Below are 57,671 nucleotides of genomic sequence, written 5' to 3' on the forward strand. Positions count from 1 at the left end.
GGCAACTACCGCAAAACCGCGCCCTTGTTCACCAGCACGAGCCGCCTCTATTGCAGCATTGAGTGCTAATAAATTGGTTTGTTCCGCAATATCTTGGATTACAGTAAGTGAAGACGAGATATTTTTCACATCACCTTCGAGTTTCGAAATAACGCTACTGGCTTCGGCTACTTCTTCTGCTAATGCCTGAACTGAATGGGCTGCTGATTCAACAATCCGATGGGCATCTAATGCATTGTCATCGGCATCTTTTGCTGATTGCGCTGCTTGACTTGCATTACTTGAAATCTCTGTTGCAGTGGTGGTCATTTCTGTCATTGCCGTGGCAACTTGCTCAGTCTCTTGGCGCTGACCTGCGGCGATAGTATCAACCTGTGTGGCGCGTTTGGTCATATTGTCGGTTTCATCGACGACCTGTTGACCGACTTGATTGACGCGTTTAATAATGTCTTGCAAGCTAGTAACAAACGCATTGAAGTTATCGCTTAATTTAGCAAATTCCGGTGCGTTGAATTTTTCCATTCTTGCTGTTAAATCAGCGTCGCCACTGGCAAATGAGCGAATAGAAGCATCAAATAACTCCAAAGGTCGCATTATGCTGCGGTTCAAAATAACCGCAAACACACCAACAATCGCGACAATAAAAAGACTGAACGTTGCAATAGTGAGCAAGCTTTTATCGAGCTGTTCAGAGGAGCGGGCGGCCATTTCATCCATCACGGCATCAACATCATCGGTGTAGAAACCTGTACCAATCATTAAATCCCACTGCGATAAATAAACAGAATAGCTCAATTTAGGTAAAGGTGTTGATTCACCAGGTTTGGGGAAATAATAGGTAGTGAAGGCATCTTTTTTAGCATTTTTAAGTAGGTCTTGTACCAGGTAGTTGCCATGAGAATCTTGTAGGCTCCAAAAATTCTCACCAACTCCTTTATCACTTTTACCCAGTAGTAGCCGATCACCTTTTGAGTTATAACCGAAAAGATAACCACTGCTACCAAAAGATATTTCTCGTAACACAAGCATCGCTTCTTCAAGAGAGGCGTTGCGTTGCGTTAATGGAGACAGAGCGGTTTCAGCAATTTGTAGATAAGATTTTAGTTCTGCGCGTTTCATATCCATCATGCTGCTGCGCGTTTCGGTTATCTGCTCGTTATTTAGCTTTTGAGTTTCGGAAAAGCTAAGGTACATCATACTCAATGAGATAATGAGCAGTGGAACAATAGACAGCACGTAGAGTCGTTGGCGAATCGTAAGGCTCATGGGGCACTTCCTGTGATAAATAAGGTTGTATTGAGTACTACCACTAACGTTTATATTGTTGTTTTTGTAAATTATAGAATAGTTTAAGTTTTGTGCTATTGCCGACAAATAACCTCAAAAAGTGAGGTGTTATCCATTGTTTTTTTTGAACAATGAATCTCGTGTATGGAGTTACATTTCCTTGTGATATACTCCCGCCCCGTTTTACCTTCCAAGAGCCAAATAGCCATGAGCATGAAAAATGAAATCCAACAACTAAACAACCGTTTAGACACTTGCCGTCATAAACTTGAAGCGGCTAAAGCTCGTGGTGACCAAGCAATGATCAGTAAATTTACCGATGAAGTTGAGCAGTTGACGAAGAAAATGGCTCAAGTGAAGCACAAAGACAACTACACAATGAACAAAGAACGTAAGAGCTTGCTTGATATGCCGTTCTCTCGCGAAATTACCAAAGCAGAACAAGCAGATTTAGGTAAATTGAAAAAATCAGTTAAGGGTTTGGTTGTGGTTCATCCATTGACAAAAATGGGTAAAGAATTACGTATTGAAGTGATGACGGGTTTTGCACCGAAGCCTTTTTAAGGTCGAATTTTTTCATTCGGGCAGTGCATCTATAGAATAGAAAAAGAGCCAGTTTTTACTGGCTCTTTTTGATCTAGTAACCCATTAATTGCAGAAGGTTTTCCGCTGTGCTGATAGCTTCTTTACGGTTGGCAATATTGAGTTTTTGGTACAAGTTGCGAATATGCGTTTTGATGGTCGTTCCCGCAACATCGAGCTCCTGTGCGATTTGTTCATTACTAAAACCAGAGTAGATAAGCCCGAGAACTTGCCATTCGCGTTGGGTAAGTGGACTGGTGCGAACTAACTCAGGGATGTTAGGGTGGTTGACTAATTTTTCAACGAACTCTTCGTCAAAATGAACAGAACGACTGCGTTGTGTGGTCGAGATTTCTTTCATTAACTGCTGAGCTCGATGACGTTCTAAGTCTCCTAGTTCTGAGCGAGAAGCGAGTTTCTCTAGTAGGTGGCCAATCTTTGCGCCATCAATCAAAAAGTTGCCGATCATGCCAGTTTGGTTGGTTAACTTAAGCGCTTCTTTTAACTTCTCTTTGGCCAGTTCATCATCATGTAATGTGGTGGCAAGAACGGCTTCAACGATTAAGTTTCGATTCGTATCGGTAAGAAGCTGATAAGTCGTCGCTTCACTTTGTAAGAAGGCGATCGTTTGAGCAGCTTCATCGAGCAGACCTAGGTGGATCTGACAGCGAGCAATGTTGCGCCATTGCAGTTGTGAGAAGTGGTTGCAGGCTTTCTCTGGTCGAATAGTGGCACCTAGCCACTGCTGCATCGCTTCATTATCCCCACGAGCTTGCCAGAATAGAATCAGAGACAAGGATGCGTTGGCTGTCCAGTCAACGTGGTAGGTTGACTGTTTGAGGAGATGCTGGATCTGCTCGATAAACTTCCCTGCTTTATCGAGTTCACCGCGTCCAATGGCAATTCGCGCGAGCATTGAATAGCTATGTAAGTGCTTACTTGGCGAATGATTGCCAAGGACTCGTAGACCTTTATAAGCGCACTCTTCAGCTTCATCTAAGCGATTCCAACACCATAATATTTGTGCTCGTATGCGCAGCAAGAATTCATGTAATGGAACTTGCTGCAGTTGTTGCTCTTCTATTAGTTTAAAGGCTACATCCTGCACTTCAAAGGCTGCTTGAACATAACCTTGAGCTATCAAAATTTCGCTTTGTTGTAATAAAGCCCAAAGAACTTGGTGGAATACTTGATATTGGCGACCAAGCTTTTCTGTCTGTTGCATCATTGACAAAGCACGGCTGAGTTGACCCAATACATGATTCACTTCACCAACTACTGACGTAGCCACAATGCGGCTTCGATAAACGGTATGGTCCAACTGGCTTAATGACAGTTCTGCAAGTTCTAATGCTTTTTCTGGTTCATTTTGGTTAATGGCGACTTGTGCACGCAGGGCATTAAATTCACCTTGTTCTTTGGTGGTGAGTTTAACATTGAGTGCGTTCATCTCTTTGTCTGCTTTGGCCAGCAGATCCCCCACATCGTTGTAGCGATGTTGGCTTTGGGCGAGCCAAGCTTGCAACATACACAATTTCGGTTCGCTGTAGAGTTGAGTGGGTGAGAGTTGATTAATTGCCTCTTCCAAAGTTGCGAGCTCACCTTGGTTAAACATTTTCCAACCGTATTGTGTCAAAATAGCGGCTAAGAGGTCTGCATCATTAGCTAAACGTGCATGCCTCAGTGCTTGATGTGGAGTCGATTCGGCTAGCCAAGCGTGTGCTGCTGCGCGATGCAGTTCCTGTTCTTGCTGGGGAATACGCGCTAGGCGCTCATGAGCGAGAAATTCTGCGAACAAATTATGGAAGCGATACCAGTTATGCTCCCCTTCCAATGGATAGATAAAGAGGCCATAGCGGTTTAAGGACTCAATCATACTCAATGCATCGTCACGCTTGGTAAGCGCGGTTACTAAGACATCATTAAAATGATCCAGTACTGAACATTGCATCAAAAATTGACGCGTTTCTTTATCGAGCAGATCAAACACTTCTTCCACTAAGTAATCCCAAAGATGTGCGTGATTAAATTGTGAGACGGATTCAGCCGTTTGTGCCAATGTGCGTTTTTGATGCTGAGCTTGCAGGGCAATCAATTGCAAAGCGGATGGCCAGCCTTCGACATAAGTTCGCAGATTATTTGCGGTGTCGTCATCGACTCCATCGGCGACGCGTTGATTGAAAAAGCGCGTGGTTTCTTCAGTATCAAAAGCAAGCAACCTATTGCCTATTTCGATCATCAAGTCGCGAACCCGCAGGTTTGCTGTCCCTAAAGGTGGGGTTGCGCGGCTAGTGACCACCAGGGTGAGGTTGTCAGGCATGTGTTTTAGGAAAAAACGCATTGCTTCATGAATTTCATCATCAGAGATTAAGTGGTAATCATCGAGCACCACATAACACTCTTTATTAAAAGCTGACATTTCGGCAAAGACTTCACTAAATAGTGAATGAAGTGACGAAAACTGACGTCGCTCTGCTAACTTCTGTGCATTGGGGCAACTGTGATGTGTTGCTTTATTAATCGCCTGCAACAGGTAGTTCATAAAGCGAAAAGCATCGTTATCGCTTTCATCAATGCTATACCAGCCAACGTTAGGTTTATCAGAGAGCCATTGTGCAGCCATGGTGGTTTTGCCGTACCCCGCAGGTGAACGAAATAGAACCAGTTTGTAGCAAGGCGCTTGGGCCAGTAGTTCGAGTACTCTTGGGCGAACGATGGCGTTGTGTAAGCGCCCAGGGCGAGTCAGTTTCGAAGGAATCCACATCTTCCATATCCCATTGGTAATGGTTACTTTATCAAAAGCACAATTACGCACTTTATTACGTAATTTATCATTTTGTGTTTAGTAAAAAGTCGTACTGTTAAACATTTTATATGGATAGTACTTGATGTTGAGTGGCGTGTTTATTGATCCATAACGAGATTTCTGTTGGATTCACACTTACCACCCATCTACGCCCTAGTTTTGTGCTCTGTGTCACCAAATTTTCTCAATTATGTGTTAAACAGAAAGTTGGTATGTACATCACTCAATGTAATTAGTGAGGTCGAGTCATTTTTTTGGGATATCCCTCTCATTATGAGTAATTGTTTATACCGCAATAAATTTTAGTTTTTAGCAATGAAGTTAAAGATATTGGTTAAGTGATGTGATCAGAATCACTCGTTATTCGAAGGATATCTCAACTAATGAGAGATGGATCACCGACACGATTGTGCTCCCCCCTCTACGCCCTGACTCCTCCTCCTAAATGTGCCTGTGAGTAGGAGGATGCCGAGCCTTTGATGGTGATGCACGATATGGCACAGATGGATTAAAACGGATAAGTGAGATTTCCCTGATGAAACCTACGCAACAGAAAAAATTCGATAAAGCTTCTTTCCAAAAGAACGTGGTAAAACACCTTACTGCAACTTATGCAACCAGCATTGAGCATGCCAGTAGCCGTACTTGGTACTTGGCGATGGGTCGTGCACTCGCAGAATTAACAACGTTTGACTTGCTTGAAACTGAGCAAGATGAGCGAATCGTCAACGCGAAAAGTTTGAATTACCTTTCTCTTGAGTTCTTGATTGGACGTTTAACGGGTAACAACCTGATCAGCATGGGTCTGTATGAACAAATTACAGAAGCAATGACTGAGCTAGGTCAAAACTTAACGGATCTTCTTGAAGAAGAGCGTGACCCATCATTAGGTAACGGTGGTTTAGGTCGTCTAGCAGCGTGTTTCATGGATTCGTGTGCTGCTCAAGAATACCCAACTGTGGGCTACGGTCTGCACTATGAATATGGTTTGTTTAAGCAGTCTTTCAAAGAAGGTCATCAGCAAGAAGCGCCTGACGCATGGCGTGGTGTTGAAGGTTACCCTTGGGAGATCGCTCGTCCAGATATCGCGCAAGAGATCGGTTTTTATGGTCACGTTGAAGTGGTTAATGAAAACGGTATCGAGAAGCGTCGTTGGGTTCCTGGTATGTATGTACAAGGTATGCCATGGGATTTACCAATTGTGGGTTACGAAAGTGATACGGTTTACCCTCTACGTTTGTGGGAATGTCGTGCGATTGCGCCTTTCTCACTAGAAAGTTTCAACAATGGTAACTACTTCGAAGCGCAGCATGCGTTAATCGATGCAGGCAACATCACCAAAGTCTTGTACCCAAATGATAACCATGAAAAAGGTAAAACACTGCGTTTGATGCAGCAGTACTTCCACAGTGCAGCGTCAGTACGTGATATTTTGCGCCGTCATGAAGCCGCCGGTCATGCGATTGCCGATCTACCTAAGTACGAAACCATTCAGTTAAACGATACGCACCCGACTATCGCTATTCCAGAATTGATGCGTATCTTGATCGATGAAAAAGGTATGGGTTGGGATGAAGCATGGGCGATCAGCTCTAAAACGTTCGCTTACACCAACCACACCTTGCTACCTGAAGCATTGGAAACGTGGAGTGAATCTTTGATTCAACGCTTGTTGCCTCGTCATATGGAAATCATTTACGAGATCAACCACCGCTTCCTACAAGAAGTTCGTGCTAAATGGCCTGGCGATGTCGCTAAACAGCAAAAACTGTCGATCATCCAAGATGGTTTCCACCGTATGGTTCGCATGGCAAACCTTTGTGTGGTTGGCTCTTACGCGGTAAATGGTGTGGCAGCACTTCACTCAGAATTGGTGAAACGTGATTTGTTCCCTGAGTTCAACGAGCTGTATCCAACTCGTCTGCACAATGTGACAAATGGTATTACACCGCGCCGTTGGTTGAAGTTCTGTAACCCTGGTTTATCCGCACTGATTACTGAAAAAATTGGTTCAGATTGGCCAGCACATCTTGATCAGCTTGAAGCGATTGCTCAGTACGCTGATGATGCCAAATTCCAAAAAGAATTTATGGCAGTGAAGAAGCAGAACAAACAACGCTTAGCTGATTGGGTTAAAGAGAACATGGATATCGAACTTGATACCAATGCAATCTTTGATGTGCAAATCAAACGTCTACACGAGTACAAGCGTCAACACCTTAACATGCTGCACATCTTGTCTCTGTATCATCGTTTGATCAATGACCCAACGTTTGATATGGCACCACGTGTGGTCTTCTTTGCCGCGAAAGCAGCGCCGGGTTACCACTTAGCGAAAGAGATCATTTACGGCCTCAACAAGATCGCTGAGAAAGTGAATAACGACCCTCGTATTGGTAACAAATTGAAAGTGGTCTTCATTCCTGATTACCGCGTGAGCATGGCTGAAATCATCATCCCTGCCGCTGACGTATCAGAGCAAATTTCAACTGCCGGTAAAGAAGCTTCTGGTACTGGTAACATGAAAATGGCGCTAAACGGTGCATTGACTATCGGTACGATGGATGGGGCGAACGTAGAAATTCGCGAAGAAGTGGGCGATGACAATATCTACATCTTCGGTTTAGAAGTCGATGAAGTGGAAGCAGTGAAAGCGCGTGGTTACAACCCATACGATTACTACAACGCTGATCCTCTACTGAAAGCGTCACTTGACCTGCTGTTAGGTGAAGAATTCACCCCAGGTGCTCCAGGTAAGCTGCGTGCTACTTTTGATAGCTTGCTTGATGGTGGTGACCCGTACCTAGTGTTAGCCGACTTTGCTTCTTACGTAAAAGCGCATGAAGCGATGGATAAGCAGTACCGTGATCAAGCTGGCTGGGCTAAGAAAGCGATTCTGAATACCGCATTAGTGGGCAAATTCAGCTCAGACCGCAGTATCAGAGATTACGTCAACAACATCTGGAAATTAGAAGCAGTTAAGCGTTAATTCTTAACTTAGCCAAGGCATTCGTGCCTTGGCTCTTTGCTTCTTTTGCAAATAAAAGTACTCATTTACAAAACACTACTATTAAAACCCTACAGTTTTGAAGGGTAAAGCAGTCCCTTCGGAGAGAGCGATGAAAGAACTAAACGCATTAAAACAAGTCGCTGAAATGGCGAAATTAGCCGACAGCTATGTGAGCGCGTGGGGCGACGAAGCGAAAGTGGAAGATGAAACCCTTATTCGCTTATTGGCGTCTTTAGGCTATGACACAACCAATGATGAAACGTTGCTGAAATCAGCAGAGAAAAAACACAAAAAAGATGTATTAGACCCAGTTCTCGTTGTCCGCGAGGGTGAGGCAGTGGAAATTCCACTGTACTTAGGTGTTAGCGCACGTGAAAGTGAATTTAACTGGCGCTTAGAAACCGAGCAAGGAGAGGTACTTGAAGGCTATCTTCAGTCGCAAATCGTTCGTGATGATCGTGCCGAGGGTGGCCCTCTAGTGTTCACATTGCCAAATGATTTGGCATGGGGTTATCACAAATTATTGGTGACGCGTAAACGTCGTAAAGCACCTTATGAGCTGACTTTGATCGTGACACCGCAAGCGTGTTACAAACAAGATCCAATTAGCCAGGGCAAAAAAATGTGGGGTCCAAGCGTTCAGCTTTATACTCTGCGTACGCAACACAACTGGGGTATTGGTGATTTTGGCGACTTGAAACAGTTGGTGTCAGATATTGCCTCTCGTGGTGGTGATTTTGTCGGTCTAAACCCAATTCATTCACTGTTCCCTGCAAACCCTGAAGGTGCAAGTCCATACAGCCCCTCTTCTCGTCGCTGGTTAAATATCCTCTATATTGACGTAAGCTCCGTACCTGAATTTGCCTTAAGCGCAGACGCGCAGCAAAAAGTGGGCAGTGCAGACTTCCAGCAACGTTTACAAAAAGTTCGTGAAGCGCACTGGGTGAATTACACTGAAGTGGCTGAACTAAAAATGAGTGTTTTGCCATTACTATTTACCGAATTCAAAAAGCGTCATTTAGATAAAGGTAGTGATCGTGCTCAAGCGTTTCTGAATTTTGTTGAAGAAGGTGGTGATAGTCTACTTCACCAGGCGACTTTTGATGCGCTTCATGTTGAATTACATGGCCAAGATTCTAGTGTTTGGGGGTGGCCTGTCTTCCCTGAGAAATACCGCCGTTTTGAAAACAGCGCGGTTCAGAAATTCATTACAGATAACCAAGACCAAGTACATTTGTACATGTATTTACAATGGATTGCTGACAGCCAAATCAATGAAGCTCAAGCCTTGGCGGAAGAAAAAGGCATGGCAGTGGGTCTATATCGTGACCTTGCTGTTGGTGTGGCTGACTCGGGCGCTGAGACATGGGCCGATGAAGGCAACCTAGTGCTTGACGCTAGCATTGGCGCGCCGCCAGATATTCTAGGCCCGCTAGGACAAAACTGGGGCTTACCACCGCTAAACCCACAAGTGCTTGAAGCAACGGCTTACGATGCGTTCATCAAACTGCTGCGTGCTAACATGAAGCACTGTGGCGCATTGCGGATTGATCATGTACTTGGTTTGCTGCGCTTATGGTGGATTCCAAAAGGTGAGAATGCAACCAAAGGGGCGTATATCTACTACCCAGTGAAAGACATGCTCGCTATTTTGGCTTTAGAATCACATCGCCATCAATGCAGTGTTATCGGTGAAGATTTAGGTACTGTTCCTGATGAAATCGTTGATATTTTGGCTGATGCTGGCGTTCATTCTTATAAAGTCTTTTTCTTTGAAACGGCTGAAGATGGCGGCTTTATTTCACCGAAACATTACGCGGCTCAATCGATGTCGGCCTTATGTACTCACGATATGCCTACTTTGCGTGGTTTCTGGCACTGTGATGACCTGAAAATGGGCAGTGAAATTGGTCTTTATCCTGATGAAGAACAATTGAATGCTCTGTTTGATGACCGTTTAAAATGCAAACAAGGGATCTTAGATTCAGTCGCATGGCATGGTTACCTACCAGAAGGGATTGGCCTTGATGCGAGCCTAGTGCCAATGGATTCATATTTGAGTGAGGCATTGCAACTTCACGTTGCCGCTGGTTCATCCACTTTGCTCAGCGTTCAGCTAGAAGATTGGCTCGAGATGGATAAACCGGTCAACATTCCTGGTACTGTTAACGAGTATCCGAACTGGAGACGTAAATTGTCGATGAACCTTGATGAGCTCTTTGGGCGTGAAAATGTTAATCGTATTGCTAATCGCTTGACTGAAGTTCGTGCAAGTGTGAGTAAATAAAGACTCACTAAGCCTCATTGTATTGGCTTAGTGTCATGTTTCTTTGTGATTGCACACAGAATTTTAGCGTAAGTCACTCAATGTAATCATGGAGTTCGGTACACTGTACTCCGCTAGTATGCCCGCCGGTTAGCGGGCATTTTTTTACTTTGAAAGAAAGTTAGGTTAGGAGTAGGGATATGAAAATAAAAAAGCTTTCAAAACAAAAGCAGGTATATAGCCAACTTTCTCATGCAGCATTTGCTGATCCGTTTTCATTTTTAGGCCCTTATCTGGCTCAGGATCAAGGGGCGTTACGTGTATGGATGCCGGGTGCAGATAAAGTCGAGTTGGTGATAGAAAATCAACCTCGAATTGAGCTCGAACGTGAGGAAGAATCTGGTTTTGTATTGAAATCTGACAGGGATTTACGTTTTACTCACTACCAATTGGCCATCGATTGGGCTGGCACTGAGCAGTTGATCGACGACCCGTATCAATACCATAGCTTGTACGCAGAATATGATGATCTTCATACACCGAAGTCGATGTACCATCATATGGGGTCGCAATTTATTACGCTTGAGCGTGATGGTAAACAGGTCTCAGGTACGCGTTTCTTGGTTTATGCTCCACATGCACAAGCGTGCAGTTTGATTGGTGCATTTAACGACTGGGATGGCCGTCGCCACCCAATGCAGCGTCTTGATTACGGTATCTGGGGCATTTTTATGCCTGATTTAGCCGAGGGTACCCAATACAAATTCGAACTTAAAGGTCCACATGGTGAAGGGTTGCCACACAAGGCGGATCCTTGGGGCTTTTATGCCGAGCAATACCCTTCTTTTGCCTCTGTGACGTACGATCATAGCCGCTATCAATGGCAAGATAGCGCATGGCAGACTCGACCTGTATCAGAAAAGCGCAAACAAGCGTTGTCATTTTATGAGTTGCATGTCGGTTCTTGGCGTCGTAATGAACAAGGTGAGTTCCTAAATTATCGAGAACTTGCCGAGCAATTAGTGCCTTACTTAGTTGACTTGGGTTATACCCACGTCGAATTAATGCCAGTTTCTGAGCATCCATTTTATGGATCATGGGGTTATCAACCGGTAGGTTTATTTGCACCGACCAGTCGTTTTGGTACGCCAGATGACTTCAAATACTTTGTCGAACAGTGCCACTTAGCTGGTATTGGTGTGGTACTTGATTGGGTTCCAGCACACTTCCCAGCGGATAGCCATGGTTTGGCTAATTTTGATGGTACACCACTGTTCCATGATCCAGATCCGCGTCGTGGTTGGCATCAAGATTGGAATTCGTATATTTACGACCTTGGGCGCGAACATGTACGCCGTTTCCTTGTTTCTAACGCTTTGTATTGGTTTGAGCAATTCCATATTGACGGTATCCGCGTTGATGCTGTGGCTTCAATGCTCTACCTTGACTACTCGCGTAGCCATGATCAGTGGATCCCTAATGTCGACGGTGGCCGAGAAAACTACGATGCGATTGCTACCTTAAAATGGATGAACGAAGAAGTGTATAAACACTTCCCCAATGCAATGACCATTGCTGAAGAGTCAACGGCGTTTCCTGGAGTCTCTGCGCCGACCTTTATGGGCGGTTTAGGGTTTGGTTTTAAATGGAATATGGGCTGGATGCACGACAGCTTAGCTTATATCCAAGAAGATCCTGTTCATCGCAAGTATCATCACAACACTATTACCTTCCCGCTTGTGTACGCACACAGTGAAAATTATGTCTTATCGCTATCACATGATGAAGTGGTGTATGGCAAAGGTTCTATCCATAATAAGATGCCCGGTGATGAGTGGCAGCAGACGGCGAACTTACGGGCATATATGGGTTACATGTACGGTCAGCCGGGTAAAAAACTTAACTTTATGGGCGCGGAAATTGGCCAAACAGCAGAGTGGAACCACGACGATCAACTGCAATGGTTCTTACTGCAATTTGAACGCCATCAAGGGGTACAAAATTTAACGCGTGATCTGAACACGGTCTACCAACAACAGAAAGCGCTATTTGAATTAGACAGTGAACCGCGAGGTTTTGAATGGCGTCTTCAAGATGCAGCCGATGCCAGTATTTTGGCTCATGAACGTATTAGTGAAGCGGGCGAACGAGTGTTGATTATCACCAACTTTACTCCCGTGCCTCATGAAGAATTCCAGCTAGGTATGCCTATTGATGGTGAGTATCAATTGCTACTCAATACCGACGATGAAAAGTATGGTGGCAGTGGCTTTGATGTCTTGTCATCTGCGAAAACGGAGGAGCTTGAAAGCGAAGGGTTGCCTCAATCGTTGCTATTAAGAGTCCCGCCGCTGGCGACCATTTTCTACAAATTGAATGCTTAAATTTACTCTGCATTCAAACCTCTTGAAGTTGCAGGCAGGCGGCAAGTGAGTTCATCCCCATGAGCATAGATAAACTATGTGATTGGAGGGAGCGAATGTAGCCAACACCGCTGTAGCTTCAAGTCAAAAGGGTATATTTACCATGTAAAAAAAGGGATTGAATTCAATCCCTTTTTTTATGGAAAGTCACCACTGGGTGATGAACACTATGATTGTTCTAGTTTTATAGATGAGTTTTTAAAATCAATGTCGATGGTAAACCGTTCTTTAGCTTTACGGAAAGTGATGGTCAATATTTGCTGCTTCCATTCACAATTTAATAGTTGGTAGTGGTCATTGAGATCATGAAGAGTGACGCATCTAAGCTGTTGTCGATCGCCTCTAATCAATAAATAAGAAAGATCACTTGTCGCTGGGTTATCTGGCGCTAGCCCTGTCAGTATTGAATGACCTCCGTCAATATGGTGATGCTGCGTATAGGTAGAACAGCTAGCGATGCGGTAATTGACCCGAGTAATCGTGTCATTGACATCAGCACTTTTACAATCATGCATGCGAGCTAAAGGGCCTGATAATGGGTTTGTTGTTGCACTAAAACCGCAAGGTAAACCGTTGAATGTACCGCGTGTATGCCAAGTGAGATCTAAGTTTTGTTGATGTGGATTTTTGACCTGATTAATTTCGATGGCCAGATCGCCAAGCCATAAAATGCTTCGTCTAAATTGAACGTCTCTATAGGATTCTTCATCCCATTGCTTGATAGTATGGCTATCAACGGTTGCAGCAGGTTTCCGCCAATCCACACTGGTATCAATGTACTGGTAGTCATCATGCTCAATATAATTGATGACTTCAGGGTTGGCGGGCGTTTGATTCTTTTGATTGACGACCAGAGTATTATGACTAGCGCTATTTTTGTAATACCCATAATGTAATTCGGCGCCATACCCTGTAGTGCCTAAATCGGGCAGAATTTCTTTGCCATCTTTGATCAAAATAAGCCCTAGGCGATCGTAATGGTCGTGCTCACCACCGTAAGGAGAATGCTTTAATAGCAGCATATTCTTATGGTTAGCATCCTCGAACAGCGTAATACCGGATTGTGGTGCATGGATAGGATTGCTGGCAATGGGTTCAACGTCAGGGAGGGTTTCAACGCCATAAAGCAGTGCGTCAATATTGTCTCTGTCTTGTGACTGATAGATGCTGGTTAAGGCTGATGCAAACAATGGATCTTTAAACTCACTGTATGCGTATTCAAACAAATGAGTATGGTTGAGTTTTTCTTGTCCTGCGATACAGTCATTGAGTTTGGGGAAATCACCCGTATTGAGAATGAGTTTCAACGGGAATGCAAGCATGGTTAGAAAGGATGGGTGATCCGCTAACGAATAGCGAGTATCACGCGCCAATTTTTCGAAAGCCATTAAGGCTTGCAATGCGTAATAGTGGTAGTGGATCGACCCTTCAAACCATAGCCCTTCGCCACCAACACCGTGATCGAGTTGGTATTTCAAGCCATACGGTGTGTTGCATGCGAAATCGATATATTGCTCGTCATGGAGGATCAAGCCTATTACGCCAATCGTAGCATTAATTTTCATTTCATGGTTATGCAGTTGAGGCGAGCGGTGTTGCATCAAAAACTCAGCACCTTCACGTAATAAACGGGTTTCAATGTACTCACGCTGAGCTGGGCTTAATGCTTCACGGATAAAGTCATAACCGAGTGCAAAATCAAGATTACAGTTGGCTTCACACAAGGTTTGGGCGTTAGCTTTACCTGGTCCGTTATAAGGAATGCCGCCGTGTTCTTCATAGGTTGGATAATACTTGGCGTATTCCATCAATAGAGCCGCAACTTTATCAAAGTATTCCTGCTTACCGGTAATTTGCCACAGTAATCCCAACTGATTACATGCTTTTGCATTTAAGCCATTGAGACCACGCCACCATGCTCCATCATACGGTTCGCCGCTAAACACCTTCCCATCAATGGGACAGCAATGCTGCGTTTGTTTTTGGCGATCCCATGTGAGTCTAACGCCATGCTCTGGGCAAAAATAATATAAATTCCACGTAGCTCGGTTATCGGGTGGGACCAATGTGTCGGAATAAAGAACGATTTCATTTTCTTTTTCTAATTGCTGGATAAATGTTGAGCTTGCTCTTTGACGAATGGTTTCAATCTGCTGAGAGTTAAATTGCAACATAGTGACTTACCTAAAAATTAAAAGTGGAAATAGCGTTTGGCATTTAAAAAGCAAATATTTTCAATTGATTGTTTTAATAGTTCAGGGTCGTTAGGCAGTTCACCGCTATTGACCCATTTTGCTAATAAGTTACACAACACGCGGCGGAAATATTCGTGTCTAGACATTGAAAATAAGTTTCTGGAATCGGTCAGCATCCCTACAAAGGCACCTAATGCACCTAAATTTGCCAAAGCGCTCATTTGATTGATCATGCCTTGCTTGTGATCGTTAAACCACCATGCTGCACCCAGCTGAATCTTGCCGGCGCTGGTGACGGAGTCTTGAAAGGCGCCAATTAAACTTGCAATAGACCATGTATCTTTAGGGTTCAAATTATAAAGAACGGTCTGTGGTAATTGATTGGTTTGGTCTAGTTTATCAAGCAGTAAAGCAAGTGGAGTGACCACTTCGGCATCATGCATGATGCTAAAACCAGTTCCAGCTCCAATCTGTTGCAAGCGGCGTTGGTTTACGTTGGGTTGAACACCGATATGAACTTGCATTGTCCATTGACGCTGGTGGTATTGTTGGCCAAGAAACTGGAAAGTCGCACTTTGCCATTGTTGTTGTTCTGTATCACTTAGATGCTGCAGCGATAGCATTTTTTGGAAGATAAATTCAATTTGTGTATCGTCATACTCGACGTAATTGACGATGTTAATACCAATATCTGACAGGCGGCAACCAGCTTGATGAAAATAGTCGATCCTTTGGATTAGCGCAGCTTGAAAATCACTAAGCTGGTGGATTGCAATACCAGTGTTATGACTGAGTTTTTTGAGCATATCGCCAAAAATGGTCGGTTGGCTGACATTAATTAATGCGTCAGTTCTAAAGGTCGGCAGCACTTTGACAGCAAAGTCAGACTCAGCCAATGCGTGGTGATAGTGTAAATCGCTTAGAGGATCATCAGTGGTACAGAGTGTGTCAACCTTGTTTTTTATCAAGATATTACGAGCTGATAATGCACCGCTAGCTAATATGTCATTGCAGTGCTGCCATATTTCTGGGCAGTTTTTGGGGTTAATCAGGCAATCTAAATCAAAATAGCGCTTAAGTTCTAAATGGCACCATTGATATAACGGGCTGCCGATTAAGTACGGCATGGTCTCGCACCATTTTTCAAATTTTTCATATTCAGAGGCATCACCAGTAATAAAGTGTTCCTCAATACCAACACTACGCATGGCTCGCCATAAATAGTGATCGTATTTTAGCCAAGCTTCCGCAATGCTTTGGTAACTGCGATCAAGCCAAATATCTTTTGCTTCAAGGTGATTATGGTAATCGATGATTGGTAAATCAGAAGCAAACGAGAGATATAAATGCTGTGCAGTTGGTGTAGTCAAAAGGAATTTGTCATTTATGTATTTGTTATTCATAAGCTCTTTTTAAAAATATTAAGTGTTACATACTGAATTTACTACTCTTAATATGGAAGGATTAGGTTGCCATCAGTTAATTTCTAACTACTAATATGTAGCATAATAAATGGAACTATTCACATATCACTTGAGGATAAAATTCAATATAATCATAAAGATAAGAGAAATATCACGATTTATCAAGTAGCCAAAGGCTAACTATAAAATGAAATTTCCTTTAAATTGAAATACTGGTTTAATAATGAATCTCAAAGAGTGTAATTACCAGAAAATAATCAAAATTTGTGATCAAACAAACGCTTTTAATATTGATAATCTTCAGGGGTGATTTTGTCAGAGTGGATAGAGTTACTGAACAATTTTTTGATCTATGAACAATTATTCGCTTTAACTCATACACCAAAATTTGCCTAGATCACAAAATCGCACACCCATGCTTTATAAAACGACACAATCAACAATAATGAAACGTAGTTTTAAAAAATAGAGTGTTTTTTTATTAAAAGGAGTTACTAATGAATGTTGATATGCTTGTAGTGGGCGTCTATTTTATCTTTATGATTGCTATAGGATTGATTTTTAAACGATTTGCTGGTAGTTCAACGAGTGATTATTTCCGTGGTGGCGGTAAAATGTTGTGGTGGATGGTAGGTTCAACAGCATTCATGACACAATTTAGTGCTTGGACATTTACAGGGGCTGCTGGTAAAGCTTTTACTGATGGCTTTCCAATCATGGTTGTGTTCATGGCCAACGCATTTGGTTTCCTACTCTCTTGGCTGTTTTTCTCTTACCGTTTTCGCCAAATGCGTGTTGTTACACCAATTGAAGGGGTACGCCGTCGTTTTGGTGCAACAAACGAACAAGTATTTACTTGGGCAACAATGCCGACCAGTATTATCTACACAGGTATTTGGCTAAATGGCCTTGCGCTATTTGTAAGTGCTGTATTTAAAGTAGATATAGAAACAACAATTGTTGCTACTGGTTTAAGTGTACTGTTAATCTCACTTATTGGTGGAGCATGGGGAGTTGTTGCATCTGACTTTGTCCAAATGGTCGTAATTATGGCGGTAACAGTAGTTTGTGCCGTTGCTGCGCTTATCAAGATCGGTGGTCCTTCTAACCTAATTGAGCAATTTCCTGTTGAGTCTATTATGGGCTCAAACATGAATTACAGCTTATTATTTGTGTCATGGTTTATCTTCATGTTTGTTAAGCAATTGCAAAATATTAACAACATGCAAGATTCATATCGATTCCTAACTGCGAAAGATTCTACTAATGCTCGAAAAGCTGCGTTACTTGCTTTTGTCCTTATGTTAATTGGTCCTGCTATCTGGTTCTTACCACCATGGGTTACTGCGGTCATATACCCTGATGCAGCGACAGTGCACGCTGCAGAGCTTGGAAAGAAAGCTGCTGATGCTGTTTATCTAGTATTTGTAGAAAATGTAATGCCAGTAGGTATGGTTGGGTTACTAATGTCTGCCGTATTTGCTGCGACTATGTCATCGATGGATTCAGGCCTGAATCGTAATGCGGGTATTTTTGTTCGTAACTTCTATTCTCCAATTATTAATAAGAAAGCGGATGATAAGAAATTAATGCGCGTTAGCCAAATTGTGACATTGTGTTTTGGAGCATTGATCATTGTTGTTGCTTTGTTTATCAACTCACTGCGTGGCTTAAGTTTGTTTGATGCAATGATGTACGTTAGTACATTGCTGCAAATGCCAATCCTAGTACCACTTTTCTTTGGTATTTTTATCAAGAAAACACCAGATTGGGCTGCGTGGGCAACACTTGTTGTCGGTATCATTGTTTCATATCTAGTAAGCTTTGTTATTACAGCCGATGTTGTGGCAAGTTGGTTAAATTTAGAAACTCCATTTACAGGACGTGAAGCGAGTGATCTCAAAGTACTACTGGGTATTATTGGTCACTTATTTATCACTGGTGGTTTCTTCTGTTTGACTACTAAATTCTATAAAGAGCCATCAATTAAACGTGCTAATGAGCTTAATGAGTTTTGGAATGATGTTGATACTCCCGTTATTGCAGAGCCAGGTCAAGACGAAGTAGACCGCCAACAACGTTCTATGTTAGGTCGCTTGATTCTAGTGTTTGGTGCATTGGTTTTTCTTATGATATTAATTCCAAATCCGTTTTGGGGACGAATGGCCTTCGTATTTGTTGGTACTGTTATTGTCACTATTGGTGCTTTGCTGATTAAGAGCTCTAAAATGACAGAAACACTGTCTACGAGAGTATCGACCAACTAATTTACTCCATAATATTAAAAGTATTTCAATCCTCTTTAGGAGTTATTCTTAGGTTAACTCCTTTTTATTATGAATAATATTGTTTGCTAGAGATAATAGTAATGATTAAATCTTTATATATGCTAACTTTGTAGTTTAACTCTTATAATATGATTTTTTTATAGTTTTTATGAAATTATCATTTTAATAAGTTGTTAGGATGATTATTGTAAATAATCATCAATATTCACATTGTGTTTATATTTTTATTTAGAACACGGAATGGTTAAGTTTAATAATGTCAATAAGGAGATGGTATCACGATCACAAAAATAAAAATATATTTCAATCATTATGAATTAATATTTTATGGAGGTTGTTTATGAAAACTTTAAATTGTATTAACATTATGTCTCTGTCATTTTTTATGGCAGCTTCTGTGTATGCTAATATTGAATTTGTTTCTTATGACGCTGAAGCTATCCAGTATAATAAAAAACATATGGGACAGAAGAAATTAGCATTTGATAAATTGAAAATGCTAGCTGATACAGCACTGGAGTCTACTGTTGATCCAGTTACGAATAAAACACTTTTTCCTGCGAGTGGTAATAAAAATGATTATTTTAGTTTTGGCCCTTATTGGTGGCCAAATCCTGACACTGAAAATGGTCTACCTTATATTCGCCGTGATGGTGAATATAACCAAGCAACTAAGTCAGCTGCTACGGATAAGCAGAGATTCATTCGTTTTACTAAGGATGTTGTAAATCTAGGGCTGGCTTACTATTTTACAGATGATGAACGCTACGCCTTAAAAGCTATAACACAGCTCAATGCTTGGTTTGTTAACCCTGAAACAATGATGAATCCGCATTTAGAACACGCCCAAGCCATTCCAGGAATTGTTGATGGTCGAGGCATCGGTATTATAGAAAGTCGTTTACTTATTCCAGTTTTAGATAGTATCAATATTCTCAAAGGAAAAATGGAGCAAGAGCAATATGATGCAATTATAAAATGGTTTGACGAGTTTAATACATGGCTCTTAACCAGTAACCACGGTTTTGAAGAAGATAATTGGCATAATAATCACGGCACTTGGTACGACGCTCAAGTTGTTGCTTTTTCAATGTTTGTTGGGAAAAACGATATTGCAAAAAAAAGGCTTAGAATTACCCAGATGAGACGTATAGGGGGGCAGTTTGATAGCGAAGGAAAGCAGCATGGTGAACTTGAGCGTACACGTCCTTGGCATTATTCTAACTTTAATTTAGAAGCATATAATTACCTTGGCCATTTTGGTCAACGACTGAATGTTGATGTGTGGAATTATGAGGTTGATAAACATTCATTGGAAAATGGATATAGATTCATTGCAAATTATATCAATGAAAATAATGAATGGCCTTATAAGGAATTGAAGGGTTTTGATCCAAATATAGCATATAAAAACATTTTATATGCTAATTATGCTTATGGAACAGAATCGTTTAATAAAGCTTTGTTTGAGCTTAAATTAAACAAAGAAAATGAAATTAAAATTGAAAACTTACTTTTTAACTAATTAAGGGACTTGAAATGTTAATCATTAGAAAAATTTCAATTGCATCTATTTTTTTTCTCGCTGCAACTTCTGTGTCTGCTGCATCGTTGGATTTTAGACAAGAATATAAACATGATTCTGAAACTTATGCTAGCCGTGCAAAAATCGGTGCAGGTGTCGGCAATCATTTCTTTAGTGTCGAAGCCATGCAAAAAGGAAAACCTTTTTCAGAGTGGGAGTCTAGTGGGAACGAGTTCGAATACGGCTACAAATTTAAGGTAGATGAACATTGGACTTTGATTCCGAGTCTTCCAGTAACATTTTTTGATGGGCATGTAAGTTATAAACCTCAACTACGTGCGCAATATAAATTTGATTCAGGTGTGGTAACTAAGCTACGTTATCGTCATCAATTTAGACATTTTTCTGATGATAAAGACATGGAAACTCTGAGTTATGTTACAGCTAATGTGGATTATAATTACAACCATTTTCAGTTTGGGTTAGAAGGTAACTATACCAAAGGGCATGATGATCAAGTGTTCTTCGATAATGGCGATACTAACTGGGATCTTGGTATCAAGTTAGGCTACAAAGGCAAGGATTGGAACTGGAGACCATATATTGAATTCGCTAATGTTTCTGTTTCGTCTAAATCTGATGACAGACAATTACGTAGTCGGATTGGCATCACATACAGTTTCTAATTATAAAAGATAGTTTAACTAAAAGGCTACGATCTTACATTCGTGGCCTTTATTTTTCTGTGTTGTTGACCTCATGCTGAGTGGAAAATTGGTTTCGGATTCGACAATCGCTACCAGGCCATATATAGAGCATTACAACGATACTCTTAAGTTTAACGACGCGCCTGTACTTTTCATGGATGCCGTTCATCCAACTCAATCAACAAAACTCAGCTATGGCTGGATCCGTAAGGTACAGGAAAGCTTATTGAAACGATGGATAGTGAGAGTATTGTGCGCTTCTTTTGGAAGCTCAAGAAAGAACATTACCCACTAGGAGCAGTCTATCATCGGTTTGAGCTGGTAAGAAATACGGCAAAAGTGCTCAATATAGAGCTTCATTACTTACCGCCATACAGCCCAAACTTAAATTCGATAGAGCGGCTTTGGAAAGTAATGAATGAGTATGTGAGGAAAATATTTATTTCTCCTCCAAAGCGACATTCATCTCTGCTATCAAAAGGTTTTTCGATGTGACACTACCAGAAGTTGCAGGCTCACTTGTATCCAGAATTACGGATAATTTTCAGCTATTGAAACCTGCAACTGTAAGTTGAACGGGTATTAATGAGAATAAAAAAGGCTCACACGACTGGGGGGAGGTGTGAGCCAAAATTGGCTTGCTATAAAAGTGAATAAATACATGTTCACGGACTTGTACTCATTCACTGTACTAAAATAGATAAGCCAATGTAGGTAAACAGATAGATAATTGAACTTTACTAAGCGATGACGTTAGCCACTTCTTTAACCAGTGCTGCTAGCTCATCCCATTTTTCATTGTCGATCAGGTCATTAGGGATCATCCATGTACCACCGCAGGCAAGAACCGCGGGAATAGCAAGATAGTCTTTAACATTGCTTGGACTAACGCCGCCGGTCGGCATGAATTTAATCGGGTATACGGCGGTGAGTGCTTTAAGCATCGCCACCCCCCCAGAAGGCTCGGCAGGGAAGAACTTCAATGTATCCAATCCCATTGCCATTGCTTGTTCAACCAAACTTGGGTTATTGACACCAGGAATAATGGCGATATTGCGTTGTTGGCAGTATTTTACCGTTGTTGGGTTAAACCCTGGGCTGACGATGAAATCAACGCCAGCATCGATCGCTTGGTCTACTTGTTCAGTCGTTAGAACCGTTCCTGCACCAATCAGCATTTGTGGGTAAGCTTCGCGCATATTTTTCATGGCGAGAGCTGCTTGCTCTGTACGGAATGTGATTTCAGCACAAGGCAGGCCATTTTCAATCAGCACTTGAGCCAGTTTTGCCGCTTTGTTGGCGTCTTTAATTGCAATCACTGGAACCACTTTGATATCGGCCAGTTGTTGGTTGATCGTATTCATCTGAGAATCCTTTTAGTTATATGATCTAGATAATTGGCATCGCATCGCGAGGAATAATGGCACCTCGGTGTTGAATAACCGTGCCAGCTAGTGTGTGTCCAGCGACAGCGGATTGTTCAGGAGTTCCGCCAGTTAAGCGTTTGGCTAAATAACCTGCGCTGAATGAGTCACCAGCCGCGGTCGTGTCAACAATAGTGGATACAGGTATGGCGGGTATAGAAACTAATGTGCCATTTTGTATAACGTAGCAATCATCTGCCCCACGTTTAACCACAATTTCAGCAACGCCAAAGTTTTGGGTGCGTTCAATCGCTTGTTGCTCTTCAGTGTCGCCATACAGCATTTGTTCATCATCGAAGGTCAAAAAAGCAATATCAGTAATGCGTAAAATTTGTTCGTATACCGCTTGAGTGGTTTCAACATTTTCCCATAGCGCAGGGCGGTAGTTATTATCGAAGGCGATTTTTACCCCCTCTTTGCGACAAAGTGTCAGGATTTCTATCAGTGTTTGGCGACAATCTTCAGGTAAAATTGCAAGGCTAATGCCGCTGAGATAAATCATTTGATGTTGAGATAAGTTACGCACTAGGCTAAGAATAGCTTGATTCCTAAGCCAATATTTCGCTGCTGAATCATTACGCCAATAGAAAAAGCTACGCTCGCCATGTTGATCGGTATCAATCGTATATAAACCCGGTAATTTATCTTCAGATAAATGAACGAAATCGGTGTTAATTCCTTCTTCTTGCCATATTTGCAGCATTTGCTTACTGAATGGATCTTTACCTAGACCTGTAACATAAGATGTGGTGATTTCGTAATGATGAGTTAAACGTGAAAGATAAAGGGCGGTATTTAATGTGTCGCCACCAAAACTTTGTTTGTATAACTCGCCATGCTTCTGCAGTTCGACCATGCATTCACCGATCACGGCGATTCTATTTACATACATTGAAATGTCTCCTAAACATTAATTGTAGGTATTATCGCAGCCACAAAACAACTTAACAATAAAAATAAAACATTGGTTCATTTATATGTGACTGCGATCTTGATTGTTACCGATGTTGCATTATTGGTTGTCTGAAACAAAAAAAGCCAACCGCAATGGTTGGCTTAAACGTTCGATTTATTTCCCGATAAATGAGCGTTATGGAAGCTTACGCGACCAGTGTTTTAACATATTCTGCAATTTCTGCATCTTGGCAATTATTGAAGAAGCACTCTTGGAAACGAGCACTACCAACGGCTGTTTTAACAAGTTCTTGGTCAATCGCACGTAGTGCATCAACAAAGTTATCTTTCGTTACTGCCGCTTTTACCTGGTTCAAAATTGCAGCATTACGTTGTTGAGGTTCAGCGCGCTCAAGTGGGTAACCTTCACCGCGAGTACCAGTAAACGCTTTTTCGAAGATGTAACGAACGTTTAGTTCACCAGCCCAACCAAAGCCTTTAGCAAATGCTAGAGCCAATGCATTACCGTTGTTGATTTGGTTAAATAGGAAAGCGTCAGAAGGCTCTAGACAGTAACCACAAACCACACCTGGATGTAAGTTAAGAGACATCATTGCGCCTTGACCTGTTCCACAACCTGTAACAACGAAGTCTACCGCTTTAGAGTTCAACAAGATGCTCGCCATAATACCTAAATGAATGTAGGTTAGGTGATGATCGTTTTCATCGGTCATACCTAGGTTAAATACCTCGTGGCCTAAACCGCCGGCAACAGTATTCAGTTCACCTGCAACCATCGCATTTTTTGCTGCTTGGCTGTTTTCCATCATTAGTGCAATTTTCATGGTGTTTCTCCTGCGGCGATGCCGCCTATCAATTTGTAATTAATCTTATTTCAAAAAGTCTTTACGCATTGGCGTAAAGTTATCAATCAGAATTCCTGCTTCTAAGCAGCGGCAGCCGTGCATGATTTCTGGTTTCTTGTACATAGTGTCACCGGCTTTGACGATTTTCGTTTCTTCGCCAATGGTGAATTCAAATTCGCCAGATAAAACGTAAGTCAGCTGCTCGTGAGGATGATTGTGCATTGTGCCAATCGCCCCTTTTTCAAAATGCACTTCAACGGCCATCATGTTGTCGCTGTGTGCTAATATTTTGCGAGAAATTCCCGCTCCCAAATCTTCTAAAGGGATATCTTTATTCAAAACAAACATGGTTTACCTTCCTATTTTTATAGGTTTTGCGCTATCAATGAGCGTCTTTGATCTCGGACTAATCGATAGATAGTAATGCTGTTCATAGTCATGACAGTTAGCTCAAGTAAAGTGCCGCCAATCGATCCAACTAAGATGTTGTTAATTAGCCAGCATGTTGCGCCTACCAAGAAGGCAACTCTCATGGCTATACCTTTGAGCATAAAAATAGCAAATGTTCCAATTGTTGTTCCAACAATTGGCCACAAATCCCACCAATGCTGAGCTAGGTAAACACCTAACCCGAGACTGATACTAATAAATAGCGCAGCAACATATTTTGAAGAAGTATAAATTGAGGCTGCTGTACGTAGTGCGGAAAGAAAGGCACTAAGCACAGACAACATTGAACCTAATAAAAAATAATGTAAGAGATGATTCAAGTTGAAAATGAACATAATGATTTTTAGCTTACGATCATCTTTTTGATAAAACGTGGAAATACCTAAGGCTAAACTCACAAATCCTAACGCTTGAGCTAATGATAATTCCACATTTATTTCCTTACATGAATGTCATGATCTTAGCGAGCTAACCAACCACCATCGACAGCAATCGTATAGCCATTGATGTACGCAGATGCTTCTGATGCTAGGAAAACACAAGGACCAGCAACATCTTCAGGTGTACCCCAACGGTCTGCAGGAATGCGTTCTAGGATTGCGGCATTGCGTTCTTCGTCGGCACGTAGTGCCGTTGTATTGTTGGTGGCCATGTAGCCCGGTGCAATCGCATTAACGTTAATGTTATGACGTGCCCATTCGTTAGCCATCGCACGAGTGATACCCATCACGGCACTTTTAGAGGCGGTGTAAGAAGGCACGCGAATACCACCTTGGTAAGAAAGCATTGAAGCGATATTGATGATTTTTCCGCCATGACCTTGGGCGATAAACTGCTTAGCAGCCGCTTGAGACATGAAGAAAACGGTCTTAGAGTTGATGTTCATTACATCATCCCAATTCTGTTCAGAGAATTCGATGGCATCTTCACGACGAATAATGCCAGCATTGTTCACTAAGATGTCAATTTTACCAAACGCAGTGATAGCTTGATCAATGATGTGTGGAATATCTTCTTGTTTAAGAAGGTTGGCTCGTACATCTAAAAATGTATGGCCTGCCGCTTTCATTTTTTCAATGGTTTCAGTTGGTTCAATATAGTTAACGCCAACAACACGGCAGCCTGCTTCTGCAAGACCAAGCGCCATACCTTGCCCCAAACCTGTATCACAGCCGGTTACGATCGCTACTTTGTCTTTCAGATTAAATGAATTAAGCATGATTTTTATTTCCTCAATATTGTCGAATTTAGTGACCGAATCGAAGCCTGCGCTCACTGAAGTTATGGTTAAGATAAATCAAAAAGAAATATTGTACAAATATTTTTGAAAAGCCGTTTTGAAAATATTGATAGCGATCGTGTTTTTGAGCGTTAAGTCTGCGTGGTTTCAAATTTATGAAAAGCGTTTTTAAAAAAACTGGTTTACCAAATGGGAGGGGTTATAATGTTGGGAAATTAATAGTTATAACAGTTGTAAAGGAAAGACTATGGAAAAATCCACACAGCCTGAATCGGTATCCTCAGTGCTAAAAGTGTTTAGTATTTTGCAAGCACTCGCGGAGCAAAAAGAAGTGGGTGTTTCAGAGCTATCACAACGTTTGATGATGTCTAAAGCAACCACTTATCGTTTTCTTCAAACTATGAAATCTCAGGGTTATGTTTCACAAGAAGGAGAAGCTGATAAGTATTCTTTGACATTGAAGCTCTTTGAATTGGGTGCAAAATCTTTAGAATATGTTGATCTTATCTCTCTTGCAGATAAAGAAATGCACCATATTTCTGAGCAAACCAATGAAGCTTTGCACTTAGGGGCATTAGACGAAAGCGGTATTATTTACATCCACAAAATTGATTCTGGTTACAACTTACGCATGCAGTCACGTATTGGCCGACGCAACCCACTCTATAGTACTGCGATTGGTAAGGTGTTATTAGCTGAGCGTGAAGAATCGTACGTTCGCCGTTTACTTAGCGATGTTGAATTCGTTAAGCATACCGAGCGCACACACGAAAACGTTGATCAACTTTTGAGTGAACTAGAACTAGTACGCGGTCAGCATTTTGCTGAAGATAATGAAGAACAAGAGCCGGGTCTTCGTTGTATCGCTGCGCCGATCTACGATCGCTTTGGCAATGTGATTGCTGGGCTGTCTATTTCGTTACCGACTATTCGCTTTGAAGAAGAACGTAAATCTTACTATGTCGATTTACTGCAAAGTGCCTGCCGTAATATTTCTGGGCATTTAGGTTTCCGGAATTATCCTGTTTAATCAATTAAGCAGCTTGATAGCTGCTTTTTTTGAAGTACAATCAATTATCGAAACGGTGTTTTAAAATGCGAGGTTATTGTGGGTACATCGTTAACTCCAAATATCTATGATTTTCTTATCAGATTAGATCCATTTGATAAGCTTCCTCGAGACATTGTTGAGTCACTGTCTAATCAAGTCAAAGTTCGTTACTTAGCGCAAAGTGAACAGATCGAATTTAGTGCGCTATGTGAAGATCGCTATCTTTATATTATCCGCACAGGGGCGATTGAGCAGTGGCGACCGGATGGACAACTGCGTGCTCGTTTAGGAGAGGAAGATCAGTTTGGTTTTACTTTCTTAGCGCCTTTGAAAGACAGCGAAGATGGCTACCGCGCGCAAGCCATGGAAGATTCTTTGCTCTACCTCATTCCACATAAAGTGGTGTTGCAGGTTTGTGACGAGCATCCAGACATAGCTCATTACTTTGCGGCTAAAGCGGAAACTCGTCTGAGCTCGGCGGTCAATGATGTTTGCCGTGCAGAAGAAAAAGGGCTGTTTTTCCGCCGGGTGGGTGAGATTGCTAGTGAGAACATCACCATTGTTGATTTTACCGCTACGATTCAAGACGTGGCGCAAAAAATGTGTGGTACTGGAGGCCGTCGTAGTTCTTGCGCGGTCGTAAAATTTGCTGGAGAAATTGTTGGCATTGTAACCGACAGAGATATGACATCGAGTGTTGTTGCTAGCGGGATTGATATCTCTTTACCTATTCATCATGTGATGACACCAAACCCACAATTGATTCAGGCTGAAGACAAAGTCATTCAAGCGATTTCCATCATGTTGCAATACAACATTCGCTGTTTGCCTGTATTAAAAGATAAAGAAGTCGTTGGCTTATTGACCACCTCACATTTAGTGCATAACCACCGTACTCAAGCTTTGTTTTTAATCGAAAAAATCAAGTATGCGAGTTCTGTCAATGCATTAGCTGCACTGAAATCAGAGCGTCAGTCCATCTTTGAATCTCTAGTAGAAAGCGGTGTCAGTGCGGAAATTCAAGGCAGAGTTATGTCGATGATCATGGATGCATTTACTCGTCGCCTACTACAAATAACGGAAGCGATGCTGGGCCCAGCTCATTGTGACTATGCTTGGATAGTCGCTGGTTCTCATGCTCGCAATGAAGTACATATGCTTTCCGATCAAGATAGTGCATTGGTGTTGGCCGACGATGCTAAAGCAGAAGATATGATGTATTTCAAGCATTTAGCCATGAAAGTTTGCAATGGTTTAGCCGCGTGTGGTTATCCATTGTGTGATGGTAAATACATGGCAGCTTACCCCAAGTGGTGCCAACCGCTAAGCACGTGGAAAGAATACTATCGTAAGTGGGTTGCCAGCCCTGAATATAATAAATTATTAAGCATCAGTGTGTTCTTGGAAGTGCGTTCTATTTACGGCAATAGTGATTTAGTCGATCAGATGCAGCAGCATTTGCATCATTGTATTCAAAAAAGTACGTCATTCTTACCTGCACTGGTACGTGATGCGATTGACACACAACCACCGCTTGGCATTTTTAATAATTTGGTGCTCGAAAAAGGAGGAGACAATAGTCAAACGTTGAATATCAAAAAATATGCACTGAATTTAATTATTGATTTAGCACGTATTTTTAGTTTGGCAGCCGGTGGTTCGATGACTGGAACAGAAGAGCGCTTTATCTTTGCCGCAGCTCAAGGAACGATGTCCGAGGATAGCTGTAAAAATATTATTGGCGCTCATAAATTCATAACCCAGGTGCGCTTTACTCACCAGTTACAGGCGTTACGTGAAGGTAAAGATGTCAATAACCATATCGAACCAAACACATTTAGTAGCTTTGAACGTAAGCATTTGAAGGACGCGTTTAAAATTATCAGTGAGTTACAAGATGTGGCGAAATTAAGATTTTTGAAGGGGTAACGATGTTAAAGGCATTCAAGCGGCATTTTAACCCTTGGAATAAAGTGTATAAACACCACCAAGTGTTGTCCGAACAACAGCGAGGTTTAGCTGGACTCAGTCAATATCTAGGGCATCCTTTGCCACCGCTCGATATTCGTTTATCTGAGCTTGAGTTTGTCGCATTCGATTTTGAAACCACAGGGGTTAATGCTCAGAGTGATTTCATCCTGAGTATTGGGATGGTGCCTTTTACACTCAATGAAATTGATGCTGCTAGTGCGAGTGAGATATTTATTAATCATGCACAATTTATCAAAGCTGAATCTGCAATTATCAATCATATTACACCGAAAATGCTTAAAGATGGCGTCGTGATTACCCAAGCTATGGACAACCTATTTAGTGAATTAGCAGGGAAAGTCCCAGTTGTTCATGGCTCGTGTATCGAAAGAACTTTTTTAGATAGGTTTGTGCAAGAGCACTTAGGAATGACGAGTTTTCCCTGCTTGTGGCTAGATACGATACATATCGAAAAGCAGTTTTCCTATAAAGGTAAAACTGACAGTCGTTCTGGTTTCCAATTGAGAGACGTTCGTGATCGCTATCTGCTTCCTTCCTACTCTGAGCACTCAGCTGCAGTTGATGCCTTGGCGACGAGTGAACTATTTACCGCGCAGATCAAATCACTGTTTAAGCACCAAACCCCCTTGCTACATCAATTACTTTCTTCTTGAGCTGAACAGTAAAGCGGATGGAGTAATTATTGGTAGGTAAGAGCAAAAAGTTGCTTATGCTAGGCAGGTTATTGCTCGATATGTTTTATTTATCAGTATAACTCATTGAAATTAAACAAACTTAAGGTTGGCATCGACCTTGCTCTATAGGTGATGAATTTGCGCAAAATACATTCATCATTTAAGTAAAGTAAGGAATTTGCAATGCCAACTCCATGTTATATCTCTATCGAAGGCGAAACTCAGGGGCTTATCACTGCGGGTGCTCTATCTACTGATTCTATCGGCGATGCATTCGTTGAAGGTCATGAAGACCAAATGTTAGTTCAACAATTTGACCACGTGGTAACCGTCCCAACTGACCCACAATCTGGTCAACGTGTTCATAAGCCATTCAAATTTACCGGTCGAGACTCAAATCGGTGGATATGTGTTAATATAGCCACCTGATTTTTGATTGTTTTTAACTCATGGCTACCATTCAAGTTCAATGTCGCTTCTGCAATAAAACTGAGCCCGTCCGTAAGCATGGAAAGGGGCATTCTGGCTTTACTCGTTTCAGGTGTCTCGACTGTCGAAAGAGCTTTCAACTCGATTACGTTTACGAAGCCCGCAAGCCAGATGTAAAAGAAAAGATTGTCGATATGGCAATGAATAGCTCTGGTGTTAGGGAGACCGCCCGAGTATTGAATGTCGCATACAACACAGTATTGAGCACTTTAAAAAACTCTCGCCAAGGCAAGTAAGCTCAATCCCTTTCGATAGAGCAAACATCACTCTAATTTGTGAAGTTGATGAGCAGTGGTCATTCGTAGGTAATAAGAAAAATCGGCGATGGCTCTGGTATGCATGGGAGCTGCGTTATAAACGCATCATTGCTCATTCATTTGGTAAACGTAATACAGATGCATTGCGAGCACTACTTGCTTTACTAGCGCCGTTCGACATCAGCTTCTTTTTCACTGATGACTTCACTGTCTACACGAAAGAGCTACCAAGAGAAAAGCACGTTGTTGGCAAAAGATTCACTCAGTGAATTGAGCGAACCAACCTGACATTACGTTCAAGATTGAAGCGCCTTGTTCGTAAAACGATCGGTTTTTCCAAATCAGAAGAGATGCATGACAAAGTTATAGGGGCGTTTATCGAGCGGGAGTTCTACTGGTAATTCAACTGATTTGAGTCACGACCTCACTAGCCGTGATGACTGGGTGGATTGATAACCGACGACAGCAGTACTTAGACTCACTTCTCTGCGCCCCATTTGGGGCGTTTTACTATTTATTTGGATCCTACCTATCAACCTCATATACACTAATCACTTATTTTCTTAACTGGGTACACCGCTATGATCACTGCTCTCTATGCCATTATCCTGACGGCAATACTGATTTGGCTGGCTATTGAAGTCATCAAACAACGTCGTGCTAACCAAGTCAAATACGCCGATGGCGGTGTGCCAGCATTGCAGTTGGCGCGCAGTGCGCAGGGTAATGCGGCTGAATATATTCCTATCACACTTATCTTAATGGCGTTATTGGAATTTAATGGTGCCAGTGTGTGGTGGATTCATGGCGTTGGTATGGCGTTCGTGATTGGTCGCATATTACATGCAAAAGCCATTTTGAGTGACCAATTAAAAGGGCGTATTGCGGGCATGAAATTAACCTTTGCTGCAATGGTTGCATTAATGGTGCTCAACCTCATTTACCTGCCGTTTGATAAAATTCTAGGTTAATCACTCATTCCTGCAGGTTAGGATGTGGTTTGCCTTGGTAAGCGGGCAATTCTCTACGCAATCCTTGAAATGTGGCAAAAGCGCTGTTAACGGAAAGCTTATTCACTAGCCAGTCTGGTAATGCCCCTCCTGGGTTGGCGAAGGCGATGTAGTCAATGTGTGTCATGCCATCGGTTAGTTTCTGCAGTGTCCAGTTCGCTTTGACCTGCGTAATTCGAATATAACCGCTTTGCTCTGGCAAGTAATTTGGTGCATCGTAGATTTCTAACCTTAATGCACCATCTTTCAGCGCATATTTTGAATATGTCACCATATCTCTGTCTTTGGCGGGCCAAGGCGCGGAAAATTGTGTATACACAACGTTTTCGTTTGCAGACAACTGCTTAAGAACTTTGCTGTGGCTGACGTTATCTATCCACTTTGGCACACGTTCGCTATCTTCCAATAACAGCAAAAAAGCCGAATACGATGTCGGGACAAACATTTGGGTGCGGATCTCCACCAAACCATCGCTGTGATTCCGTGAGTGGAGGGTTATGCCATTGTCCGTTTTTATAAACTGCCACTCTAAAGAGGGGGCAGCACTGGCGGTGATTGAAAAGAGTACGCACACCAACGACATCCATTTTGTCATTCGTTTATCCCTTTTTGGTTAACGCAGCAGTATTGAACGCAGTGGTGTTTTTTCTATTCTTATTACCAGTAATAGAGTAAAGATTACGGTGCCAGTAAACACAAACAAATCTCTCATGCCATCTTGTAGTGCTAATATTCCAGCGATATTCATCATTGAAATCGCGACAAGGAGGTGGCTGACATAGACACCTAAAATACGCTGTGAAAGTGCAAAAACCCAAGGCGAGTTGCCCCAGTTTGGTTTGGCTAATAAGAGTAAAAAACAGCCTGTTGCCCACAATGGTGTCGTAAATAGGTAGTCATTGGCATTAAAGAGTTGGTCATGGGGATGTAAGGCGTAGGCTTCGGCCAAATGCATGAGTAGGCCTAAACCAAGCATGACGCATGCTTTCGCAGCACTAAGTTGATAGGCATGTTGACGAATCATGAAGCCGATGCTGACCAATAAGGTGCTAAAAAAAGGGCCATTGCGAGTAAAAAAGGGTGCACTTAATTCAGTGACTGCTTGATAACTGCCCGCCAGTACGCCGTATATATAGAGCGCTACAGCAAGCGGGATAATCAAATTGGTTCGTTTGGTTTGTAGCAACCAAGCCAAAATCGCCACCGCGAAAATGAGTGCAGGAATAAACCATAAGTGCACCAAACCACCTTCAAGTAGGGCATCTAATGGGCTACTCAACCAATAATCCCAATAGCCAATTCGCTCAGCTAAATAGCCGTCTTGAGCAACGGTTGGCCAGTTAAATGGTACTAATAAGCAGATCACACTCCAAACAACCCATAGGCGAAATAAAGGTCGAGCATAACGTTTTAACGTGACAATCGGGCTTGCGACCAATTTCGGTTGAATTAAATAACCAGAAATTAAGAAAAAAAGAGGTACAGCAAAGCGCGTCAGTTGATTAAAGACATAGCCAAACCAAGGCTCATCTTGATAGATAAAATAGGAAAGAAACATTTGGCAGTGCAGGGCAATGACGGCAAAAATCGCAATGACTCGACCGAGTTCCAAACTCGCAATTTTTTGAGAAGAAGACATAACAGACATCAGTGAAAAATGATAAACCTAACGCTACCCGTTATCGCCATTCAAATTCCAGTAAAACTTAATATTTGTTTGAATAATCAGCATTTTATTTTTTTGATTTGTGAGCGCAGGCTAGTATTAAATTAGTTGCAAGCTCGACAGCACAAAAATTCCTAACGTGCAGGTGAACAGTGAAAACACAGTTGTCAGTGCAATGATGTTGGCGGCCAATGTTGCATTACCTCCCATAGCTCTTGCCATCACATAACTGGCTGCGGCGGTGGGGGAGGCACTCATCAAAAATATTAAACCGAGTTCCAGCCCTCTAAACCCAAAAAATAGAGCACCAGAGGTGATCAGCAAAGGAGCTAACACCAGTTTGTAGCCGGTAGCAAACCAAGCAGGAGCTTTATCACTTCTCAACGAGCCAATATTTAGAGATCCACCAGTACACAGTAGTGCCAACGGTAGCGTCATGTTGGCGAAATATTGGCCAGCGTCGGTCACCATTTTAGGGATTGGCAGTGAAAGAGAATAGCAAATAACACCTAGCAAAATACCGATAATCAGTGGGTTTTTGGTTAAGGTTTTTGCGATAACCCCCGCCGCTTTGATGCCAGTACTCTCACCTTGTGGAGTCAGGGCTATCACTGCTTGAATATTGTAAAGCACGGTCGTCGCGGCAACATAAATCGCCGCTAAGGCTAGGCCAGGCTCACCATAGGCATTGGCCACATAAGCAAGCGCAATAATCGCGGTATTGGCACGAAAGCCACCTTGGATGATCACCCCATGATCTTCTGAGCGATGAAAAGTTTTCTTGGTACACACCACCGTGAATAAGAAAAACAAGAAATTAGCAGATAGCCCATAGATTACCAACGTCGCGCTTGAAGCAAAGTCATGCTCAGACTTGACGATACTCAGAAATAGCATCGCAGGTAGTGTGACTTGAAAAACGATGCGTGAGGCAACATCAATGAAGTTGTCGTTAATCAACCCTGTGCGCTTAAGTATCACCCCTAGTACCAACATCAAACAGATTGGGCCTGTAATAGATGCTGAAAACAGAAGCTGTTCGATAATACCTGCCATATCAATCCCTTGAAGTTGATCACAACCGAACCATTCTTCCACATGTCGCGAAGACTTAAAAATAGAATTTGCAGCATTTCAAGTTTTATTCAATGCTTTCAATATGATCTCTAGGCGTTGGTGGCTCGTAATAAACCGTTTATGGAATATAAATACCTGTAGTGGCAGATAAGTGCGTGGAGAAGGGTTAATGCAATTTGAAACGGTTCGCTTGATTCTTGGTGATCAACTCAACAGTGAACATTCTTGGTTTCAGCAGGTTGACGATAAGGTCCTCTATTTGATTGCAGAACTCAAGCAAGAGAACACATACGTTACTCATCATGTGCAAAAAGTGTGTGCTTTCTTCTCGGCGATGAAACAGTTTGCGCAAGAGAAGCAAAGTGAGGGGCACCAGGTGTTGCATTTAACGCTTGATGATACTCAGTCATTTGCCGACCTTGATCAAATGCTTAAGCATTACGTGACTAACGTGGGGGCGAGTAAGTTTGAGTACCAACGCCCAGATGAATACCGCTTACTGGCTCAAATGGCCAACTTGAAGATTACTGATGTAGTGATACGTTGTGTCGATAGCGAGCATTTTCTACTGCCGTTTGAGGAGATTGAGCAGCAGTTCCCGCAGGGTAAACATGTCATGATGGAGTATTTTTACCGTCGAATGCGCAAGCGCTTCGATATCTTGATGCAAGACGGCAAACCTATGGGCGGGAAGTGGAATTATGACGCCAACAACCGCAACAAGTTAAAAGCGAACGATATCGAACTACTTCCTCAACCCATGATATTTAGACGGGATGTTGGGCATATTACTGAACGGTTAAAGCGGCATAATATTCACACCATTGGGTCATTAAATGGTGAGTTGATCTGGCCAATTAATCGCTGTCAAAGTTTGTCTTTACTTGCCCACTTTTGCCAAGTTTGTTTGCCGTTGTTTGGCCGCTTCCAAGATGCAATGATCAGTCAACATCAGGCTAAATGGAGCCTTTACCATAGCCGGTTGTCTTTCTCGCTCAACACTAAATTATTGCACCCCAAAGAAGTGATCACGGCATCACTTAACGCCTTTTACTCTAACCCTGATATTGATCTCTCTCAGGTTGAAGGGTTCATTCGGCAAATTCTAGGCTGGCGTGAGTACATTCGGGGTATCTACTGGGCGAACATGCCCAATTATCCGAAGAAAAATGCGCTGGATGCGAATAGAAAACTGCCAAACTTTTTCTGGAATGGGCAAACCAAGATGGCGTGTATGCACCATTCGATTAAACAGTCGTTAGACTACGCTTACGCCCATCATATCCAGCGCTTGATGGTGACCGGAAATTTCTGTTTGCTCTCGGAAATCAACCCTGATCAAGTCGATGAGTGGTATCTCGGCATTTATGTCGATGCAATAGAGTGGGTAGAAATGCCCAATACTCGGGGGATGGCACTGTTTGCCGATGGAGGAATTGTTGGCACTAAACCTTATGCGGCAAGTGGGTCTTATATCAACAAAATGAGTGATTACTGCAAAAGTTGCCACTATGACCACAAAGTCCGCAGCGGAAAGGGTTCATGCCCGTTTAACAGCCTCTACTGGCGGTTTATGGATAAGCATCAAACACGCCTTGCGAGCAATCCTCGTATCGGGATGATCTTTCGTTCATGGGACAATATGGAACATGAGCAACGTACAGCGATTTTGGATACGGCGGAATATTACATCGCGAATTTGGAGAATTTGTAATGGAAATTGTGATCGTAGGTGGCAATGGTGGTATTGGTTTAGCGATGGTACAAGAGGCTGTAGCTCGGTTTCCAGATACGCAGATCCAAGCCACATATCATCGCACTCAACCTGATTGGCACCATCAGCGAGTAACTTGGCATCAACTTGATGCTAGTGTTGAAAATGAAGTAGAAGCGCTGAGTAAGGTACTGAATGATGTAGACTGGGTCATTAACTGCGTGGGCATGTTGCATACTCAAGAAAAAGGACCAGAGAAAAGTCTTAATGCATTAGATGGTGATTTCTTTCAACAAACCATGGCAGTGAATACATTGCCGACTGTGCTGCTAGCAAAGCACTTCACCCCAATACTTAAACGCAGTATTGCACCGAAATTTGCGACCATTTCTGCCAAAGTAGGTAGCATCTCAGATAATCAGCTAGGTGGGTGGTACAGTTATCGCGTTTCAAAAGCCGCGCTGAACATGTTCCTAAAAACCATGTCGATTGAATGGCAACGCATGGTTAAACATGGTGTGGTGCTAGCACTTCATCCTGGTACAACGGATACCGCTTTATCCGCGCCATTTCAGGCCAATGTTCTTACGGGGAAGTTATTTACGCCGCAACGTGTCGCCCATGATTTGATTGGCCTAATAGAGAAAGCCAGCGTGCAAGATAGTGGCTCATTTTGGGCGTACGATGGAAAGTCGTTGCCATGGTAGTACCTACACGCAGAAAGCGTTGATGTGAGTTCTTAGTACAACTGAGCAGAGCCAAATGTTAGACTGACCTTCTATTTCATTTAGTAGTTAAAAGGTAGTGCTATGAACCCGATTCTTGCGATGTTGAAAGAGAACAATATCAGCGACGAGCAGATCAACGAGCTTTTCCAAACATTGACCCAAAATCCGTTTGCTGCGATGGCAACCATCAGTCAACTGGGTTTACCTCAAGATAAACTTCAACTGTTGATGGGGCAGGTGATGCAAAACCCAGCTTTGATTAAAGAAGCGGTACAAGAGTTAGGGTTGGACTTCTCAAAAGTCGAAGAAGCTAAAGAGCGACTTCAAAAGTAAGTCTACCGACAATGCAATCGTAAGAGGTCGTCAACCGGATATGTTTTGACGACCTTTTTTGGCCTTAAAATATTAGGAGCGTTTGATTTTAAGGCGCAAGGAGAAAGATAGTGAGTGAGAAAATCTACTTTAATACCTCAAGCAAATTTAGCTTGAAGCGCACGTTGGTCAATGTAACTACCCGTCTTCATCATACGGTTGCACCAGCCCATGCTAAAAAAGTAGCACGACGTTTGTTGCTTACACCTGCAAGGACTCAACCGAAAAACCAAGAGCCGCAAGGACTGGTAAAAAGTAGTGTGTTGTCACACGAAGGAACGCTCAAGACTTATCAATTGGGCACTGGACCAGTTTGGGTATTGGCCCATGGTTGGTCTGGGACAGCGAGTCAGTTTTACCCATTAATGGAACATATTGCTTCGCGAGGCTTCACGGCTTTGGCGTATGATCACCCCGCTCATGGAGAAAGTGATGGAATACATGGGCATATTCCTGCCTTCGTTGGCGGGTTAGAAACGATATTAGATAGTGTTGATAATGTAGTGGGTGTGGTCGGCCACAGTATGGGTACCGCAGCGGCTTTGGAATGTCGTCACAATAAAATTGCTCATACGCCAATGCTATTGATCGCACCAGTGCTCGATTATCTTGATAACTTGTTTGGTAGTGTGGCGAGATCAGGCTATTCCATGAAATTGTTTGAAGCCGTTGTTACTGAAGTTGAACAGCAATATCGTTATCCGATTCAGTCGATAGACCCCTATCAAAAATTGGCTCTGCGTGACTCCCAAACCATGATTGTTCACGACGAGCGTGATAAGTTCACCAAGTACTCCGTTTCCAAAAAAGCAGCACAAGAAATCGCGAATGTGTCATTGATCACGACTCAAAACCAAGGGCATGGACGTGTGATGAAATGCCAAGAAGTGATGTTAGCTTTCGATCGCTTAATATAAGTCTTGTAAAAAATTGTTCGTTTTAAATACAATTCACGGCAACGACCCATGACTGATTGTTATTTAAATGTTTTCTATTTATTTCAATGTGTTAAATTGTTAACCATGCCTTTGATGTGGTTAACAATTTTGCAATGATTATTTATCTCCTTGTTTGAATCTATGTGATGATATTTATGCCAGTAGGCCCTCATAAGGAAAATAATAATGAATAGAAACGATAGTGTCCCTTTACCCTCCAATACCCGAGAATGGTTTTTTAACCGCAACAGCCTCATTATCCTAGCGGATATGGTGTTGTTCTTTTTGATGTACAACCACTTACCAGTGGAGCCTGAAATTGCCTTGGGTATCAGTATGTTAACCTTTATTGCCGTGCTCTGGCTAACGGAAGCATTACACGTAACTGTGACAGCGATATTGGTACCAATCATGGCGGTCGTGTTTGGGGTTTTTAATACTCAGACAGCACTGAACAATTTTGCGAACTCAATTATTTTTCTATTTTTAGGGGGGTTTGCGTTAGCTGCGGCTATGCATCGCCAAGGTTTAGATAAGGTCATTGCCGATAAGGTATTGATTATGGCTCGTGGCCGAATGAGTGTTGCTGTCTTTATGCTATTTGGTGTGACAGCAGGCCTATCTATGTGGATCAGTAATACCGCTACGGCTGCAATGATGCTGCCATTAGTGCTAGGTGTACTGAGTAAAGTTGACCAAGATCGTGGCCACTCGACCTATGTTTTTGTGCTGCTAGGTATTGCTTATAGTGCCAGTATCGGTGGTATTGCAACAGTGGTCGGCAGTCCACCGAATGCGATTGCTGCGGCTGAAGTGGGTTTATCGTTTACAGATTGGATGAAATTTGGAGCGCCAACGGCAGCCATCATGTTACCGGTTGCGATAGCTATTCTCTATTTTGCGTTGAAGCCCGATTTGAACGGCGAATTTGAGTTAAATCGAACTCCGGTTGAATGGGATAAAGGCAAAGTGGTTACGCTAAGCATTTTTGCTTTAACGGTGTTTTGTTGGATTTTTAGTAAGCCATTGAATGCAATGCTAGGTGGGTTTGCTAAATTCGATACGATTGTTGCCTTAGGGGCGATTGTTTTGGTCAACTTTGCTCGCGTTGTGCATTGGAAAGATGTTGAAAAGACCGCTGACTGGGGCGTATTGCTATTATTTGGTGGTGGTATTTGTTTAAGTAATGTCTTAAAGCAAACTGGCACCAGTGTTTTCTTAGCGAACGAATTGAGTGCGTTGATTTCTCATTTTGGTCTGTTTTTCATTGTGCTAGTTATCGCTGTTTTCGTGGTATTTTTGACAGAATTTGCCAGTAATACCGCCAGTGCAGCATTGTTAATTCCTGTGTTTGCGAGTGTGGCGGAGGCTTTTGGTATTTCTCCCGTCATCTTATCGGTATTAATTGCTGTTGCGGCCTCTTGCGCCTTTATGTTGCCTGTTGCGACCCCACCGAATGCGATTGTATTTGCGTCGGGACATATAAAACAGAGTGAAATGATGCGTGTAGGAATGTTGCTCAATATTGCTTGTATCGGCTTACTGACCGTCATTGCGATGTTGTTCTGGGCATAATGACAAGGCGGAGTGTTATGCTCCGCCTAATAAATTAGGCTGTTGGGCGTTTTAACCCATAGATGGCGTGATCGACAATTCGGCCATTGAGATTTTCACTATTGGTAATTGTTCCTTCATAGCTAAAGCCTAAACGTTCCACCACCGTTCGACTTGGTCGGTTATCAACGGCCGTTGCTATTTCTACTTTATCAATCTCTAAGGTGTTGAATGCAATATCAGTGAGCATTTTGACCACCCGGCTAATAATGCCTTTTCCCTGTTCTTGTTGTGATAGCCAATAACCAATAGTTACCTTGCTCAGGTTATAGTCAATCTGATTGAAGCTACAGTTGCCAACTAAGCGATCTTGATAAAAAATCGCACATGTCATGGCTTTTCCTTCGGCATAATCGTGCAGTGATCTTTTAATGAAAGTCTGAAAATCTTGTTCTGTTTGACAGTGTGGCGGCCAAGCAAGCCATTGTGAAAGGTAATCTTGTTGTGAACGGACGAGTTCCACATAAAGAGGAGCAAATGAACTTTCTATTAGGGCGAGTTTGAGTTCGCTATCAATGCTAAGACTGAACATGATGACCATTTATCCTTATTATTTTTTTAAGGTTTTCATTTCCTTATCGGTACTATTCACGCTAGCAAAATTGCAACGGTTGATCCAGGCTGAACGCAAAAGATACTCACATTCTAGTTAAGGTTTGATTGGTGTCGGATGTTACCGTAAGCCGTTAGTTTTTTAGCCATTAATCGATATGATAGAAAAACAAAGGTACGATGAGGCTAAAATATCGCAATCGATAGCTATAGAAATGATAATTTTAGTAGGCAAATTTTGCGTGTTGTAATGAGCTCCAGACAGGAGCTCACATTGAAGCGGCTATTGATTTACGTAAGCTTTGAAGCGCGCTTTGGTTTCCTCATCGGCTTTGTCGTACCAAAAATGCAGCATTTCTTCTGCCGCATTTTGTGCATTTTTAGACTGCGTAATCTCGTTTTGTAGCATCGTAACATTGGTGATACCGACGGCAGCAATACCGCCAGTTCGGTTGTAGTCATCAGCTTCACGGAAATAATCACGGTTAAACTGGAATCCATCCTTCAGCAGACGATCTTGTTTGATCTCAACCGCTTGACCATTTTTATCAACTAGCGACCACTGCATTGATTGAATGCCTTTTTGCGCTCGGTTGGCATCACGGTATTGAGGCATATCAAAACTCAATTTTGCATCTTTTGCTGTGAACTTCGCGATCACGACGTCGCTTTCGACGATGATTCGGTCATTACCCTGAGAAAAATAAGGTTCGTACTGAAATACGATTTGTTGTTCACCATCAGCAAGTTCAACGCTTTTTGTCGAGGAAAAGATACTACCAGCGGTATCCGGTTTCTTACCATTCACAACTAGCAGATTAATCGTATCGGGGATTTCAAGAGTAACAGTTGCCAGTGCTGAAGCACTAAACAGTATGGCTAAAGCACATGATAGAGGTTTTATTACGTTCATTATTTTTATCCTTGCAAGCGATATCATAAGAGGTTGCCGCTACTTAGTTTGAAAAGCAAGTCTCATGTGAAATAAGCCATTAAGTTTCTTCAAATTGTTACGTCTTTGCGTCAAGTGTGAGTCAAACAATAGAAGAGATCGAAAGAATTGGGTGCATATTCACATTCTAATAACTAACAATTGTCTATATTGGTTGCACCTGTAACCACCATGAGATAACGCTATGCGACAAATCCACTTGTTCGACAGCACGTTAGTGTTGTCACCGTGGTATAACCTCGATTACGGCTTATCGCTACTCAGCAAGCTTGATCACCTCGCCTAATTTCTAGCCAATCAACCCCCATTTCAAACTGATATGCCGCTAATGCGGTTAAATTTGATCATCTAAAGGAAATTAAGCATGAAACGTATTCCAGAACCTTTTCGCATAAAAATGGTTGAGCCTATCAAAATGACTACTTTGGCAGACCGTGAAAAAGCTTTAGAACTTGCTGGTTATAATCCATTTTTACTGCGTAGCGACGATGTGTATATCGACCTTCTGACCGACTCCGGAACTGGAGCCATGAGTGACAATCAATGGGCTGGACTCATGTTAGGAGATGAATCTTATGCAGGTAGCCGTAACTACTATAATTTGTGCGCTGCTGTAGAGCATTTCTTCGGCTATAAACTGACGGTGCCTGCTCACCAAGGACGCGGAGCAGAACAGATTTTGTTCCCAGCCTTGATTGAGCGAATGAAGCAGGTGCGCGGAGGCACAACCCCGGTATTTATCTCCAACTATCACTTTGATACCACGGCTGGTCACATTGAAATGAATGGTGGCAAAGCGGTTAATGTTGTCACTCATCAAGCTTTTGACACCACCACCCCCTATGACTGGAAAGGCAATTTTGACCTTGATAAATTGCAAACTACGATTGAACAGTATGGCAGCGAAAATATTTGCGCCATTATTACCACCATCACGTGCAATAGCTCCGGTGGTCAGCCGGTTTCTATGGACAACATGCGCTCGGTATACGAACTAGCCACTAAATACGATATTCCTGTGGTCATCGATTCTGCTCGTTATTGTGAAAATGCTTATTTCATCAAGCAACGTGAAGTGGGTTATCAAGATAAAACCATGTTGGAGATCATTCGTGAAATGTACCAATACGGTGATATGTTGACGATGTCAGCGAAGAAAGATCCAATGGTGAATATTGGTGGTTTGTGCTGTATTCGTGATCATGAAGAGTTGTTCCAAGCAGTGAGAACACGTTGTGTGCCAATGGAGGGATTTGTGACCTACGGTGGCATGGCGGGTCGTGATATGGAAGCATTAGCACGTGGTTTATATGAAGCCGCAGATGAAGACTTTTTGCATTATCGCATTGGTCAAGTTGCTTATTTGGGGGAGCGATTGAAAGAAGCCGGAATTCCAATCCAATACCCTACTGGCGGACATGCAGTGTTTGTCGATGCGGCAAAAATACTGCCTCACATTCCGCCTGAGCAATTCCCAGCCCAAGTATTGTGCAATGAATTGTATTTAGAAGCGGGGATTCGAGCTGTTGAAATTGGCTCCTTACTGCTGGGGAGAGATCCTGTAACCGGAGAGCAAAAAGCCGCCGAGCTCGAATTGATGCGTTTAACGATCCCGCGGCGTGTTTATACCAACGATCATATGGACTATGTTGCTGATGCATTGATTGAAGTTAAGCGGCGAGCTGAACAATTCAAAGGATTAACCTTCGAATATGAACCACCAGTGCTAAGACATTTTACCGCTCGTTTTAAACCGTTATAAAGCAATCTCTTGAGCCCTCAATGCGAGGGCTTTTTTGCGGTCAATGGATGATATTCCACTGCGCAATTAGACTTTGTTAGCGCAAAAAATTAAATTCATCTACCTTGCTATGTCAAAATTCTAATTTCCTGACTCAGAATTGCTTTTAAGATGTAACACGATGAATCCTTCCTACAAATTTCTCATCATCACTCGTAAAGTGTTTTTATTCTTTTGTTAAAAAAAATAAGTCTCGTGAATACTGATGCTGATGTTCTTCAATGTCTTAGCTGAAGATCAGGTAAGTGAAACATTCAAGGAATGAGAGAAATAGATATGAATCGTATTACTTTGTGCTCTGCAAGTATTGCTCTGGCTCTGTCAGGAGCCGCAATAGCAGCACCAGCGACCCCTAGCGTTGACGTTTATGGGTCGAACAATCTACAGTTTTCTAAAATTGAATTGGCTATGGAAACCACGGCCGGTTACAACCAAATGGTCAAATATCATGACCAAGCGACCATTACGGTTAAGTTTAACCAATGGAGCGGTATCACTGGCGACACTTATAAAATTTATTTTGATGGGTTGGAAGTAGCTACTGGGCCGATTTCCGGCAGTCAAACCACCGCAAGTTTTGACTATGCACATGGCGGTTTGTATCAAATGGAAATAGAAGCGTGTGATGCTACTGGTTGTAGTAAAAGTTCGCCAGTTGAGATTACCATTGCCGATACTGATGGCTCGCATCTGAAGCCACTTGCGATGAATGTGGATTCAAACAATAAAACATACAATACCGATAAAAATACCGTAGTCGGCACGTATTTTGTTGAGTGGGGTATTTATGGTCGAGAATTCACAGTCGACAATATTCCTGCTGATAATTTGACCCACATTCTTTACGGGTTTATTCCTATTTGTGGTCCGAACGAATCGGTTAAATCTGTGGGTGGTAATAGTTACAATGCACTGATGACAGCCTGTAATGGCGTAAACGATTATGAAGTGGTTATTCATGATCCTTGGGCAGCATTTCAAAAGAGTTTTCCACAAGCAGGGCATCAATATAGTTCTCCGATCAAAGGAAACTACGCGATGTTGATGGCGCTTAAGCAGCGCAATCCTGATCTTAAAATTATCCCTTCGATTGGTGGCTGGACATTGTCTGATCCCTTCTTTGATTTCACCTCCAAAACGAACCGTGACACCTTTGTTGCATCGGTGAAGAAATTCCTTAAAACATGGAAATTTTACGATGGAGTTGATATCGACTGGGAATTTCCTGGTGGTGGTGGTCAAGCATCGAACCTAGGCGATCCGGTCAATGATGGTCCTGCTTACATTGCGCTAATGCGGGAATTGCGCGCGATGTTAGATGAACTACAAGCAGAAACAGGGCGCAGCTATGAGTTGACGTCAGCGATTGGTGTCGGTCACGATAAAATTGAAGATGTAAATTATGGTGAAGCTATCCAGTACATGGATTATATCTTCGCTATGACTTATGACTTCTATGGAGGTTGGAATAATGTCCTTGGCCATCAAACTGCTTTGTATTGTGGTTCGTTTATGCGCCCTGGTCAATGTGATGGGACGGGTACTGATGAAGCTGGTAAAGCTTACCCTGGCCCTGCTTATACTTCAGATAACGGCATTCAGTTACTTTTAGCGCAAGGTGTCCCTGCGAATAAACTCGTACTAGGAGCGGCGATGTATGGTCGCGGTTGGGAAGGAGTAACTCAAGCTTCAATGAGTGACCCGACAGACCCTATGACAGGTGTGGCTAACGGCAAGTTGAAAGGCTCGACGGCTCAAGGCGTGTGGGAAGATGGGGTGATTGACTACAAAGGGATTAAGTCATTCATGTTAGGACCAAACAACACTGGTATTAATGGTTTTGAGTATGGTTATGATGAGCAAGCCGAAGCACCTTGGGTTTGGAACCGCACCACTGGTCAGTTAATTACCTTTGATGATGATCGCTCAGTAAAAGCGAAAGGGGCTTATGTTCGCAGTTTAGGTTTAGCGGGTCTTTTCTCTTGGGAAATCGATGCTGATAATGGTGATATTCTCAACGCAATGCATGAAGGCTTAGCAGGAGGAAGTACAACGCCGCCGGCTAATCGCGTACCAACGGCTAATGCTGGTGTTGATCAAACCGTGATTGGGCCAGTCTCTGTGACACTGGATGGTCGAGCATCAAAAGACAGTGACGGTATGATTGCCAGTTATGTTTGGCAACAAACAGCGGGGTCAGCCGTTACGCTCACTAATGCTAATAGCGCTCAAGCTAGCTTTGAAGCTGAGAGCGTAACTCAAGCGCAAACTTTCATCTTTAAGCTAACCGTCACCGATGATAAAGGCGCTGAGGCTTCTGACTTGGTGAGCATTACGGTCAACCCGAAAATTACAGAACCTGTAAATACAGCGCCTGTTGCTGTCGTGACAGCACCGAATAGCGTCAATGCTGGTGATGTTGTGATGGTTGATGCCGGCGCCTCAAGTGATGCCGAGCAAGACCAACTGAGCTTTGCATGGGAGATCCCTACGGGGTTGAATGCGACAGTCCAAGGTTCAATTGTTTCTTTTGTGGCTGCTGAGTATACGCAAGACACCACACTGAACTTCACGGTCACTGTCAGCGATGGTCAAGCAAGCTCCTCAGCCAGCACTTTAGTTGTAGTGATAAAGAAAGCCTCTGGTGGAGAAACGTGTGACAACCTATGGGATAAAGGCTCGGTTTATACTGGTGGCAATCAAGTTTCTTGGGCTGGTAAGGTGTGGGAAGCTAAGTGGTGGACAACGGGTGAAGACCCGACAACAACCGGAGTTTGGGGGGTATGGAAGGAAGTCGGTTTAGCCAACTGTTCCACAAACTAACGCCTTATTTTCTATTTAATTTGAGCCTCACCACTGTGTGAGGCTCTTTTGTTTATCCCTTTCCCTAATAATTACTTGCAATCCATTTATTTTGATATAGTGTTATACCTATGTATAACACTATATTGGTGTGGAATTGTGACAGATTGGCAAGATAACCAACCTATCTTCCGTCAGTTAGCCGACAAAATTACCGAGCAAATTTTGCAAGGTATTTGGCCGGAAGAGCACGCGCTTCCCTCGGTAAGAAGTGTCTCGGCAGATATGAAGATTAATCACCTTACGGTGATGAAAGGCTACCAACTATTGGTTGATGAAGGCATTGTTGAAAAGCGTCGAGGTCAAGGTATGTATGTGACGAAAGGAGCATTAGCGCAACTACAAACCAAGCAAAAGCAGCGTTTTTTACAACAGCAAATCCCAGAAATAGCAAGCACGCTCAAACTGCTTGAAATGCCGCTGGAAGACTTTATCAGTCAATTAAAACAATATATTGAAGGTGATCAATGAGCCCGTTAGTCGAAATCAAAAACCTATCAAAGCAATATGCGAAGCAGGGTGATACCCGCAATGAAGCGCTGCATGATGTCAGCCTTGAACTACAAGCTGGACAAATTGTGGGTTTGCTTGGGCACAATGGTGCGGGTAAATCTACCTTAATCAAATCACTGCTTGGGGCGCATCATTATCAAGGTGATATTCGTATTCAAGGTCTAAACCCGATAGCGGATCGTGCCAAGGTGATGGCACATCTTTCTTATATTTCTGATGTCAACGTATTGCCTGATTGGATGACGGTTAAGCAGATCCTTCGGTATACCTCAGGTGTTCACCCGAGTTTTTCATTAGAAAAAGCAATGCAAGTATTGGCACAAACTAACATCCGTCTATCCAGTAAAATTCGTACCTTATCTAAGGGTATGAAAGTGCAGTTACATTTAGCCATTGTGATTGCCACTGATACTAAGGTATTGATTTTAGATGAACCGACGCTTGGACTCGATCTGATCTATAGAGATACTTTTTATCGCCATTTGCTTGAGTGGTTCCATGATGGTGAGCGAGCTTTGATTATCGCCAGTCATGAAGTCTCTGAAATTGAACATTTACTGACCGACGTGCTAATTCTGAAGCAAGGAAAAGTGGTTCTGCAAGATTCAATGGAGAGTATCAGCGAAGGGTATTTTATCCTAGAGGCCAATCAGTCACATAGTGATGCTATTCGATCGCTTCAGCCGTTGGCATCTGAGGTCAGTTTAGGCACGACGAAGTGGTTACTTTCCTCTGAATATCGTGGAGCAGTTGAAGGGTTTGGTGCCATTTACACTGTAAAACTTGCCGATCTATTTCTTGCTTTACAGAAGGAGAACGCATAATGCACGCCAGTATTTATATGCTTGAAAAAGAGCTCATCGAGAATAAAACGGTTACGCGTATTCCTTTATTCCTATTAGTGTGTGGGACGCTGTTGTTTGTTAGTTTATTGATGAACAATACACTACAACATAACCTGTTTTTTGAAATGGAATTTGGTGGAGATGTCAGTGACATACATTTAGAGTTCGCCGATGATCTCAATATGTTCATCACCGCGAGCGTGGGCTTCATTTCATTGATACTAAGTTCATTGTACTTCCCCAAAACATTTCGTAAAGAGCGCAAAGAAGGCAGTTCGATGTTTTGGCGTAGCATGCCAGTGAGCAACACAATGACTCATGTGGTCAAAATCGGCTTCGGTCTATTTTTGATCCCTGTTGTCTGTTCTGTGCTGGTGGTGTCTGCTGATATCATGTTGTGGCTGCTAAACTTTGCAACCGATGACCGTCTTGCCGTGCTGCTTGAACAACGCTCATTATGGTATGCGTTTCAGCATTGGTTTAGCTATGTTGGCATTATGTGGGTTATTGGGGTGTGCATGATCCCGCTAGCTTGTTTTACCTTATTGATTTCACAACTCTTCAATTCACCGCTATTGGTGATATTTGTTGGGGGTTATGCACTAAAATGGCTATCTATAGGGGCGTTCAATACGGACATGGTCGGTGATTTTTACCATGCAATTTTGAATTTACCACTGCAACTGCTGACATCATCTAACATCAGCGTGATACTCGAACAAGTTGGGTTGGGGAACTTAGCGGTTTATTTCGGAATTGGTTTAGTCAGTTACTGGGCCAGTCACAAGCTCTACAGTACGGATGAGTTATCAGTGACGTCGTTATGGGCTAGATAAAACCAACTGATATCGATTATGTATAGTTTTATGTAAAGGAGCATTTGTGGCTCCTTTCTTTTTATTTACTAACCTCACAAAATTCATTTTATTTGTACTATTACACTCAACAAATCTGCTTGTCTGCCGCTACCTATTCTAAGCTGTGTATTACATTGTATTTAATTTTTTAGCCTAAATGATGAATATCTAGAGTACGTCAAATTTATTTCGAGGCTAAAAATTATAATGCTCAATAGGTTGAGAGCTTCTGTCGGCCATACTAAAACTACTATTTCAAATAAATAGGTCTTCCTATGTTCAAAAATTTATCTTTAAAAAACAAGCTGGCGATTTCAGCCAGTGCTGCCATTATCCTAGGGGGAGTGTTAGTTGAGGCACTGTCGTATAAAGCTGCATTGGAGCGTTTAGATGTTGACGTTGAACAACGATTACAAAGTACCACCACATCGTACAGTCAATATGTAACCGACTGGTTGGTGTCAAAAGAGCGCTCGCTGACCGCTCTTCCTCAAGATTCAGAAAAAGCGGCTATTGTGACTCACTTGAAGCAAGTTCGTGATTCAGGCGCGTTTGATAACGTTTTTTTAGCGTATCCCGATGGCTCACAAGACAATGCGAACGGAGTCGTATTACCACCAGGCAACGATGACCCACGTCAATGGGGTTGGTACACCAATGCTAAAGCTAACCCGTCAAAAGTCTTTATGGATAACCCAACCGTTGCCGCTGCAACTGGCGCGAATGTTGTTTCTTTGGGTAAGGCGTTGAATCTACATGGCGATCAAGTTGTGCTTGGGGCTGATGTAGAAATTACCGATATTCTTAATACCATGAAGCAAGTTATCCTGCCGGGTGAAGGCTACATGTTTATCGCTAATGACCAAGGGAATATTTTCACCCACAGTAATACCAAACTGCTGAACAAAAGTGTTTCTGAACTTGGGTTGAGCTTTGCTGATATCCAAAAAGCGCTTTCAATACAAAGTGATTTGGCGATCACCATTAAAGGTGATGATTATGTGTTGTATGCCAGACCGATTGATGGAACAAAACTTAGTACAGTGGCTGTAATTAATCATGACTCTTTAGTTGCTCCTTTGTTTGACGCCATTTTAGGGCAGCTACTGGTGACCGCTATTGTGGTTATTTTATGTACAGTGCTATTTAATTTGCTTTGTAACGTATTGTTCCGCCCGCTTAACAACGTTTCTCAAGCTTTGGGGCAAATTGCTAACGGTAGTGGTGATTTAACTCAACGTATTGAGGTAGAAAATAATGACGAAGTCGGCGAACTTGCGAAAAATTTCAACACGTTTGTGGCAAGTTTACAGCAACTGATTGGGCATATTCGCCAACAATCACACCAATTAACCGAGCAGTCAGAGCATGGTGCACACCGCGCCAATCAGTCGGCATCTGAACTTAGTCATCAGCAGCAAGAAGTGGTGATGGTAGCTACAGCGGTCACTGAAATGGCATCAGCAACACAAGAAATTGCGTCACATGCTGAGCAAACAGCGCAAGCAGCGCAAGACTCTGCAACTAGCACTAATAATGGTCATGCTCTGGTTATTCAAACCAAAGGTTCGATCAATGATTTGGCTAGCTCTGTCAATGAAGCAAGTACCGTTATTGCGGCGCTTAATCAACATGCTCAAGAGATTTCAACCGTATTGGCAACCATTCAGGGCATCGCAGAGCAAACTAACCTGCTTGCTTTGAATGCGGCGATTGAAGCGGCACGAGCAGGAGAGCAAGGGCGTGGTTTTGCTGTGGTTGCGGATGAAGTCCGCGTACTTTCACAGCGTACCCATACTTCTACCGAAGAAATTAAGTCAACCATCGATACGCTACAAGAAACCACCAAGCGCGCAGTGGCGTTGATGCAAAGTAGTTCGACATTAGCATCGAATTCAGTTGATGATGCAGACAAGGCATCTCATGCATTAGAGGAAATTAATACCGCTGTTGCGTTGATCAGTGATATGGCAACTCAAATAGCAACCGCAGCCGAAGAGCAAACTCACGTAACCAGTGAAATCACACAAAATGTGACTTCGATAAAAGACGTGACTGAGCAGCTAGTCGTCGGCGCTGAAGATAGCTTGAGTCAATCCAATGAACTCAAGCAGCAAGCTGAAGAGCTCAGTGCCAAGGTGGCGACCTTTAAACTTTCTTAGTCATGTTGATGACAAACCAAAACGATGCTTCGGCATCGTTTTTTTTCGATTGAAAATTGAGCTAAAGATCAGATTTACCCTACAAACCTATCCCAATCAACAAGTATAGAATGTAACCAGTTGAATATGTAAAACCTTTGTTTCTGGCGATGGAACTCTTTTAAATCGGGTGATGTGGGCTCTTTTCACTTCGTTTTTCTTGTTTTCTCACTTAGTGAGAAAGCGGCTCTGTTATTCAACACAAATTCTCGCTATATAAGAATCATAGTTGAGGTGTGTGATGAATGGAGCTAAAAAGAAAACATGAATGAAACAAAACTCTCAGCCAACCAAGTTAATGAAAAGTCACTGCAATTGTTAATGCAAGTGGCAGTTAATGAAGAACCTGTGTCGGCAAAAGTATTGAGCGAGCAGTTACAAGTGCCGCTAAGTAGTTTGTATCGCCACCTTAAAATTTTAAAAGAGTGGAACCTGATTGAAGAAAGTCCTCATGACAAGACGTTAATCATAGGTTCTGCTGCACTGCTGCTGATGCGTAGTTATGAAACGAGCCAACATAATCTTGATGCCGTTGATGCGGTGTTAAGTCGGCTGCAAAAGCAAACCAGTGAAATGGCGGCCTACATGGTTCCGGTTGGTTACCGAGCCTTGTGTGTGAGCCAGAAAGAAAGTATGCAGGCGCTTCGATGCAGCTTCGTCCAGGGTCAAAGTCAACCCCTGCTTCGAGGTGCCTCATCTAAAGTTATGTTGGCGTATTTACCGGCTCAACGCTGCGAGAAAATTCTTCGTTATTTCGGTGAAGAACATCGTATGGAGAAATGGCAGGCTGAGTTGGAGAAAATACGTCGTAATGGGTACGCCGTCAGTACGTCGGAAATTGACCCTGGCGTGTCAGGTATTAGTGCCCCGGTAATGAAAGGGAGTAAGTTGATCGGCGCAATTTCGGTAATGGCTCCAGCCCATCGAGTTGAAGCCAATAAGCAACGGATCATCTTACATGTATTACAGGCAGCAAGAGCGTTGCCACCAGAAAGGTAATTCACAATGCTAAGTTTATTCAAACGCTATCGTATGGCTAGAACGCCAAATCAACACGTACACCCATTCACATTCATGACCTTGTGTGAGCGTGTTAAGCCGATGTCTCAAGTAGAGTTTGAATTTGCTCAGCAGAGCTTAGAATTTTCTTCCGATTGGCTTTATCAGCATCAAGCAAACGGCTGTTACTCTGATGCGGGTCATATGGTGGTGCAAAATAAAAATGCAGCCGGTTTTCAAGACAGTTTATATCAGCATTTAGCCGCTCGTTCATTGCCGGTTGTTCTCTCTAACTGTCATGAAACCTTACTCAATGCCTTACCGGTAATGGCGCTAGACGATCAAGAAGTTGGTCTGATTAACATTGGCCATCGATTTGATCTCAAACAGACGCTGGATTTACAGCTCGGTTCGGTTTTTCATTTTGCCTTGACTCGCTATAGCAATACTCGTCTTTTTTGTTTAGGAATTGATGAAACTTTGCAGGCAAATCAAGTAGTGGAGTATGCCGAAGATCTTGGCGTCAATTGGTTAACTCTAAGTGAATGCAGTTTTCGTTTCCGTAATAACTTAAAAGCACAGCTAGCGAGTTACATTGAACATTGTGATCAATTGATCATTAGTATTGATCTTGCGTCGCTTGTTTCGACGATGGGCGTTGATGAGAATCATGCGCTTGATAATCAAATGGTGCTCAGGACGTTAAGACAATGTGTTTTATCAGGAAAAGTAAAGCTGATTCAGTTAGTGGGAGCAAAGGATAAGCTCATTTATTCTAGGCAGACGAAAGAGATTTTCGATGAACTTTTCGCCTTGTCGCCCGAAATTACGCATGTGGCTTAGGAGAACACTTTCCTTAACCATCAATATTATGCTGATAAGTCAGTAAATGATCGACAGCGATGCCGGATGTATTTGGCAGCACGATTTCTAATTTGACCGCAGAGACTTTGAATTCTGGTATTTTCGCGTGAGGGTCGGTGGCACTCGAAGTAAGTTTATTTGCGGGAGATTCCGCGAAATGAAACGGTACAAATACTACTCCTTGCTGCATTCTTTTGGTGACAAAGGCAGGGGCTTCAATCATGCCACGTCGTGAACTTAAACGAACCATTTGACTATTATTGATACCTAATTGCTGGGCATCTTGCACGCTGATCATTACTCTTGGGCCTGCTAGGTTATCTAAACCTCGTGTTTTTCTGGTCATGGTTCCAGTGTGGAATTGTTCCAATAAGCGTCCAGTGGTTAAGATAAGTGGGTATTCACTATCAGGTAACTCCGCAGCGTATCTAAACGGAACGGCTACCATCTCGCCTTTGCCACGTTTAAAAGTGGTTTGATGCAAAATTCGTGTGCCTTCAGGGGCATGTTCATTACATGGCCATTGTCGACCTGTTTCACCAATGTTGTGCCAATGAATACCAGAATATTGTGGGGTGACTTGGCTGATCTCTTGAGTAACTTGCCTAACGTTTTGATAGCGCCATTGCCCGCCCATTGCTTGAGCTATGCGTTGTACTATCCACCAATCTTCTTTCGCTTCACCGGGGGCTTTAACTACAGGTGTTATGCGTTGAACGCGTCGTTCGGTATTGGTGAAATGACCTGATTTTTCAGCAAATGAATAAGAAGGCAACACTACATCGGCCAGTTGCGCTGTTTCAGAAAGAAAAATATCCTGCACTACCAAGAAATCAAGTTGTTTAAGTGCTGCTAACACATGGGCTTGGTTAGGGTCACTCAAAACGGGGTTTTCGCCCATCACGTATAATCCCCGCACCTGTTTTTGCTGCGCCGCATCAATAATCTCAGTCAGCGTTAAGCCTTTTTCTTGAGAGAGATGATCACATTGCCACGCTTTTGCAAACTTGGTCTGTACCAACGGGTTGGTCACTTTTTGATAACCGGGATAATCGCCTGGTAATGCCCCCATATCACAGGCTCCTTGCACGTTCGACTGTCCTCGCAAGGGATTGATGCCACCGCCTTCAACACCAATATTGCCGCATAACATCTGCAAGTTGGCGATTGAACGGACATTGTCATGCCCTGTGGTGTGTTGGGTTATTCCCATAGAGTAATAAACCGCAGTGACTGGCGCGGTGCCTATCATTTCTGCGATGCGTTTTAAGTCATCCACTTTTACACCCGTAATCAGTTCTACTTTTGCGGGTAAATAAGCGTCTGACATGACTTCCATTAATAATTCGTCAAACCCATCAACTCGTTTTTGAATGTAATCTTGATCATACCAAGCATTTTGGATGATCAGTTGCATGATGCCATTAAGCAGCATCACATCAGTGCCCGGACGGTGGGCGACGTAGACATCAGCGTGATCAGCCATTGTGATGCGTTTAGGATCGGCAACAATTAAGCGAGCCCCTTGTTTTACTGCTTGTTTGATGTGCGAAGCAATGATCGGGTGAGCAGAGGTGGTGTCCGAACCAATGATAAAGATAACATCAGAATGCTTAATGCTTGGGATATCATTGGTCATGGCACCACTTCCGAGTGATGCCTCTAGGCCAGTGACGGTTGATGCATGGCATAGCCGAGCGCAGTGGTCGACATTATTTGTGCCAAACTCACAACGGATTAATTTCTGAAACAGATAGTTGTCTTCATTGGTGGTTTTTGCTGAGGAAAAGCCCGCTAATGCGTTACCACCGTGTTTAAGTTTTAGTTGAGAGAATGTGCTGCCCACCAATGCAATGGCTTCATCCCATGTAGCTGGATGCAGTTGTCCATTTTTACGAATTAGTGGGGTTGTTAGCCTTTCGGGGCTATGAATGAAGTCGAAACCAAACCGACCTTTGACGCATAACATCCCTTGATTAACGGGAGACTTTTTATCTCCTTCGACATAGCGAATTTTGTTCTGTTTTTCATCAACGTACATCACTACTCGGCAGCCGACTCCGCAATAAGTGCAAATGGTTTTTATCGGTTTAAGTACTTCTATCCGTCCTTGGGATTTATCACGCTTATCTACCAGAGCGCCCGTTGGACAGACTTGTACGCAAGCTCCGCACTGCACACAATTGGAATCTCCCATTGACGCGCCATGAGTAAACCATGGACGATTTGTGGTGTGTGAATTTGGCATGTGAGAGAGATGCAATGCACCATGCACTGTTTGTTCTTGACAGGTTTGCACACACAATCCGCAGCTAATACAGCGGTTAGCATCAAATACAATAAACTCGCTACTTTTGTCGACAGGAAAATGCTGCTTATCTTGGTTAATTAGCTGCTCAGGCATTACATGATATTCACTCGCGTAATCACGTAACTTACAATCGGTATTGGCTTGGCATCCACACTCTAAGCAGCGCTTTGCTTCTTCTTTTGAGGCTTTTACGCCGGCATCCAGCTCGACTTCTGAAAAATTGGTACGGCGATATAAGCTGGGTAAGTGAGGGAAGAGTACCCGCCTTTTGCTTGCTTCTAAGTGGTATTCACTGCTTTTTACTTCGCTCAGTTGTGCGGCTTTTTGGCTATTGAACGTTTTTAGTTTAGGGGCGAATTCACCCAGTAATAATTTTTGAGCGATGGCTTGTGCAGCCACCTTCCCATCAGCGATGGCTTCTATCGCTGTGGCGGGTCCGCGCCTAAAATCACCAATTGAAAATAAAGACCCTTGATGATGCATAGTGTGGGCATCTACTTGCGCCGTATTTTTCTGGGTGAGAGGGGGCGGCGTAGTTAGCCCTGAAAAAATATCGGTATCTGGAGTCTGAGATAACGCAGCGATCACCGTGTCAAACGCTTCTTCATAGATTTCGCCAGTGGCTATAGGCTGACGACGGCCAGAGTTGTCAGCTTCTCCAAGCTCCATTTTTTCAAGGCGTAGTGCGCGTACCTGTCCATACTCATCGCTGAGGTTTTCTAGCGGGTTGGTGAGGAAATCGAATTTAACGCCTTCGTGTGCAGCTGCTTCTATTTCGTATTCTTCAGCTGGCATTTCAGATAAGGTTCGACGATAGATAAGGGTAGTTTGTGCACCTAACCGCTGGGCTGTGCGTGCACAATCGATAGCGGTATTACCACCCCCAATGACCGCAACCTTTTTGCCTGTGATGCATTGCTTGGTGGTAAGCGAATCTTTTAAATAATCCACACCTAAATAGCAGCCTTTTAATTGACTTCCAGGATAGTGAGCACTTACCGCTTTAGTTGCACCAATGGCTAAACAAACGGCATGATAGTCACGCTGTAGGTTATCGAGAGTGAAATCTTTTCCAATTTTATGGTTACATAATATTTTCATGCCTGAAGCAGTAAGGAGTTCAATTTCTTGATCGAGTAGCTTTTTGGGTAAGCGGTATTCTGGAATGCCGTACTGTAGCCACCCGCCCGGTTTGGGCATCGCTTCAAACAAAGTAACACTAAACCCCAGTTGGCGTAGGTAGTAACCACACGCTAACCCAGCAGGCCCCGCGCCTACAATGGCGACATTGTAACCATTGTTTGAGACTGGCTTCGCCTGATAAGGCGTGTTTTGTTGTAAATCGATATCAGCAGCGTGACGTTTCAGTTGGCGGATAGCTAAGGGTTCATCAATCAGCGAACGGCGACATTGTGCTTCACAAAACGCCGGGCAGACCCGGCCAATAGAAACGGGGAGAGGAAGATGACGCTTGATGATTTCTACGGCTTTTTGATGTTCTCCTTTGGCTATGTGATGTAGGTAAGATTGAACGTCAACATGGGCAGGACAAGCTACTTGACAAGGCGCTTCGCAGTCCGCGTTGTGGTCAGATAGTAATTTAGCCAAGGCAAGGTTGCGTTTTTCTGATAGTGCTTTTGACTGTGTTCGGAAGTGAATATTGTTATCAACCGGGTGCTCACAGGCACGAACTAACACACTATTGCCATCTTTAGTTTCGACTTCAACCACACAGAGATCGCAATGGACTTTTCCGGTTTGGTGGCTGGCTGCGCAAAGGGTTGGAATGGCGACTCCTACCGATGTGGCGGCTTCCAGTAGAGTTGATGCTTGACCAACTTGATATTGAACGTCATTGATCACCACTTTCATAGTTCGCCCCTAAAAAGATACGCACGTTCAGAGTTACACCTCACATCCTTCGCGCAGGTTGCTACGATGAATGTTGAGCTCTATGAAAACGCACTGAAGTAGGGTTTTCTAATTAGGTGCTGAATAAAGTGCGTGTCATAAGGTGCTAATGTCTGCATCAATCTTGTGGTTATTGCATTGAGTATAAAAAATCCATGCTGTGAATCCCTAGATCTAGTTCTCATTTTGGTTAAACAATCGTCACGATTAGGCAATATAAATTTAACTAATTTGTCATGTTTAACCGCTAAGCTGCTTTCCATATCTAATAACAAGGCAAGTAAAGTCAAGGAGCAAACATGTGGAAGCGTGATGAGCAAGAGTCTCAATTTAGTGAAATGATCGAAGCGAGGCTTTCTCGCCGTCGCTTTATGGCGGGCAGTGCGGCAGTTAGTGCTGGTGCATTTTTAACATTGAATCCAGTCGCTAAAGCTGTTGCTGCGCAGCCTAATTCATCGTTGCTTAACTTCGAACCAATACCGACATCAACAGCCGATAGCGTCATCGTGCCGAAAGGCTACAAGGCAACACCGTTAATGTCTTGGGGTGACCCGATTTTTGCAGATGCGCCCGAATTTGACCAAAGTGGCAAACAAGATTCAAGTGCGCAAGAGCGCCAGTTTGGTGATAACACGGACGGTATGAGCTTCTTCCCCATTGCTGATGATCGCGCTGTACTGGCTATCAATAACGAATACACCAATTACGAATATCTGTTCGCTCACAAAGGCGAAGCCATGACCGCCGACGATGTTCGTAAAGCGCAAGCTGCTGTTGGGGTGACCATTGTTGAAGTAGTACGAAAAAATGGCCAATGGATGGTGGATCGTTCTGGTCAGCGAAACCGCCGCATTACGGCCAATACCCCAATGCAATTGACGGGGCCTGCGGCCGGTCATACTTTGATGAAAACTGATGCTGACCCTAGTGGCATGAAACCTTTCGGTACTTTTAACAACTGCGCCAATGGTCAAACCCCATGGGGCACGTATCTAACTTGTGAAGAAAACTTTGATGATTTCTTTGGGACCGATCAAGCGGGAGTGTCACTAACGGCAGATCAAAAACGTTATGGTATTGAAGCTAAACCGAGCAGCTATAAATGGCATCAACATGATGCACGTTTTGACGTGGCGAAGAACCCGAATGAACCAAACCGCTTTGGCTGGGTAGTTGAAATTGACCCGAATGATCCAACTGCCACGCCACTAAAACGTACAGCGTTAGGCCGTTTTAAGCATGAGAATGCGGCACTGACCATCAACAATGATGGGCATGCGGTGGTGTATCTTGGTGATGACGAACGTGGTGAACATCTTTACAAATTTGTTTCAAAAAATCGTTACCAAGAGGGCGATGATGCGGCAAACCGCAATCTTCTCGAAGAAGGTACGTTGTACGTTGCTAAGTTTGATATGAATGATAAAGAGCTGAAAGGCCAAGGGCAATGGATTGAATTAACCTTTGGTAAAAACGGTTTAACACCTGAAAATGGTTTTAAGGATCACGCAGAGGTGATGATTTTTGCTCGTCGTGCGGCAACGCAAGTTGGGGCAACCACTATGGATCGTCCAGAATGGGTGGCGGTGCATCCAAGTAACAAATACGTTTTCTGTACTTTAACCAATAACAAAAACCGTGGCGTAAAAGAGGGACAACCTGTCGGTGGTCCCAACCCTCGTGCGAAAAATAACTACGGGCAGATTCTGCGTTGGATGCCAGTCAACGGCGACCACACTAGCGACAAATTTGCATGGGATCTGTATTTAATCGCCGGTAACCCAACGGTTCACAAAGGTAATTTGTACGCTGGTAGTGACAATATTCATGCTGACAACATGTTTAACAGCCCTGACGGTATTGGGTTCGATAAAGCCGGTCGTTTGTGGATTCAAACTGACGGTAAGTACTCCAATAAGGGGGACTTTGCAGGTCAAGGCAACAACCAAATGCTGTGTGGTGACCCGATTACGGGTGAAGTGCAGCGTTTTCTAACAGGTCCTATTGCGTGTGAAATTACCGGATTAACCTTCT

At 42.9% G+C, this 57,671-nt stretch carries 41 protein-coding genes and 3 pseudogenes (2 of these 44 cut by a window edge); 28 read left to right on the forward strand and 16 right to left on the reverse strand.

What is annotated here, in order from left to right; genetic code table 11:
* Window positions 1–1,266, reverse strand: the 5' portion of a protein-coding gene (locus MCT08_RS14005) for a methyl-accepting chemotaxis protein (RefSeq protein ID WP_172532581.1). The gene continues 396 nt to the left of window position 1, outside the view; the window shows 1,266 of its 1,662 coding nt (coding positions 1–1,266); its start codon is at window positions 1,264–1,266; its stop codon lies off the left edge, out of view.
* 228 nt (window positions 1,267–1,494) lie between these two features.
* On the opposite strand from MCT08_RS14005, the gene MCT08_RS14010 reads away from it, so the two are divergent.
* Window positions 1,495–1,851 carry a YibL family ribosome-associated protein gene (locus tag MCT08_RS14010; RefSeq protein WP_053308917.1) on the forward strand — a complete coding sequence of 119 codons (357 nt, stop codon included), beginning with the start codon at window positions 1,495–1,497 and terminating at the stop codon, window positions 1,849–1,851.
* Window positions 1,852–1,924: 73 nt separating this feature from the next.
* On the opposite strand, the gene malT is transcribed toward MCT08_RS14010, so the two are convergent.
* Window positions 1,925–4,633, reverse strand: coding sequence for an HTH-type transcriptional regulator MalT (gene malT / locus MCT08_RS14015; protein ID WP_274678697.1), 2,709 nt, complete (start codon window positions 4,631–4,633; stop codon window positions 1,925–1,927).
* A 577-nt stretch (window positions 4,634–5,210) separates the two neighbouring features.
* On the opposite strand from malT, the gene MCT08_RS14020 reads away from it, so the two are divergent.
* The 3 genes from MCT08_RS14020 to glgB all read left to right on the forward strand — a co-directional run bounded on the left by MCT08_RS14020 (window position 5,211) and on the right by glgB (window position 12,335).
* Window positions 5,211–7,664, forward strand: coding sequence for a glycogen/starch/alpha-glucan phosphorylase (locus MCT08_RS14020; RefSeq protein WP_053308915.1), 2,454 nt, complete (start codon window positions 5,211–5,213; stop codon window positions 7,662–7,664).
* Between the two features lie 130 nt (window positions 7,665–7,794).
* Window positions 7,795–9,972 carry a 4-alpha-glucanotransferase gene (gene malQ, locus MCT08_RS14025; protein WP_261916110.1) on the forward strand — a complete coding sequence of 726 codons (2,178 nt, stop codon included), beginning with the start codon at window positions 7,795–7,797 and terminating at the stop codon, window positions 9,970–9,972.
* Between the two features lie 179 nt (window positions 9,973–10,151).
* Window positions 10,152–12,335, forward strand: coding sequence for a 1,4-alpha-glucan branching protein GlgB (gene glgB, locus MCT08_RS14030; protein ID WP_274678698.1), 2,184 nt, complete (start codon window positions 10,152–10,154; stop codon window positions 12,333–12,335).
* Window positions 12,336–12,541: 206 nt separating this feature from the next.
* Here glgB and MCT08_RS14035 read toward each other — a convergent pair whose 3' ends face one another.
* Window positions 12,542–14,548, reverse strand: coding sequence for a heparinase II/III domain-containing protein (locus MCT08_RS14035; RefSeq protein WP_274678699.1), 2,007 nt, complete (start codon window positions 14,546–14,548; stop codon window positions 12,542–12,544).
* Between the two features lie 17 nt (window positions 14,549–14,565).
* Window positions 14,566–15,972 (reverse strand): glucuronate isomerase, encoded by a 1,407-nt coding sequence (gene uxaC / locus MCT08_RS14040; protein WP_274678700.1) that lies wholly within the window; start codon window positions 15,970–15,972, stop codon window positions 14,566–14,568.
* Window positions 15,973–16,490: 518 nt separating this feature from the next.
* On the opposite strand from uxaC, the gene MCT08_RS14045 reads away from it, so the two are divergent.
* The 4 genes and pseudogenes from MCT08_RS14045 to MCT08_RS14060 form a co-directional block, all read left to right on the forward strand.
* On the forward strand, window positions 16,491–18,260 hold the full coding sequence (locus tag MCT08_RS14045; protein WP_274678701.1) for a sodium:solute symporter family protein: 1,770 nt from the start codon (window positions 16,491–16,493) through the stop codon (window positions 18,258–18,260).
* A gap of 361 nt (window positions 18,261–18,621) precedes the next feature.
* Window positions 18,622–19,806 carry an alginate lyase family protein gene (locus tag MCT08_RS14050; RefSeq protein WP_274678702.1) on the forward strand — a complete coding sequence of 395 codons (1,185 nt, stop codon included), beginning with the start codon at window positions 18,622–18,624 and terminating at the stop codon, window positions 19,804–19,806.
* A 14-nt stretch (window positions 19,807–19,820) separates the two neighbouring features.
* The gene (locus MCT08_RS14055) at window positions 19,821–20,492 is read left to right on the forward strand and encodes an oligogalacturonate-specific porin KdgM family protein (protein ID WP_274678703.1); all 672 of its coding nucleotides are present in this window, start codon (window positions 19,821–19,823) and stop codon (window positions 20,490–20,492) included.
* A 121-nt stretch (window positions 20,493–20,613) separates the two neighbouring features.
* A pseudogene (locus MCT08_RS14060) lies at window positions 20,614–21,088 on the forward strand (transposase); the annotation flags it as partial.
* 165 nt (window positions 21,089–21,253) lie between these two features.
* On the opposite strand, the gene MCT08_RS14065 reads toward MCT08_RS14060, so the two are convergent.
* From MCT08_RS14065 to kduD, 6 genes are all read right to left on the reverse strand, one after another.
* Window positions 21,254–21,877: a bifunctional 4-hydroxy-2-oxoglutarate aldolase/2-dehydro-3-deoxy-phosphogluconate aldolase gene (locus MCT08_RS14065; RefSeq protein WP_176313966.1), complete on the reverse strand. Its 624-nt coding sequence runs from the start codon at window positions 21,875–21,877 to the stop codon at window positions 21,254–21,256.
* 25 nt (window positions 21,878–21,902) lie between these two features.
* Entirely contained in the window at window positions 21,903–22,829 is a 927-nt protein-coding gene (kdgK, locus tag MCT08_RS14070) for a 2-dehydro-3-deoxygluconokinase (RefSeq protein ID WP_053308900.1), read from the reverse strand.
* A gap of 208 nt (window positions 22,830–23,037) precedes the next feature.
* Window positions 23,038–23,676 carry an RpiB/LacA/LacB family sugar-phosphate isomerase gene (locus MCT08_RS14075; RefSeq protein ID WP_053308899.1) on the reverse strand — a complete coding sequence of 213 codons (639 nt, stop codon included), beginning with the start codon at window positions 23,674–23,676 and terminating at the stop codon, window positions 23,038–23,040.
* Between the two features lie 45 nt (window positions 23,677–23,721).
* Window positions 23,722–24,045, reverse strand: coding sequence for a cupin domain-containing protein (locus MCT08_RS14080; RefSeq protein ID WP_053308898.1), 324 nt, complete (start codon window positions 24,043–24,045; stop codon window positions 23,722–23,724).
* Between the two features lie 17 nt (window positions 24,046–24,062).
* The gene (locus MCT08_RS14085; RefSeq protein WP_053308897.1) at window positions 24,063–24,584 is read right to left on the reverse strand and encodes a YgjV family protein; all 522 of its coding nucleotides are present in this window, start codon (window positions 24,582–24,584) and stop codon (window positions 24,063–24,065) included.
* Window positions 24,585–24,607: 23 nt separating this feature from the next.
* Entirely contained in the window at window positions 24,608–25,369 is a 762-nt protein-coding gene (kduD, locus tag MCT08_RS14090) for a 2-dehydro-3-deoxy-D-gluconate 5-dehydrogenase KduD (protein WP_053309051.1), read from the reverse strand.
* Between the two features lie 265 nt (window positions 25,370–25,634).
* Between kduD and kdgR the strand changes: the two genes are divergently transcribed.
* The 6 genes and pseudogenes from kdgR (at window position 25,635) to MCT08_RS14120 (ending at window position 30,821) form a co-directional block, all read left to right on the forward strand.
* Window positions 25,635–26,417 (forward strand): DNA-binding transcriptional regulator KdgR, encoded by a 783-nt coding sequence (gene kdgR / locus MCT08_RS14095; RefSeq protein WP_053308896.1) that lies wholly within the window; start codon window positions 25,635–25,637, stop codon window positions 26,415–26,417.
* Between the two features lie 78 nt (window positions 26,418–26,495).
* The gene (locus MCT08_RS14100) at window positions 26,496–28,367 is read left to right on the forward strand and encodes a DUF294 nucleotidyltransferase-like domain-containing protein (protein WP_274678704.1); all 1,872 of its coding nucleotides are present in this window, start codon (window positions 26,496–26,498) and stop codon (window positions 28,365–28,367) included.
* Window positions 28,368–28,369: 2 nt separating this feature from the next.
* Window positions 28,370–29,083: an exonuclease domain-containing protein gene (locus MCT08_RS14105; protein WP_274675654.1), complete on the forward strand. Its 714-nt coding sequence runs from the start codon at window positions 28,370–28,372 to the stop codon at window positions 29,081–29,083.
* Between the two features lie 204 nt (window positions 29,084–29,287).
* Window positions 29,288–29,488, forward strand: a pseudogene (gene tssD / locus MCT08_RS14110) (type VI secretion system tube protein TssD); the annotation flags it as partial.
* A 65-nt stretch (window positions 29,489–29,553) separates the two neighbouring features.
* Window positions 29,554–30,251: pseudogene (locus MCT08_RS14115) on the forward strand (IS1 family transposase).
* 180 nt (window positions 30,252–30,431) lie between these two features.
* A complete protein-coding gene (locus MCT08_RS14120; RefSeq protein ID WP_168524365.1) occupies window positions 30,432–30,821 on the forward strand; it encodes an MAPEG family protein in 390 nt (129 codons plus the stop codon).
* 4 nt (window positions 30,822–30,825) lie between these two features.
* On the opposite strand, the gene MCT08_RS14125 is transcribed toward MCT08_RS14120, so the two are convergent.
* From MCT08_RS14125 to MCT08_RS14135, 3 genes are all read right to left on the reverse strand, one after another.
* Window positions 30,826–31,455, reverse strand: a complete 630-nt coding sequence (locus MCT08_RS14125) for an START domain-containing protein (RefSeq protein ID WP_172533378.1) — start codon at window positions 31,453–31,455, stop codon at window positions 30,826–30,828.
* Between the two features lie 18 nt (window positions 31,456–31,473).
* Window positions 31,474–32,499, reverse strand: coding sequence for an acyltransferase (locus MCT08_RS14130; RefSeq protein WP_274676580.1), 1,026 nt, complete (start codon window positions 32,497–32,499; stop codon window positions 31,474–31,476).
* Between the two features lie 126 nt (window positions 32,500–32,625).
* Window positions 32,626–33,582 (reverse strand): AEC family transporter, encoded by a 957-nt coding sequence (locus MCT08_RS14135; protein WP_053311729.1) that lies wholly within the window; start codon window positions 33,580–33,582, stop codon window positions 32,626–32,628.
* Window positions 33,583–33,772: 190 nt separating this feature from the next.
* Here MCT08_RS14135 and MCT08_RS14140 point away from each other — a divergent pair, with 190 nt between their 5' ends.
* The 5 genes from MCT08_RS14140 to MCT08_RS14160 all read left to right on the forward strand — a co-directional run bounded on the left by MCT08_RS14140 (window position 33,773) and on the right by MCT08_RS14160 (window position 38,930).
* Window positions 33,773–35,317 carry a cryptochrome/photolyase family protein gene (locus tag MCT08_RS14140; protein WP_274678705.1) on the forward strand — a complete coding sequence of 515 codons (1,545 nt, stop codon included), beginning with the start codon at window positions 33,773–33,775 and terminating at the stop codon, window positions 35,315–35,317.
* Window positions 35,317–36,024 carry an SDR family oxidoreductase gene (locus MCT08_RS14145; protein ID WP_261918474.1) on the forward strand — a complete coding sequence of 236 codons (708 nt, stop codon included), beginning with the start codon at window positions 35,317–35,319 and terminating at the stop codon, window positions 36,022–36,024. The genes MCT08_RS14140 and MCT08_RS14145 overlap by 1 nt, the downstream gene beginning before the upstream one ends.
* A gap of 102 nt (window positions 36,025–36,126) precedes the next feature.
* Window positions 36,127–36,378 carry a DUF2999 family protein gene (locus tag MCT08_RS14150; RefSeq protein WP_053311602.1) on the forward strand — a complete coding sequence of 84 codons (252 nt, stop codon included), beginning with the start codon at window positions 36,127–36,129 and terminating at the stop codon, window positions 36,376–36,378.
* A gap of 110 nt (window positions 36,379–36,488) precedes the next feature.
* On the forward strand, window positions 36,489–37,334 hold the full coding sequence (locus MCT08_RS14155; RefSeq protein WP_053311603.1) for an alpha/beta fold hydrolase: 846 nt from the start codon (window positions 36,489–36,491) through the stop codon (window positions 37,332–37,334).
* A gap of 207 nt (window positions 37,335–37,541) precedes the next feature.
* Complete coding sequence (locus MCT08_RS14160; protein ID WP_274674728.1) at window positions 37,542–38,930, forward strand: SLC13 family permease; 1,389 nt, start codon at window positions 37,542–37,544, stop codon at window positions 38,928–38,930.
* Between the two features lie 34 nt (window positions 38,931–38,964).
* Here MCT08_RS14160 and MCT08_RS14165 read toward each other — a convergent pair whose 3' ends face one another.
* On the reverse strand, window positions 38,965–39,501 hold the full coding sequence (locus tag MCT08_RS14165) for a GNAT family N-acetyltransferase (RefSeq protein ID WP_168786955.1): 537 nt from the start codon (window positions 39,499–39,501) through the stop codon (window positions 38,965–38,967).
* Window positions 39,502–39,804: 303 nt separating this feature from the next.
* Complete coding sequence (locus MCT08_RS14170) at window positions 39,805–40,434, reverse strand: DUF2057 family protein (protein ID WP_053311605.1); 630 nt, start codon at window positions 40,432–40,434, stop codon at window positions 39,805–39,807.
* Between the two features lie 403 nt (window positions 40,435–40,837).
* Between MCT08_RS14170 and MCT08_RS14175 the strand changes: the two genes are divergently transcribed.
* The 8 genes from MCT08_RS14175 (at window position 40,838) to MCT08_RS14210 (ending at window position 51,394) form a co-directional block, all read left to right on the forward strand.
* On the forward strand, window positions 40,838–42,235 hold the full coding sequence (locus tag MCT08_RS14175) for a tryptophanase (protein WP_168524357.1): 1,398 nt from the start codon (window positions 40,838–40,840) through the stop codon (window positions 42,233–42,235).
* Between the two features lie 315 nt (window positions 42,236–42,550).
* The gene (locus tag MCT08_RS14180) at window positions 42,551–45,097 is read left to right on the forward strand and encodes a glycosyl hydrolase family 18 protein (RefSeq protein ID WP_274678706.1); all 2,547 of its coding nucleotides are present in this window, start codon (window positions 42,551–42,553) and stop codon (window positions 45,095–45,097) included.
* A gap of 138 nt (window positions 45,098–45,235) precedes the next feature.
* Window positions 45,236–45,607: a GntR family transcriptional regulator gene (locus MCT08_RS14185; protein ID WP_053311608.1), complete on the forward strand. Its 372-nt coding sequence runs from the start codon at window positions 45,236–45,238 to the stop codon at window positions 45,605–45,607.
* Entirely contained in the window at window positions 45,604–46,473 is an 870-nt protein-coding gene (locus MCT08_RS14190) for an ABC transporter ATP-binding protein (RefSeq protein ID WP_192074169.1), read from the forward strand. Before MCT08_RS14185 ends, MCT08_RS14190 begins: the two co-directional genes overlap by 4 nt.
* Window positions 46,473–47,330 (forward strand): hypothetical protein, encoded by an 858-nt coding sequence (locus tag MCT08_RS14195; protein WP_261918471.1) that lies wholly within the window; start codon window positions 46,473–46,475, stop codon window positions 47,328–47,330. The genes MCT08_RS14190 and MCT08_RS14195 overlap by 1 nt, the downstream gene beginning before the upstream one ends.
* A 296-nt stretch (window positions 47,331–47,626) precedes the next feature.
* Window positions 47,627–49,513, forward strand: a complete 1,887-nt coding sequence (locus MCT08_RS14200) for a methyl-accepting chemotaxis protein (RefSeq protein ID WP_168780666.1) — start codon at window positions 47,627–47,629, stop codon at window positions 49,511–49,513.
* Between the two features lie 303 nt (window positions 49,514–49,816).
* Window positions 49,817–50,551, forward strand: a complete 735-nt coding sequence (locus tag MCT08_RS14205; protein WP_053311612.1) for an IclR family transcriptional regulator — start codon at window positions 49,817–49,819, stop codon at window positions 50,549–50,551.
* 6 nt (window positions 50,552–50,557) lie between these two features.
* Complete coding sequence (locus MCT08_RS14210; RefSeq protein ID WP_168786947.1) at window positions 50,558–51,394, forward strand: arginase family protein; 837 nt, start codon at window positions 50,558–50,560, stop codon at window positions 51,392–51,394.
* A 13-nt stretch (window positions 51,395–51,407) separates the two neighbouring features.
* Here the strand turns inward: MCT08_RS14210 and fdhF are convergent, their stop codons facing one another.
* Complete coding sequence (gene fdhF / locus MCT08_RS14215) at window positions 51,408–55,598, reverse strand: formate dehydrogenase subunit alpha (protein WP_274678707.1); 4,191 nt, start codon at window positions 55,596–55,598, stop codon at window positions 51,408–51,410.
* 338 nt (window positions 55,599–55,936) lie between these two features.
* Between fdhF and MCT08_RS14220 the strand changes: the two genes are divergently transcribed.
* Window positions 55,937–57,671, forward strand: the 5' portion of a protein-coding gene (locus MCT08_RS14220) for a PhoX family protein (protein ID WP_274678708.1). The gene runs 146 nt beyond the window's last position; only the first 1,735 of its 1,881 coding nucleotides appear in the window; the start codon lies at window positions 55,937–55,939; its stop codon lies off the right edge, out of view.

The organism is Vibrio aestuarianus (assembly GCF_028858425.1).
Classification (GTDB): domain Bacteria; phylum Pseudomonadota; class Gammaproteobacteria; order Enterobacterales; family Vibrionaceae; genus Vibrio; species Vibrio aestuarianus.

Excerpts from the sequence above, each read along its gene's own strand:
- MCT08_RS14010 (WP_053308917.1), top strand. The coding sequence starts at position 1,495 with ATGAGCATGAAAAATGAAATCCAACAACTAAACAACCGTTTAGACACT.
- malT (WP_274678697.1), bottom strand. The coding sequence starts at position 4,633 with ATGTGGATTCCTTCGAAACTGACTCGCCCTGGGCGCTTACACAACGCC.
- MCT08_RS14020 (WP_053308915.1), top strand. The coding sequence starts at position 5,211 with ATGAAACCTACGCAACAGAAAAAATTCGATAAAGCTTCTTTCCAAAAG.
- malQ (WP_261916110.1), top strand. The coding sequence starts at position 7,795 with ATGAAAGAACTAAACGCATTAAAACAAGTCGCTGAAATGGCGAAATTA.
- glgB (WP_274678698.1), top strand. The coding sequence starts at position 10,152 with ATGAAAATAAAAAAGCTTTCAAAACAAAAGCAGGTATATAGCCAACTT.
- MCT08_RS14035 (WP_274678699.1), bottom strand. The coding sequence starts at position 14,548 with ATGTTGCAATTTAACTCTCAGCAGATTGAAACCATTCGTCAAAGAGCA.
- uxaC (WP_274678700.1), bottom strand. The coding sequence starts at position 15,972 with ATGAATAACAAATACATAAATGACAAATTCCTTTTGACTACACCAACT.
- MCT08_RS14045 (WP_274678701.1), top strand. The coding sequence starts at position 16,491 with ATGAATGTTGATATGCTTGTAGTGGGCGTCTATTTTATCTTTATGATT.
- MCT08_RS14050 (WP_274678702.1), top strand. The coding sequence starts at position 18,622 with ATGAAAACTTTAAATTGTATTAACATTATGTCTCTGTCATTTTTTATG.
- MCT08_RS14055 (WP_274678703.1), top strand. The coding sequence starts at position 19,821 with ATGTTAATCATTAGAAAAATTTCAATTGCATCTATTTTTTTTCTCGCT.
- MCT08_RS14065 (WP_176313966.1), bottom strand. The coding sequence starts at position 21,877 with ATGAATACGATCAACCAACAACTGGCCGATATCAAAGTGGTTCCAGTG.
- kdgK (WP_053308900.1), bottom strand. The coding sequence starts at position 22,829 with ATGTATGTAAATAGAATCGCCGTGATCGGTGAATGCATGGTCGAACTG.
- MCT08_RS14075 (WP_053308899.1), bottom strand. The coding sequence starts at position 23,676 with ATGAAAATTGCACTAATGATGGAAAACAGCCAAGCAGCAAAAAATGCG.
- MCT08_RS14080 (WP_053308898.1), bottom strand. The coding sequence starts at position 24,045 with ATGTTTGTTTTGAATAAAGATATCCCTTTAGAAGATTTGGGAGCGGGA.
- kdgR (WP_053308896.1), top strand. The coding sequence starts at position 25,635 with ATGGAAAAATCCACACAGCCTGAATCGGTATCCTCAGTGCTAAAAGTG.
- MCT08_RS14105 (WP_274675654.1), top strand. The coding sequence starts at position 28,370 with ATGTTAAAGGCATTCAAGCGGCATTTTAACCCTTGGAATAAAGTGTAT.
- MCT08_RS14120 (WP_168524365.1), top strand. The coding sequence starts at position 30,432 with ATGATCACTGCTCTCTATGCCATTATCCTGACGGCAATACTGATTTGG.
- MCT08_RS14125 (WP_172533378.1), bottom strand. The coding sequence starts at position 31,455 with ATGACAAAATGGATGTCGTTGGTGTGCGTACTCTTTTCAATCACCGCC.
- MCT08_RS14130 (WP_274676580.1), bottom strand. The coding sequence starts at position 32,499 with ATGTCTTCTTCTCAAAAAATTGCGAGTTTGGAACTCGGTCGAGTCATT.
- MCT08_RS14135 (WP_053311729.1), bottom strand. The coding sequence starts at position 33,582 with ATGGCAGGTATTATCGAACAGCTTCTGTTTTCAGCATCTATTACAGGC.
- MCT08_RS14140 (WP_274678705.1), top strand. The coding sequence starts at position 33,773 with ATGCAATTTGAAACGGTTCGCTTGATTCTTGGTGATCAACTCAACAGT.
- MCT08_RS14145 (WP_261918474.1), top strand. The coding sequence starts at position 35,317 with ATGGAAATTGTGATCGTAGGTGGCAATGGTGGTATTGGTTTAGCGATG.
- MCT08_RS14150 (WP_053311602.1), top strand. The coding sequence starts at position 36,127 with ATGAACCCGATTCTTGCGATGTTGAAAGAGAACAATATCAGCGACGAG.
- MCT08_RS14160 (WP_274674728.1), top strand. The coding sequence starts at position 37,542 with ATGAATAGAAACGATAGTGTCCCTTTACCCTCCAATACCCGAGAATGG.
- MCT08_RS14165 (WP_168786955.1), bottom strand. The coding sequence starts at position 39,501 with ATGTTCAGTCTTAGCATTGATAGCGAACTCAAACTCGCCCTAATAGAA.
- MCT08_RS14170 (WP_053311605.1), bottom strand. The coding sequence starts at position 40,434 with ATGAACGTAATAAAACCTCTATCATGTGCTTTAGCCATACTGTTTAGT.
- MCT08_RS14175 (WP_168524357.1), top strand. The coding sequence starts at position 40,838 with ATGAAACGTATTCCAGAACCTTTTCGCATAAAAATGGTTGAGCCTATC.
- MCT08_RS14180 (WP_274678706.1), top strand. The coding sequence starts at position 42,551 with ATGAATCGTATTACTTTGTGCTCTGCAAGTATTGCTCTGGCTCTGTCA.
- MCT08_RS14190 (WP_192074169.1), top strand. The coding sequence starts at position 45,604 with ATGAGCCCGTTAGTCGAAATCAAAAACCTATCAAAGCAATATGCGAAG.
- MCT08_RS14195 (WP_261918471.1), top strand. The coding sequence starts at position 46,473 with ATGCACGCCAGTATTTATATGCTTGAAAAAGAGCTCATCGAGAATAAA.
- MCT08_RS14200 (WP_168780666.1), top strand. The coding sequence starts at position 47,627 with ATGTTCAAAAATTTATCTTTAAAAAACAAGCTGGCGATTTCAGCCAGT.
- MCT08_RS14205 (WP_053311612.1), top strand. The coding sequence starts at position 49,817 with ATGAATGAAACAAAACTCTCAGCCAACCAAGTTAATGAAAAGTCACTG.
- MCT08_RS14210 (WP_168786947.1), top strand. The coding sequence starts at position 50,558 with ATGCTAAGTTTATTCAAACGCTATCGTATGGCTAGAACGCCAAATCAA.
- fdhF (WP_274678707.1), bottom strand. The coding sequence starts at position 55,598 with ATGAAAGTGGTGATCAATGACGTTCAATATCAAGTTGGTCAAGCATCA.